The organism is Patulibacter americanus DSM 16676 (assembly GCF_000420025.1).
GTDB lineage: Bacteria > Actinomycetota > Thermoleophilia > Solirubrobacterales > Solirubrobacteraceae > Patulibacter > Patulibacter americanus.
In genome coordinates this window covers 1-56,511 of record NZ_ATUD01000003.1, presented here as the reverse complement: position 1 = coordinate 56,511, position 56,511 = coordinate 1, and the positions used below count along the sequence as shown (strand labels likewise).

Genomic DNA, 56,511 nt, shown 5'->3' with positions numbered 1-56,511 from the left:
GCTCTCGCCGGGCGCCCGCGCCGTGCGGGTGCGCGGGATCGAGGTCCACGGCCGCGCCCAGGACCGCGCCGGCGCCGGGCAACGGGTCGCGGTCGCGCTCGGTGGGGTGCGGCGGCGCGACGTGGCCCGCGGCGACGTCCTCGCGACGCCCGGCGCCCGCGTCGAGCGCACCGTGTTGGACTGCGCGTTGGACCTGCGCGAGCCGCGGCACGGCGAGCGGGTGCACGTCCACCACGGCACGCGCGAGAGCCCGGGGCGGCTGTCGCACCTGGAGGACGACCTCTTTCAGCTGCGCCTCGACCGGCCCCTGATGGCCGTCGACGGCGACCGGGTCGTCGTCCGCCGCCCCTCGCCCGCGGGCACGCTCGGCGGCGGGGTGGTGCTCGACGCCGCTGCCCGCCGTCACGGCCGGCGCCCCGACGTGCTGGCCCGCCTGCGCCGACTGCGCGACGGCGAGCCCGAGCCCGTCGCGGCCCCCGCCCCGACCCCGGAGCCCGCGCCTGTCCCCTCCGCAGTCGTCGCACCGAGCGCCGCGGCGCTGGCGCTCGAGGCCCGGCTGCTCGAGGCGGGGCTGGCGTTCCCGAGCGAGGCCGCGCTCGACGCGCCCGCCGCGCTCGGCGAGCTGCTCGAGCGGGGGCGCGCCGTGCGCGTGTCGGGCCGCCTGGTGGGGCATGCGGACACGGTGGCCGCCGCCCGTGATCGCATCCTCGCCCTGCTGACCGCCGAGGGCTCGACGAGCCTCGCCGAGGTGCGCGACCTGCTCGGCACCTCCCGCAAGCCCGCGCAGGCGCTCCTGGAGCACCTCGACGCCCAGCGCCTGACGCTGCGGCGCCCGGACGACCGCCGGGTCCCCACCCGCCGCGCCCTCGCGCTGACCGGGAGCGACGCGTGACCCGGCCGGACGACGACGCGGGCGCGACCGTTCCGGGGACGCAGACGGACCGCGCGGCGCAGGCCGACGCGGGGCGCACCGCCGCTCTGCGCGCGCTGCCCGGCGTCGACGCACTGGCCTCCCGGCTGCGCGCGACCGCACCGGACGCCGCCGCGCCGACGGCGGCCGAGGCCGTCGCCGCGGCCCGTGCGGCGCTGCACGCTCGGCGCGCCGAGCTGCTCGACGGCGCAGGGCCCCCCGCGGCCGACGCGTCGGCCGCCGACCCCGAGGCCGCGCTCCTCGCCGCCGCCCACGCGCACCTGCGCCCCTCGCTGCGCCGGGTGCTCAACGGGACGGGCGTGGTCGTCCACACCAACCTGGGTCGCGCACCCCTGGCCGCCGCGGCGGTCGAGGCGGTGACCGCCTCCGCCGCCGGCTACCTGAACCTGGAGCTCGACCTGCCGACGGGCCGACGCGGCGGACGCGACGAGCACGTCGCCGCCCTCCTGCGCGAGCTCACCGGCGCGGAGGACGCCCTCGTGGTCAACAACGGAGCCGCGGCGGTGCTGCTCGCGGTCGCGGCCCTGGCGGGGAACGCCGCGCCTGCCGCCGGCTCCGCCGCTCGCTCCGGCCCGGCGCCCGTGGTCGTCTCGCGCGGACAGCTCGTCGAGATCGGCGGTGGGTTCCGGGTGCCCGACGTCGTCGCGCAGGCCGGCGCCCCGCTCGTCGAGGTCGGCACGACGAACCGCACCCGGCGCGAGGACTACGCGCGCGCGGTCGCGGACGGGGCCGGGGTCGTGCTGCGGGTGCACCCGTCGAACTTCCGCACCGTGGGGTTCGTCGAGGACACGCCGATCGAGGAGCTCTGCACGCTCGGGGTGCCGGTCGTCGACGACATCGGCTCCGGCGTGCTCGCCACGGGGATCCCCGAGCTGGCCGACGAGCCGCCGATCCGTCGCTCGATCGCGGCCGGCGCGGCGCTCGTGACCTTCAGCGGCGACAAGCTGCTCGGGGGACCGCAGGCGGGGATCCTGGCGGGCACGGCCGAGGCCGTCGGCGCCGCGCGGCGCCACCCGCTCGCCCGCGCGCTGCGCCCCGGGCGGCTGACCACGGCCGCCCTCGCCGCCACCCTCGCCCTCTACCGCGACCCGGAGCGCGCGCTGCGCGAGATCCCGGTGCTCGCCATGCTCACCGTCCCCGACGCCGAGCTGCAGGCCCGGGCCGCGCGGCTCGCGGACGCCTGCGGGGGCGTCGTCGTCGAGGCGCTGGCCCGCGTCGGCGGTGGTGCGCTTCCCCTCGTCGACCTGCCCGGGCCGGCCGTCGCGATCGACCCGCCGGGCGGCGACGCGGACGGGCTCGCCCGCGCGCTGCGCGGCCACGACCCGCCGCTGGTGGCCCGCATCGCCGACGGCCGGGTGCTCGTCGACCCGCGCACGCTGCCCGGCGACGAGCTCGACGCCGCCGCCGCGGTGCTGCGGTCCGTGCTCGGGCGGGGTTGAGCCCCGGGCCGGGGTCCGTTCGGCGCCGTGCCGGCGGCCCGACGAGCGGCCGCCGCTACCGTAGGCCGATGGCCTCCCCGACCGCACGGCGCCGCGTCGCCCGGGTGACCGCGACCGTCGTCGACGCCGACGGCGCCCGCAGCCGCAGCGAGCGCGTCGTCGGCGAGGAGCCGCTCGAGATCCGCGTGGCCGGGCCCGACGGCGTGGTCGTCGCGACGACGGCGACGATGCGCACCCCGGGCGACGACTTCGCGCTCGCGGCCGGCCTGCTGCACGCGGAGGGCGTGATCGCGACGCCGGAGGACCTGGCCGAGATCCGCTACTGCACCGACGTCGACGAGCAGCACTACAACGTGGTCACGGTGCACCTGCGCCGGCCGCCGCGGCGGGACCTCGCGGCGCGCAGCCTGATGGCGACCGCCAGCTGTGGCGTGTGCGGCACGGCGTCGATCGACGAGCTGTGCGCGCGGGTGCCCGTCGTGTCGGACGGCTTCGTCGTCGACCACGCCGTGCTCGCCGGCCTGCCGGACGCCCTGCGCGCGGCCCAGCCGCTCTTCGACCAGACGGGCGGCATCCACGCGGCCGGGCTCTTCGCGCCCGACGGCACGCCCCTCGTGGTGCGCGAGGACGTCGGCCGTCACAACGCCCTGGACAAGGTCCTCGGCACGCGCTTCCTCGACGGCAGGTTGCCCGCGGGCGACGCGATCGCGGTGCTGTCGGGCCGGGTGTCCTACGAGCTCGTGCAGAAGGCCGCGGCGGCCGGCGTGCCCGTCCTCGTCGCGGTCTCCGCACCCTCGAGCCTGGCGGTCGCCACGGCCGAGCGCCTGGGGGTGACGCTGGCGGCGTTCGTCCGGAACGGCCGGGCGACGCTCTACGCGCACCCGGGGCGGGTCGCGGTGCCGCCCCCGGCCGGGTCGCACGCGGGCGCGCGCTAGCGTGGGTCGCCGTCCCCGGCCCCGCCGCGCCCGCTCGCGACCGGCCGTCTCTCACCCCGAAAGGCCGCGCGTGTCCGACGCCCGCCCATCCGCCGCTCCCGACGCCGGCCAGCTCCGCACCGGCGCGATCCTCTTCCTCGTCTGCGCCGCGCAGTTCATGGTCATCCTCGACGTGTCCGTGGTGAACGTCGCGCTGCCCGCGGTGCGCTCGGCGCTCGGGTTCTCCGAGACCGGGCTGCAGTGGGTCGTCTCCGCCTACACGCTGACCTTCGGCGGGCTGCTGCTGCTCGGCGGCCGCGCGGGGGACCTGCTCGGCCGCAAGCGCATGTTCATCGTGGGCATCGTCGTCTTCTCGCTCGCCTCGCTCGCCGGCGGGCTCGCGCAGAGCCAGGCCATGCTCGTCGCCGCGCGGGCGCTCCAGGGCGTGGGCGGCGCGATCGTCGCCCCCGCGACGCTGGCGATCCTCACCACGACGTTCCGCGAGGGGCCGGAGCGCGCGAGGGCGTTCGCCGCGTGGGGCGCGGTCGCCGCGGCCGGCGGGTCGGCCGGAGGCCTCGTCGGCGGCGTGCTGACCGAGCTGCTCTCGTGGCGTTGGATCCTCTTCGTCAACCTGCCGATCGGCGTGGCGATCGTGTGGCTGGCGCTGCGGGACCTGCAGCCCGACCGCGTCGAGGACAAGGCCGCCGCGCGCGACTTCGACCTCACGGGCGCGCTGACGATCACCCTCGGCGTCTCCGCGCTCGTCTACGGCATCGTCCGGTCCGAGTCGATCGGATGGGGTGCGACGGGCACCACCGCCCCGATCGCCGTGGGCATCGTCCTGATCGTCCTCTTCGTGCTCGTGGAGGCGCGGCTGGCGAAGGCCCCGCTGATGCCGCTGTCGATCTTCGCCTCCCGCCAGCTGACGGCCGCGAACCTCGCCGTGTTCCTCCTCGGTGCGTCGATGTTCGCGATGTGGTTCTTCCTCTCGCTCTACCTGCAGCAGGTCCTCGGACTGACGGCGATCCAGACGGGCGTCGCGTTCCTGCCGCAGACGGCGGTGATGGCGCTCGGCTCCACGCAGGCCGCGAAGGTCGTGGCCAAGCTCGGCATCCGCACGACCCTCACCGTCGGGTTCCTGCTCTCCGCGATCGGCCTGGCGTGGCTGACGCAGATCGACGCGGACGGCTCGTTCTGGGTCGACGTCCTCGGTCCCTCCGTCGTCCTCGCCGCCGGCATGGGCCTGTGCATGGTGCCGATCACCACCGCCGCCGTGACGGGGGTCGACGGCCGCCAGGCCGGTCTCGCGTCGGGTCTGGTCAACGTCTCCCGCCAGGTGGGCGGCGCGCTGGGTCTGGCGATCCTCGCGTCGATCGCGTCGTCGCGGACGGCCGACTCGCTCGCGGGCGCAGGCGCGCAGCCCAGCGCCGCCGCGCTCGCGGACGGCTACGCCCACGCCTTCGTCTTCGCGTCCGCCTTCGCGCTCGCCGGCGCGCTGGTCGTCTTCGCGCTCGTCCGCACCGAGCCGGGTGGGCCACGCCCGGCGGACGCCCCGCGGCCGGTGGCCGCGGGCGCGGCCGACTGACGACCGGCCCCGCACCCCGCGAAGTCGAGCGGTGGTGCGGGCCCAGCCCGTGCCGCTCGGGCCCCGACGCCGGCGCTGCGACCGCCGCCACCCCGTCGCTACCCCCGGTCGTCGCACCCTCGCGCGGGAGCCGGGGCTACCATCGAGGGGTGGCCCTCGCCGGAACAGACGCCCGTGCCGGCACCGCGGGGCGACCGAGCCCCGACCGGCCGTCCCTCGTCCTGATCGGCCACGGCTCGCGCGACGCGGACCACGTCGAGGAGTTCTGGGACCTCGTCCGGTTCGTCGGCGAGATCGACCCCGATCTGCACCACGCGGGCGGCTTCATCGAGCTCGCCGAGCCGTCCGGCGACGCCGCGATCGACCGGCTTGTCGCCGACGGCGCCACGGAGATCGTCTCCGTCCCGATCGTCCTGCTCGCCGCGGGCCACCTGAAGAACGACGGGCCCGCCACGCTGGCCCGCGCGCGCATCCGCCACCCCGGCGTGCGGTTCCACATGGGGCGCGACCTCTCCATCGACCCGCGGGTGCTCGAGGTCGCGGAGGACCGCATCGCCGCGACCCTCGCCGACGCCCCCGCCGAGACCTCCGGCGTGGTGCTCGTCGGCCGCGGGTCGAGTGACCCGGACGCCTCGGGCGACCTGGCGAAGGTCGCGCGCCTGCTCTCGGACCGCCGCGGCCTGCCGATCGTCGAGCCGGCGTGGATCTCCGTCGCCGAGCCGCGCGTCCCCGACGCCCTGGAGCGCTGCCGCAAGCTCGGCGCCACGACGATCGCCGTCGTCCCGTTCTTCCTCTTCACCGGCGTGCTGCTGCACCGGATCTACGACCAGGCCGCCGCCTGGGCGCAGGAGCACCCCGAGCTGACCGTCCGCGGCGGCCCGCACCTCGGCGCCGACCGCCGCCTGGCCCGCCTCGCGCTGGACCGCTACCGCGAGGGCTTCCAGGGCGACGTGCGGATGAACTGCGACCTCTGCGTCTACCGCGTCACGCTGCCGGGCTACGACGAGAAGGTCGGCCTGCCGATCTCGCTCACCCCGCACGGCGACGGCCCGGCCGGCGGCCGGCGCCGCAACCGCCGCACCACCCGTGCCCCCCAGAAGGCCCCCGCGCTCGTGCTGGCGGAGGCCGAGGAGGGCCGCGGCGGCACCCGCTCCCGCGTGCGCTCCGGCGCCATCGGCGGCCCCGGCGGCGTCTCTCCCGACGCGGCCGTGGCGGTCGGGATCGACGACCTGCACTTCGCCTACCCCGACGGCTCCGAGGCCCTCGGCGGCGTGCACCTGACGATCCGGGACGGCGAGCGCGTGGCGCTGCTCGGCCCGAACGGCGCGGGCAAGACCACGCTGCTGCTCCACCTCAACGGCGTTCTGCAGCCCCAGCAGGGGTCCGTGCGGATCGGAGGCACGGAGCTGACGAAGAAGACCGCCCGCGAGCTGCGGCGGAAGGTCGGGGTGGTGTTCCAGGACCCCGACGACCAGCTCTTCATGCCCTCCGTCGGCACGGACGTGGCGTTCGGCCCGGCGAACCTCGGCCTGACGGGGGCGGATCTCGAGACCCGCGTCGTCGAGGCGTTGAAGACGTTCGGGCTGGAGGAGCTGCGCGACATCGCCCCCCACCAGCTCTCCCTCGGCCAGCGACGCCGTGCCGCGGTGGCGGGCGTCCTCGCGATGGAGCCCGAGCTGATGGTCCTCGACGAGCCGTCGTCGAACCTCGACCCGGCGGCCCGCCGTGAGCTCGCCGACGTCATCCGTCGCCTGCCGACCACGACGATCCTCGTCACCCACGACCTGCCCTACGCGCTCGAGCTCTGCCCGCGCGCGATCGTCATGGACCAGGGCCAGATCGTCGCGGACGGCCCGACCCGCGAGATCCTGGCGGACGAGGGCTTCATGCGCGCCCACCGGCTCGAGCTGCCCGCCGGGTTCAACCCGCTCGCGGCGTAGGGGCCGGGGGGACCGCGCCACACCCCCCCGGGCGCGTCCGGGCGCTACCGGGCGGGCCGCACGACGACCCGTGCCGTCTTCGGCGCCCGCGTCGAACTCGAGCCGCGGAAGGTCATCCGGACCACCACGGAGCGGCCCTGCCGGAGCGCCCGCAGCATCTCGGGCGTCGCCCGCGTCCGCAGCAGGACCGTGCGTCCGGGGCGGAGCGTCACGGTCCGCGACGCGATCGTGCGCGGACCCCGCAGCATCCGGACCCGCACGCGGCAACCCGTCGTGCCCCGGGCACAGGAGATGCGGGTGGCGAACCGCCCCTGACGGTCCAGCCGGACGGAACGCGTGAGCATCCGGACGACCGGAACATCGGGTTTGGTCGAGGGATCCGTCGGCGTCGTCGCGCCGGCGCCCGGCGGCACGGGTACCGGTACCGGGGCCGGTGTCGCCGGCGGCACGACGGGGCCCGGCACCGCCGGGGGGCCGCCGGGATCGGGGGGCGTGACGGGCGGCACGACGGGGTTCGGCACCGTGACGGGTGGGTCGACGGGGTCCGGCACGGTCACGGGCGGGTCGACAGGGTCCGCCGGGACCTCCGTGAGCCTCCAGGCGTAGGCCAGGCGCACGGACGCGGACTGCATCCGGTTGTCCCTCGCGTTGTCGCCGGCGGGTAGGCGGGCCACGAAGCGGTACGTGCGCCCGGTGCCCGGCGAGACCACGCCCAGATCGGGCGCGTCCACCCCGTCGAGCCCACCGTCGTGCACGACGACCGGGCCGGTGTCGGTCACTTCGGTGACCCGCAGCTTCAGGGCATCCAGGAGGTTCCGATCGCGCGTCCCGAGGGCCTCGGCCACGGTGCTCGAGAGCGCGAGCACGCCGGGCATGGTCCCCGTGTTGCGAATGGTCAACGTGCCCTCGAGCGCGTGGCCGGGGGCCAGGCTGCCGGTGGTCAGGATCGCTGCGCCGTCGCGGGAGTCGGCGATGGAGAGCGACCCCTCGGCAAGGGCCACGGCGCGGGGGGCGCCGGCGGGGTCCGAGTGCCCGGCGACGACGACGGCGCCGGCGGCCACGGCCACGGCGAAGAGCGAGCCGGCCGCCGCGCCGGCGAGAGCGGTCGAACCACGGGAGAGCGGGCGGCGCGGCACGGTCAGAAGTCCCGATCCGCGATGCCGGGCTCGGCGAAGGTCGAGGTGCCCAGGGCGTTGCCAGCCCGGTCGGTGACACCCGGTCCGGGTGTCCAGCGGAGCGTGCCCGTCCCGCCGGCGGTCGTGGTGCTCCCCGAAGCGGCCCCGAGCTGCAGCACCACGTCGTTGCCGGTGAGCGTCAGCGTCGACGGGGTGCCTCCTGCCCCGAACGTGCGGGAGGAGGTCGTGTAGTCCGTGCGGCCGAGGTCGACGGTGCCCAGCGGCAGCGCTGCCGTGTTGGCCGCGTTGTAGACGGCCAGGGAGTCGTTTCCGCCGGAGCTCCCATTGGTGAGCCGGACGACCACGTTCGTCGTGTCCAGCCCCTCCCAACCCGCCACGAGGGAGATCGCGTCGAGCGGTTCGCTCGTGGTCCACCGCACCGTGTCGCCCGGGTCCGGGTGCCCCACGATCCCCCCGGTGTGGTTCGTGGCGACGATGCCCGTCGGCACCGGGGCCGTGTTGTCGACCATGACGGAGAAGCCTGTCTGCGTGCGCGCGTTTCCGGCGGCGTCGGCCAGGGCCAACGCGTAGGTGTAGGTCCCCGCGTAGGCCGTGCCGACCGCCTGGACGGCCGAGCGGTGGGTGTAGGTCTGGCCTGCGACCGGCGCGTAGGTGCCCGCCGTCAGGACGACGCCCGACGGGCCGTCCGTCATGCTCCCCGTCACCGACGCGATGCCGCTCGAAGGCCGTCCGCTGTCGGCGACGGCGGCCAGGAGCCGGTAGCTCGCTCCGGAGCGCACGAAGCCCGGGGCACCGCCCGTCGACTTCTGGACGACCGAGCCGCTCGCCTGCGGCGCGACGAAGTCGGGCACGGAGCGCACCTCGTTGCCGTTGCTCGCGGTCTGCGCGGCGAAGGCGCCCCATACGACGCCGACGCCCGCGGAGACCCCGACGGACCCGGCGAGCACCGCCCCGAGGGCGAGCGCCTTAGACCGCGAGCGCATCGGGCGCCTCCGGGGTCGGCTCGCGGCGCCAGATGCGGCGGAGGACGAGCAGCCCGAGCAGCAGGGCCGGGAGCACGATCAGGCCGAGCTGGCCCGCGGTGGAGCGGACCTGGACGACGGCGAAGCCGAGCATCGGCACGCGGTCGACGACCCGACCGACGGTGCCGTTCGCGGCGACCTGCCAGTGCTCCTGACCCGTGTTCGCGTCGCCCTGGGTGACGAAGGCGAGCCGGTTCCCGCGCGGCTCGATGCTGCGGACGCGGTGGGAGGTGAACTTGCCGCGGTTGTCGAACGTGACGATGTCGCCGACCCGGACGGCCCGCGCCGGGACGCCCCGGACGGCGACGATGTCGCCCGTCCGGATGGCCGGCGTCATGCTGCCGGACCGCACCACGAAGGTGCGGTCGCCGAACGCGCTCGGGACCGTGGCCGCGAGGAGCACGACGAGCCCGAACCCGCAGACGACGGCACCGAGCAGGTGGGCGGCGAGCCGCAGGAGCCCCATGTCAACCCGCGATCCGGACGACGGGGGTGAGGGTGACCGCGGCGGTGCGGCCCTGGTAGCCCGCGGTGATCGAGCCGGGGATCCAGAGCTCGACGCGCACCGTCCGCTCGACGCCGGCGTTCAGCGCCAGCGGGATCCGGGTGCCGGCGCGCAGGCCCTGCAGGGTCGTGTCCGCGAGCGTCTGCCCGTCCACGCTGAGGCGGATCCGCAGCAGCCCGTCGAGGTCGCGGGCCGGGGCCTCGGCCCGGAAGCCGACCGTGAGCTCCTGGCCGGTCTGGTTGCGCACGGCCGCGTCCGCCTGCGCGGGCGTCGCCCCGGGCAGGATGCCGCGGGAGGCGAGGGCCGGCTTCGGCGGCGCCGGCGTCACGCCGAGCTCGCCCGTCAGGCCGACCGTCACGCTCACGCGTGCGGGCAGCGACGTGTAGTCCGCCGACGGGCGGGCGCCCGCGAGCAGGAAGACGGCGAGGCCGGCGCCCAGGAGGACGCCGGCTGCGTGGACGAGCCGGGTGCGGATCGGGTTCATGCGTGCCACCGGCCCCATCGCGGTCTAGTGGTTCGTGGCTTCCCACACGACCGTGGCGTCGCCCGTGGTCGCGCCCTGGGCCATGTCGGGCATGTTCGCGTCGAGCGCGATCGTCATCCGCAGCGCGACGGAGTCGCCCTGGGCCCACGTCTCCTTGCCGACGGGTGCCTCGACGATCGCCGTCGCGGGGTCACGCGGCATCGCGGCGTTCGTGAAGGGCGCGTCGTAGAGCACCCCGCCCGTCGCCGCCGGCGTGAAGTCGCCGCAGCCCGGGAACGTGCCCGTGGTCTGCGTGCCGCGCTCGAGCTTGAGGCTGAGGTACGGCGTGAGCGGGCCCGGCGTGCTGCGCAGGTAGCTCTTGACGTCGGCCTCGAGGCTGCCGGAGTAGGTGACCTTGATGCACTTCGTCCACGTCTGGCCGGGCTCGGCGTTCGTGGTCTGGAACATCGCGCTGCCGGCGTCGTTGTCGCCGAGGGCGACGGTGCCGGTGCTGATCTCGTTGCCGGAGTTCTGGGTCGTGGCGCTGAAGGCGCCGAAGACGCCGGCCGCGGAGACGGAGCCGAGGACCCCGACGACGAGGACGGAGCCCAGGATCTTGCTGGACCGGGTGGTGCGCATGCGGGACATCTAGTTGTTCCTCGCTTCCCAGACGAAGTCGTGGACGCCCGAGGACGACCCCTGACCGCTCTCCGGGGTGGTGGTCTGGAGGGTGGCGTCGATCTTGTAGACGACGCTCGTGCCGGTGGACCAGGTGGTCTGGCCGGCGGGTGCCGTGGCGATGCCGGTGGCGTACGAGGCGTGGGTGGCCCCGAACGCCGCGAGCGTGCCGGTGAAGAGGGTGCCCCCGGTGGCGGCGGCGGTGAAGCCCGCGCAGTCCGGGAACGTGGTGGAGGTCGACGTGCCCTGCGTGATCTTCACGTCGATGTACTGCGCCAGCGAGCCGGGGCTGGCGGCGGACGTCCGCAGGCGGACGGCCGAGGGCAGCGTGCCCGTGTAGGTCGTCTTGATGCAGCGGCTCACGGACGAGCCGGGCTTGGCCGCGGTCAGGTTGTAGAGCGCAGCGCCGGCGTCGTTGTCCGTGAACTGGACGGTGCCGGTGCTGATCTCGTTGCCCGCGTTCTGGGTGGTCGCGCTGAACGCGCCGTACACCCCGAACGACGTGGCACCGACGAGGACGCCGACCACCAGGACCGACGAGAGGATCTTCTCGCTCTTCCGCACGCGTGCTCCTCCCCGGGCCGTGGGGCCCATGAGGGGCCCGCGCGGCGGTCGTATCGACCACCCGTCGCCGGTCCCTTCTACGGGTGGTGTCGACCGTCCGGCCGGGTCGGGCGAGGTCCCGGAGTCGATCTCATGCATCCATCCACGTCCGCCGGCGGGCGGAGGGCCGCCCGCCGCGGCGCAGGCGTCCGCTCAGTGCTCGAGCCAGCCGCGTTCCGTCGCCAGCAGGACGGCCTGCGCCCGATCGGCCGTGCCGGTCTTGACGTAGACCTTGTGCAGGTGCGAGCCGATCGTGGTCGGCTGCACGCCGAGCTCCTCGGCGATCTCCTTGTAGCGCAGCCCACGCGAGAGCCCGCGCAGCGCTTCGAGCTCCGCCGGCGTGAGCGGGCACGGCGTGCCGCCGGGCGGGACCACGACGATGCCCGCCTGGTCGTAGAGGAGCGTCCGCAGCACGTCCTCCCCGACCCCCGCGGAGCCGGCGGCGCGCAGCAGGGTGGCACGCGCGACCCCGTCGCCGCGGTCGTGCCGGGCGACGAGGTCGGCGAGGCGGAGGATCGCGACGCGGGGCTCGGTGTCGTCCGAGCCGTGCCGCTCCACCGGCTCCCAGATCGCGCGCGGCAGTCCCCATCGGCGCAGCAGCACGGCGCCGATGGCCGCGTCGTCGACCCCGGACGGGTGTCGCGCCTGGGCCGCACGACGCCCGGCGAACGGCTCGCCGGGGCGACCGTCCGCGTCGGCCAGGACGAGCTTGCCCACGTCGTGCAGCAGCGCCGCAGTGACGAGGACCTCGCGGTCGGGCTGCGCCGTGGTCGCCGTCAGGTGGCGCACCGCGCGCTGCACCCCGACGGCGTGGCGGAGGTACCGGTACGGGGCGTCGTGCCAGTGCCCCGGGGGCCCGAGCACGTCGTAGATGGGAACCGTCGCGCAGATCGTGCGCAGCGCCCCGGCGTCGAGCCGGTCGACGGCGGCAGCGACGGATGCGACGGGCTCGGCACCCGCGACGCGGACCGCCTCGCGCAGGACGCGGATCGCGAGGCCGACGTCGGAGACCACGCCCGCGACGATGGCCCCCGCGTCGTCGGCGCCCGCGTCGAGGCCCGCGACGACCGCGTCGCGCGACTCCCGGAGGGCGGGGAACGCCTCGACCGCCCGGAAGCTCCGCAGCAGCCGGTTCTCGCGCGGCACTCCCGGCGCCACGGCCCGCCGCGCGACGGCTCCCGCGACCCCGCGGGCGGGGATGCGCAAGAGCGGGGGCAGGGCGGGGGTGCGGGGGATGGGGACCAGGACCTTCGGGGCGTACGGAGCACGCCGGCGTGGCACGAAGGACACTACGCCCTTCGGAGAGCGATGGCGCGGGGCTCAGCCGCGCGGGTCGGGCTCGAGCCCCCGCTCCAGGACGCGCTCGCCGTCGTCGTCGACCTCTCCCGTCTCGGTGAAGCCCAGCCCGCGGTAGAACGGGAGCGGGGACCCCTCCCCGGGGATGCAGCTCGTCCGCAGGCGGTCCTCGCCGGACAGCCCGCGCAGGTGCGCGAGCGTCAGCGCCACCGCCTGCGCGCCGATCCCGCGCCGCTGGTACGCGGCGTCGACCATCAGGCGCACCAGGAAGTAGGGCTCGTCCGGCGCGTCGCGCACGAGCAGCACCACCCCGACGGGCACGCCGTCGAGCGCGATCGCCCGCAGCCACGCGTCCGGTTCGTACGCGGCCTCGGCGACCGTCGTCGCCGCCGGCGCCACGAACGTCTCCTGCCCCGGGGCGAGCACGAGGTCGCACACCGGTCGCACGTTCTCGCGGTCGACGGGGACCAGGCTGATCTCGGCGGGCACGGACCGACCCTAGACGACGGTGCGGACCCGCCCCGCGGCCGCCCGGGGCCGACGCGATCCGGACGACGGCATCCCCGCCGTCTCCGCCGTATGCGAACATGCGTTCGCATGCGGTGGGACCACCTCAAGCGCGACCCCGACACCGAGACGGCGGCGCTGCCCGGCATGGCCGACCCCGCGGTCGTGCGGCGGTTCGACGCCCCGGAGGCGCTTGACACGCGCTTCTACGAGGTCGAGGCGAAGACCGTCCTCAACCGCGTGCCGAGCCGCTCGAACATGCCGTTCGGCTGGACGGTGAACCCGTACCGCGGCTGCTCGCACGCCTGCACGTACTGTTTTGCGAGGCCCACGCACGAGTACCTCAACTTCAACCCGGGCCGCGACTTCGAGCGCGAGATCGTCGTGAAGGTCAACGCCCCGGAGCGCCTGCGGGCCGACCTGGCCAAGCGGGCGCGCACCGCGGCGTGGGGCGACACCGTGGCGCTCGGGACGAACACCGACCCGTACCAGTGGGTCGAGTCGAAGTACCGGCTGCTGCCGGGCATCTGGGAGGCGCTGCGCGACGAGCGCGTCCCCGCGTCCGTGCTGACGAAGTCGCCGCTGCTGCTGCGCGACCAGAAGCTCATGCTCGAGATCCAGGCGGCGGCCGGGTTCGAGGCGGCGCTGTCGATCCCGAGCCTGGACGAGCAGGCGTGGCGCTCGACCGAGCCGCACACGCCGCACCCCCGCACCCGGATCGCGGCGGTCGCCGAGCTCAACCGCATCGGCATCCCGACCGCCGTCCTCGTCGCGCCGCTGATGCCGGGGATCAACGACGCGCCGGAGCAGGTCGAGAAGCTCTTGGCCGCCTGCACCGAGGCAGGGGCGATCAGCGTCCGCGGCCTGGGGCTGCACCTGCGGGGAAGCACCCGCGACGTCTTCCTCGAGTGGCTGGGTGACGCGCGACCCGACCTCGTCCCGCTCTACGAAGAGCTCTACCGGAACGGCCCGCACCTGCCGCGCAAGGAGGCCCACCGGCTCTCCCAGCTCGTGCAGCAGGGCGAGCGGTGGGGCGAGCGCATCGTGCGCTCCGACCGGGCCCGCCGGGCGACGGACCCGGGCGCGGAGGCCCCGGCCCGCGGGCGGTTCGACCCGCTCCCGCTCGTGCCGGCCGCGGTCCGCCCGGGCGCGCGGGCCCAGGTCTCGAGCCAGCCGGCGTCGGCCCGCCCGCGCCCGTCCACGCCCGCCGGGGGCGCGGCGCAGGACGTCATCGCCGTCGGCCCGCCCCAGGGTCCCGGGCGCGGCGGCACCCGGCGGCCGGCCGGCGGCGACCGCCGGTCCAGGGCCGAGCGCCCCCGGGCGACCGCGGCACCGCCCGCGGACCAGCTCTCGCTGTTCTGAGGCGGCGGAGCCCAGCGGCCCCAAGGCGACCCGACGGGCACAGGGGGCGCACCGGCCCCAGGGCCCGACGGGCGCAGCGGCCACCGTGCCGCCCGCCCCCCGGGGACAGCGGGGCGCCGCCCGGCCCACGGCGGCAATCCCCCGTGAGGCCGGGACGCGTTCGGGCCTCCGCTAGCGTCGCTCGTCCGTCCGTACGCGATCGAGAAGCCTGCATGCACCACGCCGCCGACACCCCCGAGCCCCCGCACCTCTTCACCCCGCTGACCCTGCGGGGCCTGACGCTGCGCAACCGGATCGCGGTCTCCCCCATGTGCGAGTACTCGTCCGAGGACGGGTTCTCGAACGACTGGCACCTCGTGCACCTGGGCTCGCGCGCCGTCGGCGGCGCGGGGCTCGTCATCACGGAGGCCGCCGCCGTCAGCCCCGAGGGCCGCATCACCCCGCAGGACCTCGGGATCTGGAAGGACGAGCACGTCGACGGCCTGCGCCGGATCGTGGCGTTCCTGCAGGAGCACGGGTCCGCCGCGGGGATCCAGCTCGCCCACGCCGGCCGCAAGGCGTCGACGCGCCGCCCGTGGGAGGACCGAGGCCGCGCGGAGGTCCCGGTGGAGGACGGCGGCTGGACGACGGTGGCCCCGACCGCCGAGTCGTTCGCCGACGGGTACCCGATGCCGGTCGAGCTCGACGCCGACGGCATCGCGCAGGTCGTCTCGGACTTCCGTGAGGCCACGCGCCGGTCCGCCGAGGCCGGCTTCGACCTCGTCGAGATCCACGCCGCCCACGGCTACCTCCTCCACGAGTTCCTCTCGCCCCTGTCGAACCACCGCACGGACGCGTACGGCGGGAGCCCCGAGAACCGCCGGCGCCTGCTGCTCGAGGTCGTCGACGCGGTCCGCGAGGCCTGGGGCGAGGAGCGCCCGATCACCGTCCGCGTCTCTGCGACGGACTGGGCCGAGGGCGGGTTGACGATCGAGGACACGGTCGCCACCGCCGCCGTGCTGCGGGAACGGGGCGTCGACCTGATCGATGTGAGCTCGGGCGGCAACGTCGCCGCCGCGATCCCCGTCGGCGCCGGTTACCAGACGGCGCTCGCCGCGACCGTCCGCCGCGACGCCGGCGTCCGCACCGGCGCGGTGGGCCTCATCACGGGCGCCGAGCAGGCCGACACGATCGTCCGCACCGGCCAGGCCGACCTCGTCCTGCTCGCTCGGGAGCTGCTGCGCCAGCCGTACTGGCCGCTCCACGCCGCGAAGGCCCTGCGCGCCGAGGCCCCCGTGCCCGACCAGTACCTGCGGGCCTTCTAGGGCCGCGGGCGGCCACGGGCCCGGGGCATCGGGCCCCTGAGGCCGCCAGCGGCCGCGGCCCCGGGGCGTCGCGGCCCCCGGGCGGGATCAGCGGCCGCGGGCCGTGACGAGCCAGGGGCCGAGCCGCTCGACCGTCGGCCCGGCCACGAGGACGAGCGTGCGCATGGCGACCCGCTCGGCGTCGAAGTCGCCGAGCGTCGCGACCTCGACGTGCTGCTCCGGCCGGCCGACGTCCGTGGCCAGCGCCACGGGGGTGGCCGGGTCGCGGTGCTCCAGGAGCAGCTCGCGGACGCGGTCGAGCTGCCAGGTGCGGGTGCGCGAGCGCGGGTTGTAGAGCGTGAGGGCCAGGTCCGTGGCGGCCAGGGCGGAGAGGCGCGACTCGACCTGCTCCCACGGCACGAGGACGTCGGAGAGCGAGACCGTCGCGAAGTCGCCCAGCGGCGCCCCGAGCAGGGCGGCGGCCGCGGTGCCGGCCGTCACCCCGGGGACGACCTCGACGCCCGGCCGTCGGTCCTCGGGCACCGCGGCGACGGCGCGCAGGGCGAGTGCGGCCATGCCGAAGATCCCGGTGTCGCCGGAGGACACGAGCGCCACCCCGCGGCCCTCGACGGCCAGGGCGACGGCGCGCTCGGCGCGCTCCTCCTCCTGCCCCATCGTGCCGCGCTCGACGAGCTGCTCCTCCCGCAGGAGGTCGGCGCACTGGTCGACGTAGGGGCCGTAGCCGACGACGGCGTCGGCCGCCGAGACGACGGCCGTCGCACGGCCGGTACGGAGCTCCGGCCCGCCGGGACCGAGGCCGACGATCCACAGGGTCCCGGGCATGGCGACATCGTAGGGCGGCCGGTCGTCGGGACGGCGGCCGGCCCGGGGCGGCGACGGCGGAGGGTTGAGGTGTCCGCGCGCGGCGGGCGCCGCGGACGCGGTGGCGGCGGTCCGCGACGGGTGCCGCGGACGCGGTTCCGGGACGCCCCGGAGGTGCTGGCAGCGAACCGCGGCGGGTGCCGCGGGCTCGGGCTCAGCCCGCGTCGGCGGCCGGGACCGGGGCCGCGGTCGCGGCCTCCGGGGCCGGGGTGGCGGCGGCGGGCGCCGGGGCGTCGGCCGCGGCCTTCTCCTCGTCGGGCTTCGGGCTCGCCGGGGCCTCGTCCTCGTCCTCGTCCTTCGCCGGGCTGCCGCCGCCGGGGACGGTGCCGAGCTGCGGGGACACCTGATCCGGCGTGGCCGGTGCCGGCTCCGGCTCCGGGGCCGGAGCCGGCTCGGGGGCCGGGGCGGGATCCGGGACCGGGGCCGGGTCGGGCGTCGGCTCGGGGATCGGCGTCAGCTCCTCGGGCGTGCCGCCCAGGGGCTCGTCGACCTCGGGCACGTGCACCACCACGTCGACGCCGGCGGAGGCGTCGGGGGTCCCGACCGGGGCGGGGGTCGCGGGGAGCGGCAGGCTGATGGAGGCGCCGTCGCCACCGCTCGGCACGCCCGGGGCGGGCCGCAGCGGCAGGATGACCTCGACCGGATCGGGAGCGGGCTCCGCCGGCGTCACCGGGGCCGCCGGGGTCGTGGGCTCCGCCGGGGTCACCGGGGTCGTGGGCTGCGTCGGCGTCGTGGGCGTGGTCGGGGTGCCCGGCGTCGTCGGGGTGCCCGGCGTCGTCGGGGTGCCCGGCGTGGTCGGGGTGCCCGGCGTCGTCGGGGTGCCGGGCTTCGGGTCCGTCGGCTTCGGCGTCGTCGGGTCGCCGGGCGTCGCGGCCTTCTCGGCGATCGGGGCGAGGACCTCGACGACGTTGCTGGCGCCGGCGCCGGCGTCCGTCTCGTTGTAGGCGATCTTCGTGAGCTGGGTCTCGACCGGCTTCAGCTGCATGCGGACGCGCACGGAGAAGTTGCCCGTGGACGCGTCGACGAGGTCCACGAGGGCGCGGAGCGCGACCGGGTTGGTGCCGTCGCCGGCGTTCGCCTTGAGCGCCGCGATGGCCTTCTCGTCCAGGCCGAGCCGCACGTCGACGCGCTCGGGGACGGTGCTGGCCGTGCCGTCGGCGGCGGGCGGCTGCGAGGCGGCCAGGCGCAGACGGACCTGGGACCCGGGCTGGAGCGTGCCCGCCTCGGTCCCGGTGACGGACATGTCCGTGACGCGCAGGCGCACGCGGGTGGAGGCCGGCGTCGTGGGCGCGGCGGGCGTCGCGGCACCGCCGCCACCCACGCCGTCGGGCGCCGGGGTGGAAGGCGTCGGGGCGGCCCCGCCGCCGCCCACGCCGGCGCCCGCACCGCTGCCGGGGCCCGCGGCCGCGCCGGAACCCGAGCCGCCGGGGCGGATCGCCGAGCCCGTGGAGCCGGAGGTACCGCCGGCGCCGCGACCACCGGAGGGGCGCGAGGACCCGGCGCTGGAGCCGGCGGCCGAGGAAGAGGGGTTGGTGGTGCCGCCGGACGTCCCGCCGGCAGCGGCGGTCGTCGGGTCGACGGGGAGCGCCGCGACGAGGTCGTCGCCGGCGCGCCCGGTCGTCGCCGGGACCGTCAGGGAGACCGTGCCACCCGGGCCGCGACCGATGGAGCGGGCCGCGGGGGCGTCGGGGAGCTGCAGGGCACCGGCGCCGCGCTGGGCGGAGGCGTCGACGTCCGCATCACCCGTGTGGATGAAGGCGTCGCCGAGGGTGAGCGTCGCGACGACCAGCGTGACCCCGAGGGCGGAGGTCACCGTCACGTCACGTCGGGTGCGCCGGTCCATGCTCATCCATCGGAGCCGCGCGGCGGCGGCTTGAGTGTCAAACGTCCACACGGGAGTGGTCTTACGTGGGAACGGGGGTTTCACCGAACGGTCTAGCCGAACGTCCGAGCCCGAACGTCCAGCCCGCTCGCCGGGGCGCCCCGGTCGGGGGGTCCTTGGTCCGCAGGGGTCACGCGACGGCGGCGTCCGGTCGAGGCCCGCAGGCCCCCGGTCCTCTCCGGTACCGTGCCGCCGGTGACGGTCCACCTCATCGGGGCCGGCCCGGGCGATCCGGACCTCCTCACGGTCCGCGCCGCGGAGCTCCTGCGCTCCGCGGAGGTCGTCGTCAGCGACCGCCCCTCCTCCGATCCCGTAGTCGCGCTCGCGCCACCGACCGCCGAGCGCGTGCTCGTCGGCAAGGTGCCGGCGGCCGACGGACGCCCGGCCCGCCGCGCCCTCCCCCAGGACGAGGTCTGCGCGCTGCTCGTGGAGCTCGGCCGGGGCGGGCGCGAGGTCGTGCGGCTCAAGAGCGGCGATCCGTTCGTCGCGGCCCGCGGCGGCGAGGAGGCCCTCGCCCTGCGCGCGGCCGGCGTCCCCTTCACGGTCGTACCCGGGTTGAGCGCGGGGCTGGCCGCGCCGGCCTTCGCCGGGATCCCCGTCCACGTGCGGCAGCTCTCGCGCACCGTCACGGTGCTCGCGGGCAACAGCGACCCCGAGTATCCGGGCGAGGTCGACTGGGACGCCCTCGCGCGCCTCGGCGGGACGATCGTCGTCCTCACGGGCCGCTCGCGGATCCGCCGCATCGCGGGCTGGCTCATCGCCGCCGGGATGGACCCGCTGACGCCCGTGGCGGGCATCAGCGCCGCCGGGCGCGCCGGGGCGCAGGAGACGATCCGCGGCACGCTCGCCGCCCTCCCCCCGCGGCAGGACCCGCCCGTCACGTTCGTGATCGGCGCGGTCGCCGCGCTCGAGCTCGACTGGTTCGACGGCGGCGTCGCGCGCACCGTGGAGGAGGCCGGGGCGCTCACGCCGGTCGTCCCGCGCCGCCGCGACGGCGTCGGCCCGACACCGGCACCGGATCCGGCATCCGCACCGGCGGGACCTGCGTCCGCACCCACCTCCTCCGACCCGGAGGCCTTCCGTGCACATCCCTGAGGGGTTCCTCTCCGGCGAGGCCACGGCGATCGGTGCCGGGGTCGCCGTCGCGGGCATGGCGTTCGCGATCTCGCGCGCCGACGTGAAGGGCGACGACGGCCGCCTGCCCCTCGCGGGCCTCGCCGGGGCGTTCTTCCTCGTCGGCGACACCCCCTTCATCCCGATCGGCGTGGGCACCCAGGGCCACCTGCTGGGCGGCACGCTCGCCGTCGCGCTGCTCGGGCCGTGGCTCGGGATGCTCACGATCGCCGTCGTCACGATCGTCCAGGCGCTCGTGCAGGGCGACGGCGGCATCACCGTCCTCGGCCTGAACATCGTCAACGCGGCGCTCGTCCCCGCGTTCATCGGCTACCCCATCCTGCGCCTGATCCAGTCGGTGGTCCGGCGGATCCGCGGCCGCAGCACGGCGGGCGGACTCGCGTTGGCCTGCGCCGTGGCGGCGTACGTCAACGTGCTCCTCGCGGCCTGCCTGTTCGTGCTCGAGTTCCACCTGGGCCACCAGGGCGCGGTCAACATCGAGCCCGTGATCGGCGGGACGATCGGCGTCTACGCCTTCGTCGGCGTGATCGAGGCGATCGTCACGGCGGGGATCGTCCGCGCGCTGCTGGCCCGGCGGCCCGACCTCGTCCTGATCGCGCCGCCCGAGCTGCGGCCGAAGCGCCGCCGGCCCCGGGCGCGCCCGGCCGCCGCGGGGCCGCACGTCCCGCCGCCGGCCGGCAGCGAGCCGCAGGGCCCGCGCGCGGCCGGCGACCCTGAGGCGTCGGTCGTGCCGCCGCCGGCGGGATGCGAGCCGCAGGGGCCCGCGACCGCCGAGGCCGGGCCGGACGGCGCCCCGGACGCGTCCGCCGGTCCGGGCGCCATGATCGACGACCCGCGCACCACCTCCGGAGGCCCCGCATGACCGACGAGCACGCCACCCCGCAGACCCCCACGCCGGGCAACGCGAACCCGGACGAGGGCGCGACCGCCGCCGAGCCGACGGTCGCCCCGGGCCCCGAGGCCGCGGAGCGCCACGCCGCCGCCGACCTGCCCCACACGCCGGACGACCAGGGCTCGGAGGAGGCCGTCCGCCGCAAGAAGCGCGACATCCCGCTGGTCGCGGTCGTGACCGGCACGGGCAAGGGCAAGTCGACCTCGAGCTTCGGCATGCTGCAGCGCGCCTGGGCCCGCGGCTATCGCTCCGGCGTCTTCCAGTTCGTGAAGGGCGGCAAGTGGAAGGTCGGCGAGCGCAAGGCCGCCGAGGCTCTGCACGCCTCGGGCGCGGGCGGCACGATCGAGTGGGAGATCCAGGGCAAGGGCTGGACCTGGATCCAGCGCGACATGACGGAGTCCGAGGACATCGCGAAGGCGGGCTGGGACGAGGTCAAGCGCCGGATCGCGGAGGAGCGCTACGAGTTCCTCCTGCTCGACGAGATCACCTACCCCATCTCCTGGGGCTGGATCGACGTGGAGGACGTCGTCGCGACCCTGCAGGGACGCCCGGGGTTCCAGCACGTCGTCCTCACGGGGCGCAACGCCCACGAGCGGTTGATCGAGGTCGCCGACCTCGTGTCCGAGGTCCAGAACGTGAAGCACCCGATGCAGGCCGGGATCCGCGCCCAGCAGGGCATCGACTGGTGACCCGGTGAGTGCCGCCGGCCTCACCGACGTCTGGGACGCCCCGGACGACGCCGACGACCTCGACGCCGCGGAGGACCGCGACGCGGCCGCGCGCGCCGAGGCGGCGGGCCACACGCGCGGGCGTCGCGTGCTCGTGATCCCGGACGGGCTGGCGGAGCGCCCGGGTCCGCTCGGCACGACGCTCTCCTCCGTCAAGCCGATGGCCCTGAACGCCGTCGCGCGCCGGGGAGCGGTGCGCCGCGTGGCGACCACGCCGGAGGGTCTGCAGCCCGGCAGCGAGGTCGGCCTGCCGACCCTCCTGGGGTGGGCACCGACGGGCGTCGTCTCCCGCGGGCGGATCGACGCCGCCGCGCACGGGTTGGACGAGCCCCGCGGCGCCGTCGTCCACCGCGTCGACGTGCGCCACGACGACGGCCGCCCCTGGCCCGAGCTCGCGCCGAGCGCCCTCACGCTGCTGCGCGGGCTGGACGAGGCGCTGCACGTCGAGCACCTCTCCGCCCACCGCTTCCTCGTCTGGGGCCACCGCACCCCGACGCTCCCGCGCCGCCTCGATCTCGACGACCTGGGCTCCGCCCACGGCGTCGCCGGAACGCACGACCCCGACGACCTCCCCCGCTTCCAGCTGTGGCCGGACGGGATCGAGCCGCCGCCGATCCTCGACGAGGACACCGTCGTGGTCTGCGCGCCCCGCTCCACGATGGCCGGGGTGGCCCGGCTCATGGGCGCCGCGACCGTGCACCCCGCCGGCGCCACCGGCCGCCCCGGCACGTCGGTCGCCGCGAAGGCCCGCGCCGCCGTGAGCCTGCTGCGCGACGGCATCCACACCGTCGTCGTCCACGTCGGCAGCCCGGACGAGGCCGCCCACGCCCGCGACCCGCAGGCCAAGCGGCTCGAGATGCAGAAGATCGACCGCGACCTGATCGCCCCGCTGGCGGCCGTCGTGCTCGACCTCGGCGCCACGCTCGCGATCGTCCCGGACCACGGGACCGACCCGCGCACGGGCGAGCACCTCGCCGACCCCGTCCCCGGCGTCCTGTGGGGCCCCGGCGTGCGCTCGAGCGGCCCGGACCGGGTGACGGAGGAGGCGGTGGCGCAGGCACCGGTCGTGTCCTCGCCCTGGCGGATGGACTGACCCCGGGGAGGTCCCGGCGCCGCGGGTCAGTCGCGCGGCAGCACGCCCACCAGCGTCGCGGTGAACGAGTTCCGCAGGGCGGCCTGCAGGTCCAGCTCCAGCACGCCGAGGGCGGGCTCCTCCGCGTAGGCGGCGACGAGGCTGGGCGGCGGCGGGACGTACGCCGACAGGGCTCCCGCCGAGACCAGGCTCATCAGGCAGAACCGCTGCACGCCGTCGCCGAGCTCCGGCAGGTGCCGGCGCACGAGGTCGACCATCGTCGTCAGCCGCGCGAGGGACGCACGCTTGTGCCGCTTGACCACCTCGACGGAGACGTTGTGCTCGAGGACGCCGCCCTGCGCGCCGAAGAGGTCGCAGAGCACCACCCGCTCCGCCAGCGACCGGCTGAGGACGTCGGCCAGCTGCCCCGCCCGCACCTCCGGCGTCGCCCGGGCCTCGACGCCCGCGTCCAGGTCGTCCGCCAGCTCGGCGAGCCAGGTCCCCAGGAACACGTCCAGCAGCTCGAGCAGCACCGCCTCGCGCGACTCGAAGTACCGCAGGACGTTCGACTTGGCCAGGCCCACCCGCCGGCTGAGCTCGTTGAGGGTCACCGCGGCCACGGGCATCTCGGCGAGCATGGCCGCCGTCGTGTCCAGGATCGCCCGGCGGCGGATCTCCCGCTGTTCCTCGCTGCGCGCCCGCTGAAACGTCACCCCCCGCATCCTAGCTACAGACCACCGGTCCCTTGACAGCGGACCGCCGGTCTCTTACTGTCCGGAGCAGAACAGACCGATGGTTCGTTAGGAGAAGCGGCATGAGCAACGACTGGACAGCACACGAGATCCCCGATCAGCACGGGCGGGTGGCGATCGTCACCGGCGCCAACACCGGGCTGGGGTTCGAGACGGCGCGGATGCTCGCCGAACGCGGGGCGACGGTGGTCATGGCGGTCCGCAACGTCGAGAAGGGCCGGGAGGCCGCCGCCCGCATCGCGGGCGACGTCACCGTCCAGGCCCTGGACCTGGCGTCCCTGGACTCGATCCGGTCCGCGGCCGTCGACCTGCGCGCCGCCCACCCGCGCATCGACCTCCTCATCAACAACGCGGGCGTGATGTACCCCCCGAAGCAGACCACCGCCGACGGCTTCGAGCTGCACTTCGGCACGAACCACGTGGGCCACTTCGCCCTGACCGGCCTGCTGCTGAACCAGCTCCTGCCCGTCCCCGGCTCCCGCGTCGTGACGGTCAGCAGCACGGGCCACCGCATCCGGGCCGCCATCCACTTCGACGACCTGCAGTGGGAGCGCTCGTACAGCCGCATGGGCGCCTACGGCCAGTCCAAGCTCGCCAACCTGCTGTTCACGTACGAGCTGCAGCGCCGGCTCGCCGCGCACGGCACCACCGTCGCGGTCGCCGCCCACCCCGGCATGTCGAACACGGAGCTGACCCGCAACACGCCCGCCGTGTTCCGCCTGCCCATCACCTGGCTCGCCCCCTTCTTCACTCAGAAGCCCGAGATGGGCGCCCTGCCGACCCTGCGCGCCGCCACCGATCCGGCCGTCGCCGGCGGGCAGTACTACGGCCCCGACGACCGCCGGGAGATCCGGGGCTACCCGAAGCTCGTGACCTCGAGCCCCGACTCCCACGACGCGGAGGTCCAGCGGCGCCTGTGGACCGTCTCGGAGGAGCTCACCGGCGTGACGTTCCCCCTCGGTCAGGCCGTCCCGGAGCTCTCCGGTGCCGGTGCCATGTCGTAGGTGACGAACGGCGTCGCCGTCGCGACGCTGTCGTAGAGCGCGCGGGCCGTGGCGTTGTCGTCGCGGGTGATCCAGCGGACGACGCCGAGGCCGCGCTCGTGGGCGAGGACCCGCAGGTGCGCGAGCAGGGCCCGGCCCGCCCCCGTCCCCCGGGCCTCCGGGTCGACGAAGAGGTCGTCGAGGTAGAGGCCCGTCGTGCCCGCGAGTGGCCACGCGAACTCCCGGACGTGCGCGAGGCCGATCGGGCGGTCGCCGGCGTCCGTGGCGACGAAGACCTCGATCTCGGCGCCCGGACCCTGCGTGCGGGCCCAGAGCGCGTCGAGGTCGGTGTCGGACTTCGGCCGCGCGTAGAAGTCGCCGTACCCGCGGTACAGCGCGCGCCACGCCTCGCGGTCGTCGGGGCGCAGCGGACGGACGGCGATCGGGCTCACGGGTGGCCGAGCACGTTGACGACGGCGCCGGTCGGATCGCGCAGCAGGAACCGCCGGACGCCCCACGGCTCGTCCGTCAGCGGGTGGACGATCTCCAGGCCGCGGCGCACCGCCTCGGCGTGGACCGCGTCGACGTCGTCCACCTCGATCGAGACGGCGGGCGCGACGGGGGCCGAGGCGTCGTCGGCCATCACGCTCAGCTGCACGCCCTGGTCGCCCGGCACGGCGAAGGTCGTGATCCACCCGTGGTCCATGACGACCTCCATGCCGAGGACGTCCGCGTAGAACCCGCGACCGACGCTCGGGTCCTCCGCGTGGAGGTTGGGGACGATCCGCACGACGGGCACGGCGCGAGTATCGCGCGCCGACGGGCGGCCGACGGGCGGCCACCGGCGAGGGATACGGTCCGCCCGGTGACCGCTCGCCTCGTGATCGCCGGCACCACCTCGGGGGCCGGCAAGACCACCGTCGCGTCCGGGCTGATGGCCGCCTTCACGGCCCGAGGCCTGACGGTGCAGGGCGCCAAGGTCGGGCCGGACTTCATCGACCCGAGCTACCACGCGCTCGCGACGGGGCGCCCGGCGCGCAACCTCGACGCGTTCCTGTCGGGACCGGAGCTCGTCCCCGGGCTGCTCGCCCACGCGTGCGCGGACGGGACCCCGGCCGACCTCGCGATCGTCGAGGGCGTGATGGGGCTCTACGACGGCGCCTCCGGCCGCGGCGAGCTCGCGTCGACCGCGCACGTCGCCAAGCTCACCCGCTCCCCCGTCGTGCTCGTCGTCGACGCCGCGTCCATGGCGCGCTCGGTCGCGGCGCTCGTCCTGGGCTACAAGCACTACGACCTCGGGGTCGACATCGCCGGGGTGATCCTGAACAAGGTCGGCTCGAGCTTCCACGCCGACCTGCTGCGCGAGGCGCTCGAGCCCATCGGCGTGCCCGTGCTCGGCGCGTTGACCCGCGACGAGCGCGTCGAGACCCCGTCGCGCCACCTGGGGCTCGTGCCCGTCGACGAGCGCGACGCCCGCGCCCGCGGGGCGCAGGCGGTGCTCGCCGAGCGGATCGCGGAGGGCTGCGACCTCGAGGCGCTGCACCGCATCGCCCGGGGCGCTCCCGACCTGCACGCGACGGCCTGGGACCCGGTGGCCGCACTGGCCGCCGACGCCGGGACGGCCGCGCGGGCCGCGGGCGCAGGTTCGGCGCCGCGGGGCGAGCGGGCGTTGGCGGCCGTGCCCGACCCCGTCCGCCACGCCGCCACGGGCGCCGCCCCCGTCGTCGCCTACGCCGCCGGCGCGGCCTTCACGTTCCGCTACGCGGAGAACCTCGAGCTGCTGCGGGCCGCGGGCGCCGAGCTCGTCCCCTTCGACCCGCTCGGCGACGCCGCGCTGCCCGAGGGCACGGACGGGCTGTACCTCGGCGGCGGGTTCCCGGAGGAGCACGGCGAGGCACTGGCCGCGAACGCGCCGATGCGTGCCGCGGTCGCCGCGCACGCCGCGGCGGGCCGGCCGATCGCCGCGGAGTGCGGCGGCCTGCTCTACCTCGGCCGCAGCCTGGACGGCCACGAGATGTGCGGCGTGCTGCCCGGCGAGGGCCGGCTGGGCAAGCGCCTGACCCTGGGCTACCGCGAGGCCACGGCCGGCGCGGACTCCCCGCTGTGGGAGGCCGGCGCTGCCGTCCGCGGCCACGAGTTCCACTACTCCACCGTCACGCCCGAGACGACGGACCCGCCGGCCTGGGCCCTGCGCTCGCGCGGGCGGGAGCGGAGCGAGGGCATGGCCACCCCGACGGTGCACGCGAGCTACCTGCACACGCACTGGGCGGCGTTCCCGGGGGCCGCGGCGCGGTTCGTGCGGGCGTCCGCCGGGGGCTGAGCGGGCGACTCCGCTCGTCAGTCCGCCGCGCCCGCGGCCACCCCGGCCTGCGCGGCCGCCGCGCGGGCCCGGGGCCGCAGGGCGATCACCGTGGCCAGCACGCCGAGGAGCGCGACGCCGGCGACGAGCAGCGTGGCGGGGGTCAGCGCGTCGAGCACGCCGGCGGCCTGGTTGCCGCCCTCCGTCCGGCCGCTGACGACCGCGGTGACGAGGGCGAGGACGAGTGCGCCGCCGAGCTGGAAGCTCGTGTTGACGAGGCCGGAGGCCAGGCCCTGCTCGTCGTCCGCGATGCCCGCGGTGGCCTGCATGTTCAGCGCCGGGAAGCAGAGCGCGAAGCCGATGCCGAGCAGCAGCATCGTCGGCAGGAGGGTCACGACGTAGGAGGGCGAGGAATCCGCGCGGAGGAACAGCGCGTAGGCGCCGACGAACGCGACGAGTCCGGCGAGGATCACGGGTGCCGTGCCGACGCGGTCGACCAGTGCGCCGGTGCGGGGCGCGCCGAAGGCCACCAGCAGGCCCGCCGGCAGGAAGGCGAGCGCGGTCTCCAGCGGCGACCAGCCCAGGGCGTCCTGCAGGTAGAGGGTGCCGAGGAACTGGAAGCCGACGTACGAGCCGAAGACCACCATCGCGCCGAGGTTGGCGTGCACGATGTGGCCGGCGCGCAGCACACCCAGGCGGACGAGCGGGTGGGCCGAGCGCGTCTCGATGCGGACGAACGCGGCGAGCAGCAGGGCGCTGAGGGCGAACGTGCCGAGCGTGACCGGGTCGAGCCAGCCCTGCGCCGGGGCCTCGACGACCGCGTAGACGAGCAGCAGCATCGCGCCGGTGATCGTTCCCGCACCCGCGAGGTCGTAGTGGTTGTGCTGCGTGTCGTCGGGCCGGTCGCGCGGGATCGTGCGGGCGGCGACGACCACGAGGATGACCGCGATCGGGGCGGGCAGCAGGAACGTGTAGCGCCAGCCGAGCTCGGTCAGCAGCCCGCCGAAGACGAGGCCGAGGGAGAACCCGCTCGCGCCGCACGCGGCGTAGATGGAGAGCGCGCGGTTGCGGGCCGGGCCCTCCGCGAACGTCGTGGTGATGATGGACAGGCCGGCGGGCGCGGTGAACGCGGCGGCGACGCCCTTCACGAAGCGCGTCGCGATCAGCAGCGTGCCGTCGTCGACGAGCGCGCCGAGCAGCGAGGCGACCGCGAAGACGGCCAGCGCGACGAGGAAGACGCGGCGGCGGCCGAGCAGGTCGGCGGCGCGACCGCCGAGGAGCAGCAGGCCGCCGTAGCCGAGCACGTAGCCCGAGACGACCCACTGGAGCGTGCCGGGCGCGAGGTCGAGGTCCTGGGCGATGGACGGCAGCGCGACGCCGACCATGGAGACGTCGAGGCCGTCGAGGAAGAGGGCGCCGCAGAGGACGATGAGCGCGGCCCAGACGCGGGCGTCCCAGTGCTCGCCGGTGACGTGGGCGGGGTGGCCGGGGCCGTTGCCCGCGTCGCCGCCGGGCGGCGACGACGCGGAGGACGGGTTCCGGGCGGCGTCGTTCGTGCTGCCGACGCGGCCCGATGGTGCGGGAGGAGGAGATGCCATGCGGCGGAAGTATATGCAGACGCATTCAATGCGTGTGCAGAAGCTGTGAACGCATCGATACCCGCAGCGGCGCTACACTCTGGCGGTCATGGCACCCGATCCGACCGTCGAACGGTGGCGCCGACTGCTCGCCGAGCACGCCGAGACGACGTGCGCGCTGGAGCGCGAGCTGCAGGACGGCCACGGCCTCTCCGTCAGCGAGTTCGAGGTCCTCGAGCGGCTCGCCGAGGCCGGTGACGACGAGCGCCGCATCCAGGAGCTCGCCGACGCGGTGCACCTGAGCCAGAGCGCCACGACGCGCGTCGTGGGCCGGCTGGAGAAGGACGGCCTCGTCCTGCGCTGCATGTGCAGCAACGACCGCCGCGGCGTCGTCGCCCAGATCACCGACGACGGTCGCGACCGCTATGCCGCGGCCCGGCCGACGCAGCGCCGGGTGCTCGACGAGCACCTCTCCCCCACCGCCTGACGCCGACGGCGGACCGCGGTCGCCTGCGACCCGGGCGCACACCGGCCGCCACGGACGGCTGGTACAACGTTTGACGATGCAAGCTTCGGTCGATCCCTCCGTCGCGGCGCGCCCATCGCTCCGCCGCGCGTGGTGGATCTGGGGCGTCGGCGCGGTCGCGTACCTCGTCGCGATGTTGCACCGCATGGCGCTCGGCGTGGCCGGGTCCGACGCGGCGGAGCGGTTCGACGTGCCCGTCGGCTCCCTGGCGATCTTCACGTCGCTGCAGCTCGTCCTCTACCTGGCGATGCAGATCCCGGCCGGGCTGCTCGCCGACCGCTTCGGCCCGCGCCGCACGCTCGCGATCGGCCTGGCGCTCATGGCCACGGGCGAGCTGCTCTTCGGCGTGGCGCACTCCATGGGCCTCGGGCTGACGGGGCGCGCGCTCGTCGGGATCGGCGACGCCCTGACGTTCCTCAACGTGCTGCGGCTCGCCCACGCGTGGTTCCCCTCGCGGCTGCAGTCGCTGCTCGCCGCGCTGACGGGCCTCGCCGGGGCCTTCGGGCAGCTCGTCTCGACGGTCCCGCTCGAGGCCAGTCTCGCCACGTTGGGCTGGGGCGGCACGTTCCTCGGGCTCGCCGGGGTCACGGCCGTGCTCGTCGTCGTGCCGCTGACGCTCGTGCAGGACCGGCCAGGGCCCCGACGCCGGCGAAGGGCCGCGGCCGCGGGCGACACCCCCGTCCCCGAGGCGATCCGGCACGAGCCGATCGGCCGCACGCTCGCCGACGCGTGGCGGCGCCCGGCCACGCGCCAGGGCTTCTTCGTGCACATGGCGACCCTCACGCCGTTCATGGTCTGCGGCGCGGTGTGGGGCGTCCCGTACCTGACCGGCACGCAGGACATGACGCGCGCCTCGGCCGCGAGCTTCCTCCTGGTCGGCTCGCTGGCGTTCGTGGTCACGAGCCCCCTCGTCGGGCTCCTGATCGGCGACGACGCCCGGCGCGGCCGGATCGCCGCCCTCGTCTTCCCCGCCGTCTCCGCCGCGGCGTGGCTCGTGCTGCTGCTCTGGCCCGGCGGCACCGTCCCCCGCGGCGTGCTCCTCGGCGCGCTGGCGCTGACGGGCGTCGGCGCGGGCGCATCCGTGATCGGCTTCGAGCTCGCCCGCCGCGCCGCGCCGCCGGCCGCCAGCGGGGCCGCGGCGGCGCTCGTGAACTGCGGCGGCTTCTCGGCCTCCGTGCTCGCCGCCCTGGTCATCGGCCGCCTGATCGGCGACGGGACGGGCGGCGCGTCGACCACCCAGCACGCGATGGCGCCGATCCTCGCCGCGGCCCTGCTCGGCCTGGCGGGCTCCGTGTACTACGGCCGCCGGGTCGCGGCGGAGCGTCGGGCCGCGGAGCACGACGCGGTGCCACCGGCCGGCGCCGCCGTCGCCGCGGACTGACGGCGCGGCCGGCCCAGGCCCCACGGCTGGCCGACGGCGCTGCGGCTGGCCGACGGCCGGGCCGGCCGACCGGGGCGCCGGGACCGCCCGCCAGCCCGAGAGGCCCTACCCCCGGCGGTGCCCCAGCAGGCGCTCCAACCGCGCCGGCATCCACCAGTTCGCGCGGCCGAAGAGCGTCACGAGCGCGGGGACGACGAGGGCCCGCACCACCGTGGCGTCGAGCAGGATGCCCGCGGCGAGGCCCGTGGCGAGGATCCGGATCTCGGTGTTCGGCGCCGCGCCGAGGGCGACGAACGCGAGGAACAGGATGAGCGCGGCGCTGGTCACGAGCCGTCCCGTGTGGCCGAGCCCGGCGATCACCGCCTCGTCCGTGTCCCCCGTGCGGTCGTACTCCTCGCGGATCCGGCTGAGGATGAAGACCTCGTAGTCCATGGACAGGCCGTAGAGGAAGGCGAAGATCGCCAGCGGGACCCACGTCGTGATGGAGCCGGTGGCGGGCACGCCGCCGATCAGCTCGGAGCCCCACCCCTGCTGCCAGACGAGCACGACGATGCCGAAGGAGGAGCCGACGGAGAGCACGTTGAGCAGCACGGCCTTCAGCGGCAGCAGCACGGAGCGCAGGGCGCGGGCGAGCAGCACGAACGTGATGAGCGCGATCAGCGCGACCATGAGCGGGAACGACGCGTAGATCGCGTCGGTGAGGTCGCGGTCCTGGGCGGCCGGGCCGCCGATCCGGGCGCCGGCCTCGGGTCCCACCTCGCGGATCCGGTCCAGCGTCGCGCGGCCTTCGTCCGCCGCGGAGTCCTCCCGGGGCAGCGCGAGCTGCACCGTGGTCTCGCCCCGCTGCCACTCCGGGCCGGTCGGCGCCACGACGCCACCGACGCCGTCGACCTCGCGCAGGCGCCGGCCGACGTCGGGTCCGGTCTCGGCGCTCGAGAGCGCCTCGACGGGCGTCAGGATCCCGGCGCCGAGGCCGGAGTCCTCGAGCCGCGTCAGTGCGGTGCGGGCCTCGCCGCCGGAGGACAGCGCGTCGACGGACGGCTGCCCCGGCCGCAGGGTCGTCGCGACGCCCGCGAGGACGCCGAGCAAGAGCAGCCCCGCGACGGCCGCGGCCCAGCGCCGCCGCACCACGAACCGCGACCACCGCGTCCAGCCCGCGCCGCCCTGCGCCGCCTCGGGTCCCGCGTGCCGGCGGGAGTAGCGGCGGTCGAGCCGCTCCCCGACCGTGGCCAGCAGCACGGGCAGGAGCGTCAGCGCCGCGACCACCGAGACGATCGGGATCAGCAGCCCGCCGAAGCCGATGGAGCGGATGAACGGGACGGGCACGACGACGAGCGCCAGCAGGCCGATCGCGACGGTCAGGCCCGAGACCGCGACGGCGCGGCCGGCGGTGCCCATCGCGGCGACGATCGCGTCGTCGCCCGACAGCCCCCGCGCGCGCTCCTCGCGCCAGCGGAAGACGACGAGCAGGGAGTAGTCGATCGCCACCCCGAGCCCGATCAGCCCGACGAGGAACTGCACCACGAACGAGACCTCCGTCGCCGCGGCCAGGAGCCGCAGGAGCGCGAAGGTGGTGAGGATCGACACGGCGGCGACGAGCAGGGGGACGAACGCGAGGGGCGAGGCGAAGACCCACGCGAGCACGATCAGCGCGCCCAGCCCGCCGAGCAGCGTCTCGGCGAGCAGGCCGATGCCGCCCCCGCCACCGGAGTCGTCGGACAGCGCCTCGATGCCGGTGACGCGCAGCGGGGCGCCGCCGACCTGCTGCTCCTTCGCGGCGCGACGCGCGGCCGCGAGCGCCTCGGGGTTCTCGTCGGGCGCGGCCCGGCCGACCGGCGGCAGGACGAGGGCCGCGGCGGTCCGGCCGTCGCGCGAGACGAGGCCCTCGCCCGTCGCACCCGTCGGCAGCGCGACCCGTGAGCGCGGCACGGCCTCGGCCACCCGCTCGACGGCCTGGCGCAGCTCGTCGCGCACGTCGGGGTCGCTCGCCCGGCCGTCGCGGGGCGCGGCGACGAGCACGATCGGCGCCACGAGCCCGCCGTTGCCGTACTGCCGGACGATCTCGCGGTTGGCCTGGAACGCGGGGCGCCCCGGGGCGTCGAAGGAGCGGGAGAGCGCGTCGCCGATCCCGCTGGCCGCCCACGCCCCCACGAGCGCGAGCAGCACCCACAGCGCGCCGACGAGCCGGCGGTGGTGCAGGACGCGGTCCGTCAGGCGCCGCACGGGGCACCCCCCGACGGGCGCGCGCCGCGGACGGACGGCGACGCCGGCCTCGGGGAGTGCGACGACGCCGGGGGCGCCGAACCATAAGGAGCCTGATGGTCCATGGGCGCCACGCTACCAGCCGGGGCCCCGGGCTCCAACCGGTCGGCCGGAGCGCCGTCTAGCCTGCGGGGCACCGCATGGCCGCCGAGGACCCCTTCCCGCTCGACGACGTCCTGGGCTACCTCATCGGGCGGGTGGCGCACGACCTGCAGCTCGGGTTCACCGAGCTCATGGCCGGCGAGGGCCTGACCGTGCGCCAGTTCGGCGTGCTCAACCACGTCGCCCGCGCGCCGGGCCTGCCGTCGGCCGAGATCGCGCGCCGCCTGGACGTCACACCGCAGAGCATGGTCTCCCACGTCGAGACGCTCTGCCGTCGCGGGCTGCTGCGTCGCGACCCCGATCCCGGACCGGGTCGCGCGATCGGCGTGCACCTGACGCCGGAGGGCGAGGCGCTGCTGGCGCGCGCCCGGATCCTGGCGCGCGAGTACGAGGAGCGCACCACGGGCCACCTCGACGCGGAGGGTCGCCGCCGCCTGGCGGCCGAGCTGCGGGAGATCCGCCGCCGCGCGCTCGCGTCGCCGGACGCCGAAGGCTGAGGCCGCGCCGCCGTCCGCGCCGCCGTCCGCACGCGGACGGGCGGGCAGTCGCCCCGGCGGGCGCGTCGCGGCGCCGGGTGCCACGATCGGGGCATGCCGTTCCGCTCCATCTGCGTCTACGCCGGCTCGAACCCGGGGGACGACCCCACCCACGCCGAGACCGCCCGGGCGCTGGGCACGCTGCTGGCCGAGCGGGGTATCGGGGTGGTCTACGGCGGCGGCCGCACCGGCCTGATGGGCGCCGTCGCCGACGCGACCCTGGCGGCCGGTGGCACCGTGGTCGGGATCATCCCCGCCCACCTGGAGGAGCGCGAGGTCGCCCACCGGGGGCTGACCGAGCTCGTGGTCGTCGGGTCGATGCACGAGCGCAAGACCCTGATGGCCGAGCGCGCCGACGCGTTCGTCGCGCTCCCCGGCGGCCTGGGGACGCTCGAGGAGCTCGTCGAGGTCGCGACGTGGACGCAGCTCGGGATCCACGACAAGCCCGTCGGGCTGCTCGACAGCGCCGGCTACTGGCGTCCCCTCGACGCGTTCCTCGAGCACGCGGTCGCCGCCGGGTTCCTGCACCCGGAGCACCGCAAGGCGATCGTGCGCGAGGACGACCCGGCCGCGATGCTGGACGCGCTGGAGGCGTGGCGGCCGGTGCAGGTCCAGAAGTGGCTCGAGCTCGACGAGCGCTGAGCCGACCTCGCCCCAACCCCGCCACGCGGGCCCGCGTCGCCCGCCGCGGCGCCGCCGCCGACCGGCCCGACGCGCCGTCCCGTGCGCCGTCAGGATGGGCGGATGAGCGGCGTCCTGATCGGCATCGGCGTGGGTCCCGGCGACCCGGAGCACCTGACCCTGAAGGCGTTGCGGGCCCTCGAGCGCGCCGACCGGGTGTTCGTCCCCGTCACCGAGGCGGCGGGCGAGACGGGGCGCGCCGAGCACGTCGTGGCGCCGCACGTGGACCCGGCGAAGATCGAGCGCATCACGTTCAACATGCGCGACGCCTCGCTGCGGCACGAGAACTGGGACCGCGCCGGCACCGCGATCGCCGCGGTCGTCGGCGAGGGCGGGACCGCGGCCTTCTGCACCCTGGGCGACCCCAACGTCTACTCCACGTTCACGTACATGGCCCACACCGTGCGCAGCATGCTCCCGGACGTCGTCGTCGAGACGATCCCGGGGATCACCGCGATGCAGGATCTCGCGGCGCGTTCGGGGGCGATCCTCACGGAGGGCAACGAGTCGCTCACGCTCCTCCCGCTCACCGCCGGCGAGGACGTCCTGCGCGCCGCGCTGCGCAGCTCGGACACCGTCGTGGCCTACAAGGGCGGGCGCCACATGCCGCGCGTGCGCGAGGTGCTGGCCGAGGAGGGCCGGCTCGAGCAGGCGATCTACGGCGAGCACCTGGGCGTGCAGGGAGAAGAGGTCGCGCGGGCCGCCGACGACGCGGAGAAGCGCGGGCCGTACCTGTCGACGGTCATCGTCCCGCCCGCCCGCCGGGGCACGCGCGGCGAGCGCCTGCAGGACGAGACCGGCCGCGCGATCTGAGCAGCGCGCCGGGGACGGCGCGGAGGGACGGCCCGGGCGACGGGGAGTGGACGGCGCGGCGCGGCCCCGCCCGGCGGTACCGTCTCGGCGTGTCGTCCCGCGCGCGCCCGTCCCGCATGCTCACGGTCGGAACCGTCGCGCTCGCGCTCGCGGGCGGGGCCGCGAGCACCGCGACCGCCGCGGGGGCCGAGCGCTTCGACCTCGCCGAGCGCCTCGAAGGCGCCCCACTGCCCCCGGGCGTCCGCGTTCCGCGCGTCGCGCCGACCGTCGAGCGCGGCGGCTACACCGCGAAGATCCTCGAGGAGACGGCCGTCGTCGCGAGCCCCGGCAGCCGGCGGCGCGTATGGACGGCGGGGACCACCTCGATGCACACGGGCAACGCGACGCGACTGTCCGTGCAGCAGGCCCGGTTCGACGCCGACGGTCGCGCCTGGCTCGAGGTGCTGCTGCCGATCCGTCCGAACGAGGCGCGCGGCTGGGTGCCGGCCGACGCCGTCGCCATCGAGCACACGGGCTGGTACCTCCGCATGCGCCTCGGCGACCGGTCGCTGTCGGCCTACGAGGGCGGCCGGCTGCGGGCGCGGGTCCGCGGCGTCATCGGCGCGCCGGCCACGCCCACGCCGACCGGGCTCTTCGCCGTCTACGAGATCGCGAAGCAGAACAGCCCGCGCGACTTCCTCGGCCCCTGGGCGATCCACCTCACGGCCTTCTCGAACGTCCTGAAGAACTACGGCGGGGGGCCGGGACGGGTCGCGATCCACGGCCGCGGACCGCAGTCGATTCTCGACGCCCCGCTCGGCGCCGCCGCCTCGCACGGCTGCGTCCGCATCTCGAACGACGCGGTCTCCTGGCTGCGCACCCGGACGGCGCCCGGCACGCCCGTGCGGATCACCGTCCGCTAGCCCGACAACGACGAACGCCCTCCGGATGGAGGGCGCTCGAGGATGCCCCGGAGCCGTCCGGGGCGGGGGCCGGGCCGGACGCGACGCGCCCGGTCCGGCCTGCGGGGCTCAGCCCGTGACGCCACCCGGGGCCGCGGCGGTCGCGCGGCGCGCGATCGTCACGACCCGGCGGGCGGAGGCGGAGCGGACCGACGGAGCGGTGACGCTGACCGTCGTCGCCACGCGGCCGACCTTGGCGTCGCGGTCGGCACGGAGGCTGAAGCGCTTCGTGGTCGACGACTTCAGCGACGAGGTCGTCCAGCAGAGGCGCCCACCGGTGAGCTTGGCCCCACCGCGCGAGACGACGGAGAACCGGGAGTTCACGCGGACGCACGTGCGGACCGACTTGGCCGCGACGTCACCCGTGTTGCGGACCGTGATCCGGAAGGCGACGCGGCTGCCCTGCTTGACCGTGGACGAGCCGGAGACGACCGTGGCGCGCAGGCGGGCCGGATCGGGCTTCGGCTTCGGCTTGGGCTTCGGGGTCGGCTTCGGCGCCGCCACCGGGAGCGCGCGGATCGCGGGCGCCGGCTGCGTGGGCAGCGAGACGCCGACGCCGCCGGCGGTCACGGCCGTCACGCGGCAGGAGACGCGGCGACCGACGTCGCCGGCGGTCGCCGTGTAGGTGCCGCTCGGGCCGTTCTGCAGCAGCGCGCCGGAGACCGTGTCCGTGAACGCGTAGGTGAACGACGGGTCGTTGGCCCAGCCGCCGGGGGAGCACACGAACTGGTCGCCGACCTGCGGGGACGCCGGGGCGCGCACCGTGATCTCCGAGCCGCCGATGGGCGCGCGCGGGATCGGGTTGGCCTCGCCGAACACGACGTTGCGGACGAACGTCAGGTTCTCGCCGGCCGTCAGCGCGGTGAAGTTGCCGGTCTCGCCGACACCGCAGCGGGCGCCGGAGGAGACGACACCGACGAGGGTCTCGCCCTGGACGAGCCCGCCGCCCGAGTCGCCGGAGCAGGTCGAGCCGTTGCCGCTCTGCGTCACGAGGTAGAGGGCGTTGTACGGGCCGGCCGCGTCGGCCGCGTCGACCAGCGCGGTGTCGAGGCCGTAGAGGTGACCGTTCGGCGCGGCGTTCGGGTCGTTCGTGCCGTCGGCCTGCAGGCCGAAGCCCGAGACGAAGACGTTCGTGCCGGTGCCGGGGTTCGGGCCGGCGGCGGGCAGGGCGATCGGACGGGTCGTGCTCGGGGTGCTCGGGTCGAGCACGAGCGGCGTGGCGAGCGTGATGACGGCGACGTCGTTGACGAACTGGGCGACGGTGCCACGGTCGCCGGGCGAGACGTAGCCGGGGTGGCGGGTGACCGACGCGATCTGGGCACCCGTGCGCTGCTGGACGTTGTCGCCCGGCTCGCCCAAGGGCAGGTCGGATCGGTCCGAGACGCCGGAGTAGACCGTGTACTCGGTGAGGTCGTTCTTCGGCTGGTTGTCGCCGTCGTAGGTGCAGTGGGCGGCCGTCACGATGTGGCGGTCGCCGACGAGGGAGCCGCCGCAGAGGCCGATGGAGACGCCGCCGCCGGGGCGGGGCGTCCGCACCTCGATCAGGACCTGCCACGGCGCGCGGGTGACCTGGATCTGGCTGCCGCCGACGATCTGCGGCTTGACGATCTGTGCCTGCGAGCGGAGGACGGTGGTGCCGTCCGCTGCGGAAGCGAGGGAGGGGACACCGGCGGCGAGCGCGGACGTCGCGGCGAGGAGCCCGAGCGTCCGGACGCCACGGCGCCGGGTGGTGGATGAATTCGACATACGGGACACGCGGGCCAACCTATAGGGCCGGAGCAGGCCGCAAGGGCCCTGGAGCGCCGTTGCAGCGAAACTCTCATGAAACGGTTCTGAAACGGCGCCGGGCAGGCGGTTCGGCCGTCGAGGGCGTTTGCTGGAGGCGGGTTCGGGGTACGACTTTCGGTCACCGCGGCGGCGAGTGCGCAGGTCGCGAGCCGCGGGTGGGGACCGATGGCACTTGGCGCGTACAAGGGTCGCGCTACAGTCGGTGTGCAGTTCCATTCACCCGAAGGAGCCACCGATGCCCGCCCGCCCCGTTCTGATCGCCTACGACGGATCGGAGAACGCCGACCGCGCGATCGCCGTGGCCGGCGAGCTGCTCGGTGGCGGCCCCGCCGAGATCGTGCACGCCTACGAGCCCGTCACCAGCGCGGCCGCCCGCTCCGCCGTCTACGCGCTGGCCCTCGACGCGACGGGGGCGATCACGGAGCGCGAGCGCGAGCAGGCCGGCGAGGTCGCGGCCCGCGGCGTCGAGCGTGCGAAGGCCGCCGGCTTCGACGCCACCGGTGGGGCCGTCAGCGGCGCCGGCCCGCTCTGGGCCACGATCGTCGACCGCGCGAACGAGCTCGACCCGCGCGTGATCGTCATGGGCACCCGCGGCCTGACCGGCCTGCGCTCCGCGCTGTCGGGGTCCGTCTCCCACGCCGTGGCCTCGCACGCCGCCCAGCCCGTCCTGACCATTCCGCTGCACGACTGACCGTCGGCCCGGGGCGGGCGGCCGTCATCATCCCTCGCGATGACGGACCCCCGCCCCGCAGTGCACGTCGTCGGCCTCACCGGCGACCGGCCCGCGACGCCCGAGGGCGCCGCGGCGCTGCAGGCGGCGACGCTCGTGGCCGGTGGCGTGGCGCCGCTGGCCGCCCTGCGGGAGCGGCTCGGCGCCGACGCCCTGCCCGAGACGCTGGCGCTCGTGGCGCCGCTCGCGCCCGTGCTCGCGCGGATCGCCGCCCACGACGGCCCCGTGGCCGTCCTCGCCTCGGGCGACCCGGGATGGTTCGGGATCGTCCGCACCCTCGCCCGCAGCGTCGACGCGGACCGGATCGTGGTGCACCCGGCCCCGTCCTCCGTCGCGCGCGCCTGGTCGCGGGTGGCGCTGCCGTGGGACGACGCCCGCGTCGTCTCCGCCCACGCCCGCGGCACGGGCGGCATCGCGGCGGTGCTCGGCGCGCTGGTCGCCGGCCCGAAGGTCGCCGTCCTCACCGCCCCGGACTGCGACCCCGCCTTCCTGGCCTGCGCCTACGCCCGGATCCCGGGGGCCCCGGCGCGCACGTTCGCGGTCTGCGAACGCCTCGACGCGCCCGACCAGCGGGTCACGATCGGCAGCCCGGAGGAGATCGCCGCCGGCACGTTCGCCGACCCCAACGTCCTCCTGGCGTGGAGCCCGGGCCGCCCGGTCGCGGCGCAGCGCACGGCGATCCAGCCCGCACGCTCGGCGACCTCGTGGGCGCTGCCGGAGGAGGCCTTCGCCCACCGCGACGGGATGATCACCAAGCGCGAGGTCCGGGCCGCCGCGCTCGCCCACCTCGGCCCGGGCCCGGGCGACCTCGTGTGGGACGTCGGCTGCGGCTCGGGCTCCGTCGCGGTCGAGTGCGCCCGGCTCGGCGCCGGCGTCATCGCGCTGGACGACGACCCCGGCGCCATCCCGCTGACCCGTGAGAACGCCGCCCGCCACGGGGTGGAGCTCGCGGCCGTGGAGGGCCGCGCGCCGGCCGCGCTCGAGGGGCTGCCCGACCCCGACGTCGTCTTCGTCGGCGGGGGCGGCGCCGACCTCGACGCGATCGTCGACGTCGCCGCGGCCCGCGCCCGCCGTGCGGTCGTCGTCACCCTGGCGACGCTCGAGCGCATCGGCCCGGTACTGGACCGTCTGGCCGCGGCGGGGCTCGAGGCGGAGGGCGCGCTCGTGCAGTCCGCGCGCCTGCGGCCGTTCGTCGGCCAGCACCGCCTCCAGCCGGTCAACCCGACGGCGGTGCTCGTCGGGCGGCGGGCCGCCGCGACGGACTAGCCGCGACGGGAGGGGTCCCGCGGTGCGGCGGTCCGGTTCGCGCACGGCGCGCCCCCGGCCGGGTGACCGCTCAGCAGCGGGGACGTTCGCGGGTGCTCAGCGGGAGGGCCGCGACGTCGTGCCCGACCCGCACCCGGTAGCCCGCCGATGTCGAGAACGGGCCCGTCGGCTCCTCGATCCACAACATGGTGCTCGGTGTGAGGAACTGCGGGTTGAACGCGATGGCGTGGCCGCGGCTGTGCGGCAGGCGCCCGAGGGCGTTGCCGACGCGCCCGCCGATCGTGGTCACCCATCCGGCCTCGGGGCCGCAGCCCTTGCCGTTCGTCGAGACGTCGAACAGCACCCGTGTCCCCGCGACGGCGGACCAGAACTGGTTCGGCCCGCGCATCGGGCGCCGCGTCACGTCGCGCACGCGGCCTGCGGCGTCGACGACCACGGGCCGAAACCGCCGGGCCTCGTCGACGTCGACCCCGAGCGACACCGATCCGTCCGCCTGCAGGTCGGCGTCCTGCACGGCGGTCGCGCTCGGCTGGACCCGCTTGCGAATCGTCCCCTGCCGGAGGTCGTAGACCGCCCGGCCGGTGGCGCGCTCGCGCACGTGCATGGCCGTCCAGTTCGGCCCGACGTCGCCAGGGCCCGGCTCCTCGAACTCGCGCTCGTACGCGTCCGGGTCCTTCCACGAGATGTACGGCCCCGCCCCCTGCACCTCGCGAGCACCGCGGGGGAACGTGAACACCCGCCGCCGCGTGAGCGCGTCGCGCAGCACCATCCGCCCCCAGTCCGGGCCGGAGACGTAGCTCACGCGGTCTCCCCCGACCAGCAACGGCGACTCCCGCGGTTGCGAGGAGCGGAAGACCCTCCCCGTACGGACGTCGAACTGCACGGAGAAGCCGCGCGACCGCTCGCACTCGTCTCCGTCCATGCTCCACTCCACGCACCAGTCGCCCGCGGTGTATCCCCGGGTGCCGACGACGAACAGCTGGGCGTCGTTCCAGCCCGACCCCTCGGACATCAGCTGGCCGCCGCGCGGCCGCGGGATGCGCACCGGGACCGCCGACGCCCGGCCGTCGACGAGACGTCGCGAACGGAGGACCGGCTTCGTCTGGCGGTCGAACGAGAGCTGCCACGCGCGACCGTCCGCGACCGCCGTCACGGACGCGTGCTCCGTCTCCTGGAAGAACCGGGACGGCGCCACGGACCAACTGCGGAAGGGGTCGGCGTCGGCCGCGGCCGGCACGACCGCCGTCCAGGCGACGGCGACGACCAGCACCGCCCGGCCTGCTGGGCATCGCGCTCCACGGCGGACGGCATGCATACCAGCGCGAACCCCGTACACCGGCAGGAGTTGCGATGCGCGCCGCGGCGGCGCCCCTAGACGATCTCCTCGTCCGCATCGCCCGCCGACCGCTGCGCCGCGCGCAGCCCGTCGAGGTGCGCGGTGTCGTTGTACGAGCGCAGGCGCACGCGGCCGTCGGGGAAGACGACGAAGCGGTTGATCGACGTGTTGTCGGCGCCGAGGAACGCGAAGGGCTCGGAGCCCGTGGCCTGGCGGCACATCTCGGCGATCACACCACCGTGCACGACCGCCGCGACGGTCGTGTCGGGGCCGGCCTGGGCGACGACGTGGTCGAAGCCCCGGCGGACGCGCGCCGAGAAGTCCTCGTCGCGCTCGGCGCCGGGGATGATGTCCCACCGCTGCTCGGTGAAGGAGCGCACGATGATCGGGTCGCGGTTGGCGATCCGGACGCGGTACTCGCCGAGCTCCCAGTCGCCCAGGTGGATCTCGCGCAGGTCGGCGACGACCTCGGGCTGCAGGCCGGTGAGCTCCATGAGCCGCGCCGCCGTCTGGTGCGTGCGGGTCAGGTTCGTGACGAAGAGCTTCGCGATCGGCTCGTGCGCCAGGCGCTCGCCGAGGAGCACGGCCTGCTCCTCGCCGTCGGGAGAGAGGTGCGGGTCGCCGTGGCCGTCCTCCGACGTGGCGAAGACCTCGCCCTCCGCCGTGCCCACGGTCGACCCGTGGCGCAGCAGCAGGACCTCCGTGGCCCCGGGCGGCAGCGTGAAGAGGCGCTGGGCCTGGGCGGCGGGTCGCGGCGTCTCTGCGTCGGTCGTGCTCACCCGGGACACGTTGGCAGACCGGCCGTCGGGAGGATGGGTCACGATGGGGGCGTGCGCGGCCCGGCCGACATCGACCCGGCCCGACCCGGGTCCGTTCCCGCCCGCCGCGTCGTGCTCGGCGTGGGCGCCAGCCGTGGCTGCCCGCCGGCCGAGCTCGCGGAGCTCGTCGACGCGGCGCTGGCCGAGGCGGGCGTGACGCGCGCGGACGTCGCCGCGGTCGCCTCGGCCGACATCAAGGCCGACGAGCCCGCGATCCTGCAGCTCGCCGCGGCCCTCGGCGTGTCCGCGCGGTTCCTCTCCGCCGACGTCCTGAAGGCGGTGACGGTGCCGACGCCCTCCGCCGTCGTCGCCGCCCACGTCGGCACACCGTCGGTCTCCGAGGCCGCAGCACTGCTCGTGGCCGCGGAGGACGGCGCCATCGAGGACCGTCCCGCCGGAGCGCTGCCCGCGACGCCACGGGCCGACGGCGCCGCCGCGGCCGTGCCCGACCCGACCCGCGCCCGCCTGCTCGTCACGAAGCGCCGCAGCGCCCGCGCGACCTGCGCGATCGCCGCGCCCGCCGGCGACGCACCGCCCCGCCGGATCGTCACCGCCACGGACGACTGCCGCGGCTGCGGCGGCTGCGTCCGCACCTGCCCCGAGCACGCCCTGATCCCCGTCGGCGCCTCCCGCGCCGACGGCACGTTCGCCACGGCCGGGGCCGCGATTCCCCTCCTCACCCTCGCGGACCGCTGCACGGGGTGCGGCGAGTGCCTCGAGATCTGTCCCGTCGACGCCTTCATCGAGGTCCTCCTGCCGTGAGCTCCACGCCCCCCGACGACGCCCCGCTGCCGGGCGCGCCCTCCCCCGCGCCCTCCGGCGTGGGCGCGCCGCGCCGCACGCCGCACCCGATCGAGGTCGAGAGCTACCGCATCCTCCGCTCGCGCCTGGACCTCGATGGCCTGCCGCCGCTCTCCCGGGCCGTGACGGAGCGGACGGTCCACAGCGTCGCCGACGTCTCCTTCGCCAAGACGCTCGTGCTCGACGAGGACGCGCTCGTGGCCGGGCGCGCCGCATTGCTGGCCGGGGCGCCGCTGATCGTCGACACCCGGATGGCCGCCGCCGGCATCACGGCCCGCGAGACGATCGTGCCCCTCGCCGACCCCCGGGCCGCCGAGCGCGCGCGGGAGACCGGGAGCACGCGCTCCGACGCCGCGTTCCGCCTGGCCGCCGCCGACCACCCCGACGGCGCCGTGTGGGCGATCGGCAACGCCCCGACGGCCCTCTTCGCCCTGCTGGAGGAGATCGCGGCCGGTCGGGTGCGTCCCGCGCTCGTCATCGGCCTCCCCGTCGGGTTCGTCGGCGCGGCCGACAGCAAGGCGGCCCTGGCGGCCTCCGGGGTAGCGTGCCTGACCAACCGCGGCGAGCGGGGCGGCACGCCCGTGACCGTCGCCGCCGTCCACGCCCTGCTCTTCCACCGCGACCCCGAGGCCCCCACCGCATGACCCCCCATCGCCTCGTCCTCGTCCTCGGCGGCACCCGCTCCGGCAAGAGCGCGGTCGCCGAGCGCCTCGCGGCCGACGCCGGCGGCGAGGTCCGCTACCTCGCCACGGCCCCGACGGGCCCGAACGGCGACCACCACCGGATCGCCGCCCACCGCGCGCGGCGTCCCGCGTCGTGGGAGACCGTCGAGGTGGCCGCGCAGCAGGACCTGACGGGCCCGCTGCACAACGCGGGGCGCACGACCGTGCTCCTCGACGGGCTCGGCGCCTGGCTGGCGGGCGTGCTCCACGACGCGGGCCTGCTCGACGACGACGGCACCGGCGAGGACCCGGCCGACGCGATCGACGGCGCCTCGGCGATCGCCAGCGTCGGCCACGCGATCGAGGCGCTGGCCGCCGCCGCCACGGGCCGCGACGGCCTGACGATCGTCGTCGGCGAGGAGTCCGGGATGTCGCCGGTCGCCGCCGGCCGCGGCACGCGCCGCTGGGTCGACCTGCTCGGGACCGCCCACCAGACGCTCGCCGCCCACGCCGACCGCGTGCTGCTCGTCGTCGCCGGCCGTGCGATCGAGCTGCCGCCCGCCACGCAGATCGCGCCGGAGCCGCCCGCCCAGGCCGCCCTCCCCCTCGGCGACGCGCTCGCGGCCCCGCCGCGCGCGGTGCCGGCCGAGACCTCCCCGGTCGCCACCGCCGCGGTCTCCGCGGCCCGCGACGCCGGGGCCGCCCCGGGCGCCTCGGCCGACCCCGCCGCGACGGCGGCCGACGGCCCCGTGGCGGAGGACCGGGCGGAGGACCGGCCCGCGGCCGACGAGGCCCCCGCCGACACCGGGCCCGACGACGCCCCCGCCGCGCCGGCACCCGGCACCCCGGCCGCACCCGCCCCGCCCGACGACGAGGACGACACCGTCTCCCACACCGCCGACACCGCCGAGAGCGCTCCGGCGCCGGCCGCCCCGCCCCTGCGGCCCGCCCTGCCCGTCCCGCCGGGTGCCCGCCTGCACGGCGACCGGATGGTGCCCGAGGGCATGCTCGACTTCGCGGTCAACGTCGTCGACGGCGACCCGCCCGGTTGGGCGCGCGTGGCACTGCAGGCCGGGCTCGACGCGCTCAGGCGCTACCCCGACGACCGCCCCGCGGCCGAGGCGCTCGCCGCCCGGCACGGCCGGCCGGCCGACGGTGTGCTGCCCCTGGGCGGCGCCGTCGAGGGGTTCTGGCGCCTGGCGCTCGCCGTGCGTCCCCGCCGTGCCGCGGTGATCGTCCCCGGGTTCACGGAGGCCGAGGCCGCGCTGCGGACCGTCGGCACCGAGATCGTGCGCGTCGCCCGCGAGGCGGGGAACGACTGGGCGCTCGATCCCGAGGCGGTGCCGGAGGACTGCGACTTCGTCGTCCTCGGCCGCCCCGAGAACCCGACGGGCGTCCTCGACCGGCGCGAGGCCGTCCTGCGCCTGCGCCGCCCGGGCCGCACCGTGCTCGTCGACGAGGCCTTCGGCGACTTCGTGACCTCGACCGCGCCCTCCCAGGCCGCGCTGGCCGACGAGCGTCCCGCCGACGCCGGGCCGGGCGACCTCGTCGTCCTGCGCAGCCTCACGAAGGCGCTGTCCGTCCCCGGCATCCGCTGCGGCTACCTGCTCGGCGACCCGGAGCTCGTCGAGCGCGTGCGCGAGGCGGGCGCCCCGTGGACGTGCCCCACGCCGGCGCTCGAGCTGCTGCGCGCCTACGCGGCCCGCCCCGAGGCGTGCGCCCGCATCGCCGCCCGGACGGCGGCGCACCGCGGCGATCTCGTCGCCCGCCTGCGCCAGCTCGCCGGCGTGCAGGTGTGGGACAGCGCCGCGAACTTCGTCCTCGTGCGCGTGCCCCACGGCGTCGACGCCGTGGGCGGACTGCACGGCCACGGCATCGCGGTGCGCCCGTGCACGACGTTCGCGGGCCTCGACGATCGCTACGTGCGGATCGCGGTCCGCACCCCGGCGCTGCACGCGCGGCTGACCGGCGCGCTGGCGGCGGTCATCGCCGCCGCCGAGCGCGAGGGCTGAGCGGGACCGTCCCGGCCCCGGGGGGCTACGCCCCGGCCGGTCCGTCCGTCGGCAGCTCGACCACGAAGGTCGTGCCGCCGTCGATGCCGTCCTCGACGCGGATGGATCCGCCGTGCGCGTCGACGATGGCCTTCGTGATCGTGAGGCCGAGGCCGGTGCCCGGGATCGCACCCTCGGTGGCGGCGGGGGCGCGGTAGAAGCGCTCGAAGAGGTGATCGCGGTCCTCCGGCGGGATGCCGATCCCGGAGTCGGCGACCTCGAGGACGACGATCCCGGTGCCGCGCCGCGGCTCGACCCGCACCCGCACGACGCCGCCGGCGGGCGTGAACTTGACGGCGTTGGCGAGCAGGTTGTCGACGGCCTGCGCGATGCGCGTGACGTCGGCGCGGATCGGGGCCGGCGCGACCTCGGACTCGACGCGCACGCCCTTCGTCTCCGCCCCGGCGCGGGCGCTCGCGACGGCGTCGGCCGCGATCGTCGCGAGGTCGCAGGCCTCGGGGTGCAGCGTGAACTGGCCGGACTCGGCGCGGGCGACGGTGAGGAGGTCGTCGACGAGCCGCAGGAGCCGGTCGACGTTGCGGCGGATCATCCCCGTCCAGTGCTGCTGGCCGGGGGTGGGGTCCTCCGTCTCGTCCTCGAGCAGGTCGACGGCCGCCACCACGGACGAGAGCGGGGTGCGCAGCTCGTGGGTGACCGTCGCGACGAACTCGTCGCGCATCCGCTGGATCTCGTGCTCGGCGGTGGTCTCGCGGATCGTCACGATCCGGCCGAGCAGCTCGCCGCCCTCGCCGAAGACCGGGTCGGTGCGCGCCCAGAACCAGCGCTGGACGTCGGGCTCGTAGAGCTCGACGCTCACGCGGACGCTCGGGTCGGGCTCCGCGCGGCGCAGGTCGGCGGTCGCCTTCTCGCGGTCGACCGCCAGCTTGATCATCCGCGTCACGCGGTCGCCGACGGTGTCGTCGAACGACATGCCGAGGACGCCCCAGTACTCGCGCAGCCGGCGGTTGGCGAGGATCACGTCGCCCTTGCGGTCGAACATCGCGACCCCGAAGGACGTGGCGTCGAGGACCGCGGCGTTGACGACGCCGAGCCGGACGACGCGGGCCTCCTCGATGGCCTTCGCGATCGCGACGGTGGCCTGCTCCGCCATGCCGCGGGCGCGGTCGAGCTCGTCCGGACCGAAGGGCCGGTCGCTGACGCGGCCCAGGCTGACGACGCCGATCAGCCCGTCGCGCTGCAGCAGCGGCAGGTGCAGCTCGTGGGTGACCCGGGCCGAGCCGCCGAGGGCCTCGACCTCGAGACCCGTGTCGGCGTGGGTCAGCCGCACGGGGCGCCGCTCGCGCAGCGCCCGGCCCGCGACGCCCGAGGCCGGGTCGACGACGGGCGGCAGGCGGTCCGGGGCGACCCCGACCGTGGCCTGGCGCTCCAGGTCGCCTTCCTCGCCGAGCACCCAGATGGCCCCGGCGTCCGCGCGGAGGAACTCCGTGAGCTGGCCGAGGACGGACTCGGACACGGACGAGACGCCGGACTCGGCGACGAGCCGCTCGACGAAGCGGAAGAGCGTGTCGACCCACGTCTTCTCATCCTCGAGCTCGGCGAACGTGCGCTCGAGGTCGTCGCGCTGGGCCTCGACCTCGGCGTTCTGCCCCTCGAGCTCGTCGTGGTGCTCCTGCAGAGAGCGGGCCATGCGGTTGAAGCCGCGCGCGAGCGAGCCGACCTCGCCGCGGCCCGTCTCGACGACCTCGGCCTCGAGGTCGCCCTCGGCCACCCGGCGCACCGCGCGGGCGAGGCGGCGAACGGGCCAGACGACGCCCCGGATCAGGTACGCCCCGAAGCCCAGGACGAGCAGGACGGACGCGATCCCGCCGGCGACGCCGAGCCAGACGGCGCGGCGACCGGCGGCGTCGGCCTCGTCGCGGATCTCGTCGGCCTCGCCCTGCTCCTGCTTGACCAGCTCGTCGAACAGGCGGCGGAGGACGTCGACCTGGGCCTTGCCCTCGCCCGTGGCCAGCATGCGCCGCGCGGCCGGCAGGTCCCGGCCGCCGAGGTCGACGATCGGCACGGCCCACTCGCGCTCGTAGCGCGCGATGCCGCGGACGAGGCTGCGGGCGAGGCGCTGCTCCCGGGGGTCGTCCCCGACGCGCCCGAGCCAGGTCAGCAGGTCGGGCAGGGCGGCGCGCGCGGCGGTGTAGGGCTCGAGGAACCGTCCGTCGCCGTCGATGAGGAACCCGCGCTGCCCGGTCTCGAGGTCGATGACCGTGCGCTCGAGGCGGTTGACGACGCCGATCTTCTGCTCCGCCTCGGCGGCCTCGCGGCCGGCGTCGCGCAGCTGGACGACCGCCACGGTCAGCGACGCGAGGATCACCCCGATCAGCAGGGCGACAGCGGCGGAGACGCCGACGATGCGCGGGGTCAGTCCGGACGTCGCCGCCGGCCGGGAGAGCAGCTCCGGGCTCATGCCGTCCGCCAGTACGCGTTCGCCGCGGCGTCACGCAGCCCCATGGACTCCGGGCGCGTCACCCGCTCGCTGCGGCCGAGGAGCAGCAGACCCCCGGGGCGCAGACCGTCGACCGCGCGGCGGAGCAGCCGCGCGCGGGCGTCGGAGGAGAGGTGGATGAGCACGTTGCGGCAGAGGATGACGTCCCAGGAGCCCGGGGGCGCGGACGTCGACACGTCGCGGCGCTCGAAGCGCACCGAATCGCGCTCCTGCGGGGTCAGGCGCTCGCGGCTGCGCTCGTGCGCCAGGGCGACGTTCTCCTCGAGCAGGTCGCTGCCCAGGAGCGTGGCCCCCTCGAGCAGCCCGCGGCTGCCCAGCATGAGCGCGATGCTGCACAGCTCGCTCCCGTCCGACGCGCCGACCGACCAGACGCGGAGCGGCCGGGAACCCTGGTACAGCCCGTCCAGCAGCCCGGCGAGCAGGTCGAACTGTTGCGCGTCGCGGAACATCCTCGTCGTGGAGACGGCCACGGCGCGGCGGAACCGCCGGCGCTGCTCGGGCTCGCGCGCCACGAGCGCGGCGAGCGTGTCCGCGTCGAACGCCCCGGTCCGGCGGATCGCGCGATCGACGCAGCGGGCGACGTGCGCGGCGCGGAAGCTGGCGAGGTCGAGGCCGCAGGCCGCGCTGAGGGCCCGGAGCGCGCCCGGGGCGGGCAGGGGTGGGTCGTCCGTGGCCACCGGGGTCGATCGCCCCGGGGCGTCAGCCACCACCGGCGCCCCGACGGTGCTCCTCGAGCAGCGCGCTGAGGTCGGCCACGAGCTTGCGGGGCGTGAACGGCTTGGCCAGGTAGCCGACGGCGCCCGCCTCGGTGCCGGCGGTGCGGTCCGCCGCGGCCTCCCGCGCCGAGAGCATGACGACCGTCGCCTCGCGCTCGCTCGTGATCCGCCGGCACGCCTCGAGCCCGTCGATTCCCGGCAGGCCGACGTCCATGACGATCACGTCGAAGTCCTCGGCCAGGGCGCGCTCGACGGCGGTCAGGCCGTCCGCGGCGCGCGTGACGGTGCTGCCCGCCCGCTCGAGCACGAAGGTCAGGATCTCCGCGAGCTCGTCCGTGTCGTCCACGACGAGGATGCGCAGACCGGCGAGAGGGGACGGGGCGTCGGTGGTCACCACACCTGATCGTAGTGGCCCGGGCGCCCGCACCGCGAGGGATGACAGGCGTCTGCCACGCGAGGGGGCGAGATGGAGGTGCCGCCCCGCCCGGCGGAGGGGATGCGGGAGTCGCCCGGGGCCGGGGCTATGGAGCCACGGGCGAAGACGCCGGAGGGGCGGCCCCCATCTCCCGGGGGATCCTCGCGGCAGGCGCCGGCGCGGACGTGACGATCCCGTGATCCGCTCCGTGGCGTGCGTCACGCGCAGGGGCTGGCGTGCCCCCGCCCGCCGTCGACGCAGCGGCGGGCGCGCGGACGGCGGGCGAGGCCACGGGCAGGACGGGACGGTCCCAACCCGGGGTGCGAGGGACGGACACGACGACGAAGGCGGGTCGACGCAGAGGGGACGGACGCCCCGGGTACGCCGTGAACCTACCATCGGCCATCCGGGGCGTTCTCGGCTATTTCACCCCGGATCCGAGGCGGTCCGGCCGCCCTCTTCACGGGGTACGTGACGCCCCGCGTCCCCGGTCGAGGCGCCCCGGACCTCCGGGGCGCCGGCCGGCGCGGCGCCTTTCGCGGCGCTCGTGGACGGGCGCGCCGCCCCTGTCTCGCGCGCCGCCACCTATGTGGCATGCATCCACCGGGGCCCCGGCGCCGTTGACCCTGCATCCGACCGGCGGCCTTCCGGCCGTCCGTACGCGGACCGACCCCCGGAGCAGCCCCATGTCTGACACCACCCCCACCCCTTCCGGCCCCGAAACCCCGGAGCGTCGTCGCGGCGTCGTCGGCCGCCTGCGCGGCCGCGGCACCGGCCGGACGCGAGCCGTGCTCGTCGGCACCGGCATCCTCGCCTTCGGCGTCGCCCCCCTGACCTACGCCGCCAACGGCGGCAACCTGATGCTCGGCGAGCGCAACGGTGCCACCAGCGAGACGCAGGTCATCGCCCGCGAGGACGCAGGGAAGGGCGGCAAGGGCGGCTACGCGACCCGCCAGTCCAACCTCACCACCTCGGGCGGCGGTGCCATCTACGGCTGCCGCGCCGCGGTGAAGACGTCCCCCACGGACGAGAAGAACCCCTGCCTGCGGGCGAACAACCTCTCCACGGGCCTCGCGTTCGAGTTCCAGGCGTCGAAGGGCACCACGGGCGGCACCATCGTCGTCGGCGCCGGCGGCGAGGGCACGAAGCCGTTCACGACGAACGCCACGGGCATGGCCACCGGCCTGAACGCCGACCGCGTCGACGGCAAGGACGCCGCCGCGATCGTGCAGGAGGCCGTCGACAAGGCCGTCGCCGAGGCGACCGCCAAGGTCGCCGCCGCCCGTCCCCGCTGGGCGCTCGTGAACGCCGCGGGCGAGATCGAGGCGCAGTCCGGCGGCTTCACGGTGAAGTCGGCCTACGGTCCCCCGGCCGGCGCCGTGGGCAACGTCTACATCGACGCGGGCGAGGACCTCTCCAACGCGGGGATCACGACCACGATCGCCCTGCAGAACCAGGTCGACCAGAACGGCGACGGGATCCTGAACGGCCGCGCACCGGGCGAGGACGCCAACCCGGAGTTCGCCGGCGAGATCACGGCCACCCGTTGCGCCATCCCGGGCGTCGTCGCCTGCGCGCCGACCGGCACGAACACGAACACGCACTTCGTCGTGAGCCCGCGCCTCAGCGACGGCACCGTGACGACCGCGACGGACCGCAAGCGCTTCTACGTGACCGTCACGCGCTGAGTCCGGCCGGTCCGGGGCGAGTCACCCGCCGCGGACCTCCTCCCCCCCCCCGCCCGGCCCTGCGCCGGGTGGGACCGCGCCGGGGGCCCGCTCAGGGGCGCCCCGACGTGGTCGTTCCGTGCCCCGGACGCCCTCAGCGGTGGCCGAGCGCGGCCCGCAGCCGGACGCAGAGGGCGTCGAGCTGGAGCTCCTCGCTCGCGTTGCGGCGCAGCGTGCGGCGCGTCTCGTCGACGAGGTCGACGCAGGAGAGCAGCCGGTGGGCGTCGGCCACCCCGGCGTCCTGGCGCAGCTCCGCGAGCCGGTCGACGTGGTGCACCGCCGACTCCGCGCCGAGCTTGACCGACGCCACGTCGCGGAACCACAGGCCGCAGAGGCGCAGCGACACGTCGAGCGCCGCGGTGCGCTCGCGGCGGACGGCGCGCTTGGCGTCGTCCTTCGCGTCGCGCTCGATCCGCTTGCGCTCGCGGTCCGGCAGCCGCTCCGCGATCTCCTTCGCCTCGCGCTCCACCGCCGCCCCGGCCGCCTTGCCGCGCTCCGCCGCGGCCTCGGTCAGAGCCTTGAACGGCGGCACCCCCCGCGGGCCGTGGATCGCGTCCCGCGCGAGCGCCTCGGCCGCCGTGCGCATCGGGGCCCCGTCGGGGCCGGCGAGGCTGCGGGAGAGCAGCGCGTCACCGAGCCCGAGGCGCGCGCACGCCAGCGCCGTCGTCTCGTCCGCACCCTGGTCGGCCCGCAGGCGCGCGACGAGGTCCGCCTCGGACGGGGCGTCGAAGCGCACGCTCTGGCAGCGCGACCGGATCGTCGTGAGCAGCTCGCCGGGTCGGTCCGAGAGCAGCACGAGGACGACGTAGTCCGGCGGCTCCTCCAGCGTCTTCAGCAGCCGGTTGGCGGCGCCGTCGTTCATCGCGTGCGCGCTCTCGAGCACGAACACGCGGCGGCGCGCCTCGAAGGGGCGGCGGGAGACGGCCTCGACCACGGCCTCTTTCACGTCGGACACGCGCATCTCGCCCGCGCCCGTCGGGCGGACCCACGTCAGGTCGGGGTGCGAGCGGCGCGCCACGCGCTGCGCCACGGCCGCCTGGTCGACGCTCCCCCCGTCCCGCGTCTCGCTGAGCAGCGCGGTCGCCAGCGCGCGGGCGACGGTCCGCTTGCCGCTGCCGGGCGGGCCCTGGAAGAGGTACGCGTGGGACGGCTCGCCGCCGTGCTCGGCGTGCGGGAGGGCCCGTGCGAGGACGGCACGGGCGTGCGGCTGGTGCTCCGTGCCGGGGAGGACGTTCACACCGACCGATGGTAGTGCGGCCGTGGCGGGATACAGTGCGCGCATGGCGGCAGAGACCTCACAGATCCTGGTCGTGGACGACGACGAGTCCATCCGTGAGGTCGTCCAGCTCGTCCTGGAGCGTGGAGGCATGCGTGTACGGACCGCCGAGGACGGCCGCGCGGCTCTGAAGGTGCTCTTCGCGGGGACCGTCGACGCGGTGCTGCTCGACGTCGACATGCCGGGCCTGGACGGCTGGCAGACGCTCGAGCGGATCCGCGAGGTGACCGACGTCCCGGTCTGCATGCTCACGAGCGAGGACGCCGAGCTGGCGAAGGTGCGGGCCCTGCGCGGCGGCGCCGACGACTACGTCGTCAAGCCGTTCGGCCCGCAGGAGCTGCTCGCGCGCGTCGAGGCCCTCGTGCGCCGCGGGCGCAGCGCCGGCGCGGCGGCGGAGACCGTCGACGTCTACGAGGACGACCTGCTCGTCGTCGACCGCGAGCAGCGGCTCGTCACGCTCCGCGGAACGGAGCTCTCGCTCACCCGCCGCGAGTACGCGCTGCTGGCGGCGCTGACGAGCGAGGCCGGCCGCGTCCTGCCCTCCGACGTCCTCATCGAGCGCGTCTGGGACGGCATGGCGACGGCGGACCAGGTCAAGCTCTACGTCAGCCGCCTCCGCCGCAAGCTCGCGGTGCACGACGCCGACACCGCGGTCGAGACGGTGCGCGGCATCGGCTACCGCTACCGCCCCGCGTCGTCCTGACGCACCCGGCGTCGCCCTGCGGCGCGGCGTCGCCCCCGCTGGCGGCGCACCGCGACCCGGGCGTCCGCCCCGGCCTCAGTCCTCGTCGTCCTCGGGCTCGCTGACGGGCCGCACGCGCGAGGAGCCCTCCTCGAGCCGCAGCCAGCGGCGCAGCGCCTCCTCCGCGCCACCGGCGCTGCCGCGCAGGTCGGAGACGAGGCCGTCGCTGACGTCCTGCAGGCGCGTGACCGCGCCCGTGATCGCCTCGAGCGAGGCGCGCTCGTCCGGGCCGAGGCTGTCCTTCACGGACTCGAGCAGCTCCGCGTGCACCCGCAGCACGGTGAGCGGCGTGCGCAGCTCGTGCGCGGTCGTGGAGACCACGAGCGACTGCAGCCGCTCGAGCTCCTGCAGCCGGTCGGTGGTCGCCACGGCGTCGGCCTCGCCGTCCGCGGTGCGCGACGAGGAGAGCAGCTCCTGGCGCGCCCACACGGCCAGGTCGCGCAGCGACGTGAGGAGCGCGTCGTCGGCGACGCGCGGAACGGTGTCGATGACGCAGAGCACCCCGATGAGGTGCCCCTCGCCGTCGTCGATGGGCTGACCGGCGTAGAAGCGCACGCCGGGCGGGCCGGCGACGCCGGGAGCGTCCGCCCACTCCGGGTCCTTCGACGCGTCGGGGACGATGAACGCCTCGGGCGTCTCGATCGCCTTGGAGCACATGGAGAACGCGCGCGGCGCCTCGCGGGGCGCCTCGGGACCGTGGACCCCGGGGTTCCACTGCCGGTCGTCGTCGATCAGCGAGATCAGCGCCATCGGGGTGCCCGCCGCCTGCGCCGCCTGCCGGGCGATGCGATCGAGCCGCTCGCCGGCCTCGACGCCGATCAGGCCGGTGGCGCGGACGGCGTCGAGCCGCTCCCGCTCCGCGTCCGGGTCGCCCGGTGGCGGGGAGCCGGGGCCGGTCGGGGCCTCGGTGTCGGCGGGCTGCTCGGCGGCCGGGTCGTTCGCGGGACGCTCGGCCATCAGAAGTTCACGGCCCCCGGGCTCTGGGTGACCGCGGTCGTCAGCCCGGACTGACCCGTGAGGTCCCGGACGCTCGTGGACGGCGTCCAGACCATGGTGTTCGTCGTGCTCACCGTCGTCGGCGCCGTGCCGGACAGGGCGCCGAAGGTGATCGTGACGGTGAAGGTGCCGTCGGCGTTCGTCGTGCCGACCGCCGTCGCCGTGGCGCGCAGCGTCCCGGCGGAGAGCCAGCCCAGTGCGACGCGGGCGTAGCCGTTGTCGCCGAGGTTGATCGACCCGAGGGCGGCGGTGACCGACCCGTCCGTGCCGACGAAGTCGAGGGTGTCGTCCGCGCCGCCCGAGATCGCGGCCGGGGTGCGGACGCGGACCGCGAACTGCGGGCTGCGGCCGGTGGACCAGCCCGGGACGATCGAGTCGAGGGCGAGCGGCTCGGAGTAGGTGAGCACGAGCCGGTCGCCCTGGTCGATGCGGCCGGGCGTGCCCGCGTTGATCGTGTGGAGCGGACGGACGCCGAAGGGGTGCGGGTCGACGACCTGGCGGCGCAGCGTCCCGGTCGTCGCGGTGTTCCCGGCGCGGTCCACGACGACGGCACGCAGGTCGTAGGTGCCGGCCGTCGCGGACCACGTGCAGCCGTAGGGGGCGCTCGTGGCGGCGCAGACGTCGGTCCACGTCGTGGTGCCCGCGGCGGCGCGCTGGAAGGTGACCTTCGCGACGCCGGAGGTCGCGTCGGCGGCCGTCGCGGAGAGGGCGACGTCGCCCGCGTGCAGCGTCGTGCCGGGGTCCTGCAGCGTGGCCGTCGGCGCGGTGTTGTCGACGACGCGGTTGGAGACGACGGCGCTCGTGGCGGCGTTGTCGGCCTTGTCCGTGGCGGTCGCGCGGACCTTGTAGGCGCCGTCGGCGAGGCCCGTCGTGGCCCAGGAGCAGGAGTACGGGGCGGTGGTCGTCGTGCAGACCGTCGCGTAGGAGGACCCGTCGCCCGCGTTCGGGGCGACCTGCACCTGCACCGTGCGGACGCCGGCGCCGGAGTCCGTCGCCGTGGCGGCGAGCGGGACGGTGCCGCGCAGCGGACTGCCCGGGTCCGTGACGGCGACCGTCGGGGCGACCCAGTCGGCGGCGGCGGTGACGCCGGAGCCGGGGCTGACCGTGCGGGCCGAGAAGTTCGCGCCCGAGCTCGGGACGGTCGCGGCGGTCGTGGCCAGCAGGCCGAGGACGACGAGCGCGGCGACCGGTCCGCGGCTGCGGCGGGTGCCGGTGCGCGGGGCGCGGGCGGAGTCGGTGGGGCGAACGGGGCGGGGCATGCGGGGGAGGGGTGCCCGTAGGAGGATGCCGCCGGACGGTCGCAGCCCGCTCTCCGTCGGGTATCAGTCCCGTATCGCGGCCTGCGGGCCGCACAACGACGACGAGCCGCCCGGGCACGAGGGACGGGGGCGGTGGTCGATGCGGCCGGGATCGCGACGCGGTGGGGCAGTCAGGCGGGCGCGATCAGGCGGACGGGGTGGTGTGGCGGGCGGGACGGTCAGGCGGGCGGGTGCGGGCGCGCGAGGGCTACCTCGCGGCGGTGAGCTGCCGGCGGTGCTCGGCGGGGAAGACGGTGTAGGGCTCGACGGGGGCGGGGGTCTCCGGCGGCGTGTCGCCCCCGGGCGCGGTCGTCGCGTCCTGCTCGCGGGCGGCCTCGAGCGCCTCGCGCCGGGCGTCGCGCAGCAGGCCGCCGACGACGAAGAGCGCGATCAGGATGGCGGGCACGCCGACGACGATCTTGCGGACCTCGGGGCGGGCGAGCGCCGAGATGCCGTAGCCCAGGTAGGGGATGCCGAAGCGGACCGTGGCCTGCGTCGGCTCGTCCAGTGCGAACGTCCAGTTGTCCGCGGACTGGTTGGCGTCGCCCTTCGTGCGGAAGACGACCTCGCCCTTGGCGTCCACGGTGCGGGTGTGGATGCGGTGCGTGACGATCGGCTGCGGGCTCGCGCCGGCGGGCGGCGCGTACGTGATGACGTCGCCGACGCGCAGCTGAGCCGTCGGGAGCTCCTTCGTGTAGATCATCGAGCCCGTGTCGTAGCTGCCCGTCATCGAGCCCGAGACGATCGTGTAGCGGCCGTAGCCGAGCAGGGTCGGCAGGAGGGTCACCGCGGCCAGGGCGATGACCCCGAGGGTGACGGCCCACCCGGCCAGGCGGGCGAGGAGCGGGCGGGGAGGAGAGACAGGCGGAAGCATCGTTGGGGGCGGTCGTCGTCCGGGGGAGGACCTCGACCGTGGACACAGCTTCGCGCCGCCCCGTGGCAGTGCCGGGTCCGGGACGTATCGGAACTCGATCACCTGGGGCGGTCTGCGCGCTTTCGCCCCATCGGCCGGATGGGGGACGCTCGATGGCGGGCGCCGGATGGCGGGCGCTCGACGGCGGGCGCCGGGTGATGGCGGCGGATGACGGCGCCGGATGGCGGGCGGCGGGTGCCGCGTGCCGGTGGCGGGGGCGACGGGACGTCGGTTCAGTACATCCGGACGGACGCCTACGACGTACGATGCCCTGATGGCCCCTCCGAACGCTGCAGACGGTCTGGAGGACGCCCTGCGCGCGCTCTGGGACCGGACCCTCCCCCGCGTCCTCGGGCGGATCGCCGTCCTGGACGAGGCGGCCGCCGCCCTGGCAGCCGGTCGCCTGGACGACGAGCTCTGCGACCGCGCCCGGATCGAGGCCCACCGGCTGGCCGGCACGCTGGGCACGATGGGCCTGCCCGACGCCTCGCCGGTCGCCAAGCGCCTGGAGCGCCTGCTCGAGGCCGGGCCGGGCCCGGACGAGGCTGCCCCGCTGCAGGACGGGGCGCGGACCCTGCGGCAGATGGCCGAGCGCGGACCGGCGTAGCGGCGCCGATGGGCGGCGGCGAAGCCCGGACGGCGCCCACGGGGTCGGTGGAGTCCGGATACGAGGCCGGGCGAGGAGCACGGGCCGAGCGGGGCCCGGATGCGAGGCCGGCACGGGCCGAGCGGGGCCCGGATGCGAGGCCGGCAACGACGAAGCGCCCCCGGATGGGGGCGCTTCGTCGTGCTGGGGTCCCGCGCTGCCCGTGGGCGGCGCGGGAGGAAGCGGAGGGCTTAGGGGGCGGGCGTGGCGGTGGGGGTGGCGTCCCACTCGTAGTTGGCCGTGGCGGCCTTGCCCTGGTCGCCGTTGGGGGCCGTCTGGTTCAGCGTGACCGTGAAGCGGTACGTGTGGGCCTCGTTGACCGCGAAGGAGCCGAGGGTCTTCTTCGCCAGGCCGCCGAGGTCACCGGTGTAGACGTCGGTCGGGGCCGTCGGGACCGTGACGTCCTGCACCTTGACCGTCAGCGACCCGGCGGAGAAGCCGTTGGTGGCGCCACTCTCGGTGAGGACGAAGTCGCCGGCCAGCGTGCCGGTGTTCTTGATCGTGACCTCACCGGTCTTCGTGTCGCCGGGCTTCATGTTCGCGCCGGTCACGATCGAGGTGCCGTTCTTGGAGTTCGTCTGCAGCAGCGTGCCCGACGTGAACGTGTTGGCCGCGTTGGCGGTGCGGGAGGAGAACGTCGCGCCGGACCCGACGGCCACGCCGGTGGCGGCGAGCAGGACGACGAGGGCGGAGAGCAGACGACGGGGCGAGGAGAGCAGAGCGCGAAGCATGAAGAGGAGTCCTGGGGGTGGGAGTCGGAGAGCG

Annotated in this window: 53 protein-coding genes and 1 pseudogene (1 of these 54 only partly in view); 28 read left to right on the top strand and 26 right to left on the bottom strand. The window is 76.2% G+C overall.

Annotation, left to right across the window (positions count from 1 at the left end; genetic code table 11):
* The 6 genes and pseudogenes from selB to F593_RS31180 all read left to right on the top strand — a co-directional run.
* On the top strand, positions 1-892 hold the 3' portion of the coding sequence (selB, locus tag F593_RS23025) for a selenocysteine-specific translation elongation factor (protein ID WP_022927974.1). The gene continues 752 nt to the left of window position 1, outside the view; only the last 892 of its 1,644 coding nucleotides appear in the window; its start codon lies beyond the left edge, outside the window; its stop codon occupies positions 890-892.
* Positions 889-2,370, top strand: a complete 1,482-nt coding sequence (gene selA, locus F593_RS23020; protein WP_022927973.1) for an L-seryl-tRNA(Sec) selenium transferase — start codon at positions 889-891, stop codon at positions 2,368-2,370. The genes selB and selA overlap by 4 nt, the downstream gene beginning before the upstream one ends.
* Before the next feature lie 68 nt (positions 2,371-2,438).
* Positions 2,439-3,305, top strand: a complete 867-nt coding sequence (fdhD, locus tag F593_RS0106625) for a formate dehydrogenase accessory sulfurtransferase FdhD (RefSeq protein WP_022927972.1) — start codon at positions 2,439-2,441, stop codon at positions 3,303-3,305.
* A 70-nt stretch (positions 3,306-3,375) separates the two neighbouring features.
* Entirely contained in the window at positions 3,376-4,869 is a 1,494-nt protein-coding gene (locus F593_RS0106620) for an MFS transporter (RefSeq protein ID WP_022927971.1), read from the top strand.
* Positions 4,870-5,018: 149 nt separating this feature from the next.
* A pseudogene (locus F593_RS31185) lies at positions 5,019-5,771 on the top strand (sirohydrochlorin chelatase); the annotation flags it as partial.
* Positions 5,772-6,089: 318 nt separating this feature from the next.
* Positions 6,090-6,809 carry an energy-coupling factor ABC transporter ATP-binding protein gene (locus F593_RS31180; protein WP_342672889.1) on the top strand — a complete coding sequence of 240 codons (720 nt, stop codon included), beginning with the start codon at positions 6,090-6,092 and terminating at the stop codon, positions 6,807-6,809.
* Positions 6,810-6,853: 44 nt separating this feature from the next.
* Here the strand turns inward: F593_RS31180 and F593_RS0106610 are convergent, their stop codons facing one another.
* From F593_RS0106610 to F593_RS0106575, 8 genes are all read right to left on the bottom strand, one after another.
* Entirely contained in the window at positions 6,854-7,945 is a 1,092-nt protein-coding gene (locus tag F593_RS0106610; RefSeq protein ID WP_028721497.1) for a hypothetical protein, read from the bottom strand.
* 2 nt (positions 7,946-7,947) lie between these two features.
* Entirely contained in the window at positions 7,948-8,928 is a 981-nt protein-coding gene (locus tag F593_RS0106605; protein ID WP_022927969.1) for a hypothetical protein, read from the bottom strand.
* Positions 8,912-9,433, bottom strand: a complete 522-nt coding sequence (locus tag F593_RS23015; protein ID WP_022927968.1) for a signal peptidase I — start codon at positions 9,431-9,433, stop codon at positions 8,912-8,914. The genes F593_RS0106605 and F593_RS23015 overlap by 17 nt, the downstream gene beginning before the upstream one ends.
* A gap of 1 nt (position 9,434) precedes the next feature.
* The gene (locus tag F593_RS0106595) at positions 9,435-9,956 is read right to left on the bottom strand and encodes a hypothetical protein (RefSeq protein WP_022927967.1); all 522 of its coding nucleotides are present in this window, start codon (positions 9,954-9,956) and stop codon (positions 9,435-9,437) included.
* Between the two features lie 24 nt (positions 9,957-9,980).
* A complete protein-coding gene (locus F593_RS23010; RefSeq protein WP_157251623.1) occupies positions 9,981-10,574 on the bottom strand; it encodes a M73 family metallopeptidase in 594 nt (197 codons plus the stop codon).
* A gap of 9 nt (positions 10,575-10,583) precedes the next feature.
* Positions 10,584-11,177, bottom strand: a complete 594-nt coding sequence (locus tag F593_RS31065) for a hypothetical protein (RefSeq protein WP_022927965.1) — start codon at positions 11,175-11,177, stop codon at positions 10,584-10,586.
* A gap of 192 nt (positions 11,178-11,369) precedes the next feature.
* Entirely contained in the window at positions 11,370-12,362 is a 993-nt protein-coding gene (locus F593_RS0106580; RefSeq protein ID WP_169449163.1) for an HDOD domain-containing protein, read from the bottom strand.
* 174 nt (positions 12,363-12,536) lie between these two features.
* Positions 12,537-13,001, bottom strand: a complete 465-nt coding sequence (locus tag F593_RS0106575) for a GNAT family N-acetyltransferase (protein ID WP_022927963.1) — start codon at positions 12,999-13,001, stop codon at positions 12,537-12,539.
* Between the two features lie 108 nt (positions 13,002-13,109).
* On the opposite strand from F593_RS0106575, the gene F593_RS23005 reads away from it, so the two are divergent.
* Both F593_RS23005 and F593_RS0106560 read left to right on the top strand, forming a co-directional pair.
* The gene (locus F593_RS23005; protein ID WP_022927962.1) at positions 13,110-14,381 is read left to right on the top strand and encodes a radical SAM protein; all 1,272 of its coding nucleotides are present in this window, start codon (positions 13,110-13,112) and stop codon (positions 14,379-14,381) included.
* 212 nt (positions 14,382-14,593) lie between these two features.
* A complete protein-coding gene (locus F593_RS0106560) occupies positions 14,594-15,685 on the top strand; it encodes an NADH:flavin oxidoreductase/NADH oxidase (RefSeq protein WP_022927961.1) in 1,092 nt (363 codons plus the stop codon).
* Positions 15,686-15,772: 87 nt separating this feature from the next.
* Here the strand turns inward: F593_RS0106560 and cobJ are convergent, their stop codons facing one another.
* Together cobJ and F593_RS31060 are read right to left on the bottom strand one after the other, a co-directional pair.
* The gene (gene cobJ / locus F593_RS23000) at positions 15,773-16,507 is read right to left on the bottom strand and encodes a precorrin-3B C(17)-methyltransferase (protein ID WP_022927960.1); all 735 of its coding nucleotides are present in this window, start codon (positions 16,505-16,507) and stop codon (positions 15,773-15,775) included.
* Positions 16,508-16,700: 193 nt separating this feature from the next.
* Positions 16,701-18,389 (bottom strand): hypothetical protein, encoded by a 1,689-nt coding sequence (locus F593_RS31060; RefSeq protein ID WP_051160453.1) that lies wholly within the window; start codon positions 18,387-18,389, stop codon positions 16,701-16,703.
* 234 nt (positions 18,390-18,623) lie between these two features.
* On the opposite strand from F593_RS31060, the gene cobA reads away from it, so the two are divergent.
* The 4 genes from cobA to F593_RS22975 are packed head-to-tail and all read left to right on the top strand — an operon-like array spanning position 18,624 to position 22,275.
* Entirely contained in the window at positions 18,624-19,523 is a 900-nt protein-coding gene (gene cobA, locus F593_RS22990) for a uroporphyrinogen-III C-methyltransferase (RefSeq protein ID WP_022927959.1), read from the top strand.
* Entirely contained in the window at positions 19,510-20,424 is a 915-nt protein-coding gene (locus F593_RS22985; protein WP_022927958.1) for an energy-coupling factor ABC transporter permease, read from the top strand. Before cobA ends, F593_RS22985 begins: the two co-directional genes overlap by 14 nt.
* Positions 20,421-21,143: a cob(I)yrinic acid a,c-diamide adenosyltransferase gene (gene cobO, locus F593_RS22980; RefSeq protein WP_022927957.1), complete on the top strand. Its 723-nt coding sequence runs from the start codon at positions 20,421-20,423 to the stop codon at positions 21,141-21,143. Before F593_RS22985 ends, cobO begins: the two co-directional genes overlap by 4 nt.
* A gap of 4 nt (positions 21,144-21,147) precedes the next feature.
* Positions 21,148-22,275: an alkaline phosphatase family protein gene (locus tag F593_RS22975; protein WP_022927956.1), complete on the top strand. Its 1,128-nt coding sequence runs from the start codon at positions 21,148-21,150 to the stop codon at positions 22,273-22,275.
* A gap of 26 nt (positions 22,276-22,301) precedes the next feature.
* Here F593_RS22975 and F593_RS0106525 read toward each other — a convergent pair whose 3' ends face one another.
* Positions 22,302-22,967, bottom strand: a complete 666-nt coding sequence (locus F593_RS0106525) for a TetR/AcrR family transcriptional regulator (RefSeq protein WP_022927955.1) — start codon at positions 22,965-22,967, stop codon at positions 22,302-22,304.
* Between the two features lie 101 nt (positions 22,968-23,068).
* On the opposite strand from F593_RS0106525, the gene F593_RS0106520 reads away from it, so the two are divergent.
* Entirely contained in the window at positions 23,069-24,010 is a 942-nt protein-coding gene (locus tag F593_RS0106520) for an SDR family NAD(P)-dependent oxidoreductase (RefSeq protein ID WP_022927954.1), read from the top strand.
* Here the strand turns inward: F593_RS0106520 and F593_RS0106515 are convergent.
* On the bottom strand, positions 23,968-24,441 hold the full coding sequence (locus F593_RS0106515; protein ID WP_022927953.1) for a GNAT family N-acetyltransferase: 474 nt from the start codon (positions 24,439-24,441) through the stop codon (positions 23,968-23,970). The two genes, F593_RS0106520 and F593_RS0106515, sit on opposite strands and share 43 nt — an antisense overlap.
* On the bottom strand, positions 24,438-24,788 hold the full coding sequence (locus F593_RS0106510; protein WP_022927952.1) for a VOC family protein: 351 nt from the start codon (positions 24,786-24,788) through the stop codon (positions 24,438-24,440). Before F593_RS0106510 ends, F593_RS0106515 begins: the two co-directional genes overlap by 4 nt.
* A gap of 66 nt (positions 24,789-24,854) precedes the next feature.
* Between F593_RS0106510 and F593_RS0106505 the strand changes: the two genes are divergently transcribed.
* The gene (locus tag F593_RS0106505; protein ID WP_022927951.1) at positions 24,855-26,309 is read left to right on the top strand and encodes a cobyrinic acid a,c-diamide synthase CobB; all 1,455 of its coding nucleotides are present in this window, start codon (positions 24,855-24,857) and stop codon (positions 26,307-26,309) included.
* 17 nt (positions 26,310-26,326) lie between these two features.
* Here F593_RS0106505 and F593_RS22970 read toward each other — a convergent pair whose 3' ends face one another.
* A complete protein-coding gene (locus F593_RS22970) occupies positions 26,327-27,886 on the bottom strand; it encodes an MFS transporter (RefSeq protein WP_022927950.1) in 1,560 nt (519 codons plus the stop codon).
* A gap of 88 nt (positions 27,887-27,974) precedes the next feature.
* On the opposite strand from F593_RS22970, the gene F593_RS0106495 reads away from it, so the two are divergent.
* Positions 27,975-28,352 (top strand): MarR family winged helix-turn-helix transcriptional regulator, encoded by a 378-nt coding sequence (locus tag F593_RS0106495; RefSeq protein ID WP_022927949.1) that lies wholly within the window; start codon positions 27,975-27,977, stop codon positions 28,350-28,352.
* Positions 28,353-28,428: 76 nt separating this feature from the next.
* Positions 28,429-29,772 (top strand): MFS transporter, encoded by a 1,344-nt coding sequence (locus F593_RS22965; RefSeq protein ID WP_022927948.1) that lies wholly within the window; start codon positions 28,429-28,431, stop codon positions 29,770-29,772.
* 105 nt (positions 29,773-29,877) lie between these two features.
* Here the strand turns inward: F593_RS22965 and F593_RS22960 are convergent, their stop codons facing one another.
* A complete protein-coding gene (locus F593_RS22960) occupies positions 29,878-31,995 on the bottom strand; it encodes an MMPL family transporter (RefSeq protein ID WP_022927947.1) in 2,118 nt (705 codons plus the stop codon).
* Positions 31,996-32,174: 179 nt separating this feature from the next.
* On the opposite strand from F593_RS22960, the gene F593_RS22955 reads away from it, so the two are divergent.
* The 4 genes from F593_RS22955 (at position 32,175) to F593_RS0106465 (ending at position 35,068) form a co-directional block, all read left to right on the top strand.
* Positions 32,175-32,633: a MarR family winged helix-turn-helix transcriptional regulator gene (locus tag F593_RS22955; RefSeq protein WP_022927946.1), complete on the top strand. Its 459-nt coding sequence runs from the start codon at positions 32,175-32,177 to the stop codon at positions 32,631-32,633.
* A gap of 93 nt (positions 32,634-32,726) precedes the next feature.
* Positions 32,727-33,314 (top strand): LOG family protein, encoded by a 588-nt coding sequence (locus F593_RS22950; RefSeq protein WP_022927945.1) that lies wholly within the window; start codon positions 32,727-32,729, stop codon positions 33,312-33,314.
* Between the two features lie 102 nt (positions 33,315-33,416).
* Positions 33,417-34,166, top strand: coding sequence for a precorrin-2 C(20)-methyltransferase (gene cobI / locus F593_RS0106470; protein ID WP_022927944.1), 750 nt, complete (start codon positions 33,417-33,419; stop codon positions 34,164-34,166).
* An 89-nt stretch (positions 34,167-34,255) separates the two neighbouring features.
* Positions 34,256-35,068 carry a L,D-transpeptidase gene (locus tag F593_RS0106465; RefSeq protein WP_022927943.1) on the top strand — a complete coding sequence of 271 codons (813 nt, stop codon included), beginning with the start codon at positions 34,256-34,258 and terminating at the stop codon, positions 35,066-35,068.
* A 108-nt stretch (positions 35,069-35,176) separates the two neighbouring features.
* Here F593_RS0106465 and F593_RS0106460 read toward each other — a convergent pair whose 3' ends face one another.
* Positions 35,177-36,853, bottom strand: a complete 1,677-nt coding sequence (locus F593_RS0106460; RefSeq protein WP_022927942.1) for a serine protease — start codon at positions 36,851-36,853, stop codon at positions 35,177-35,179.
* Positions 36,854-37,130: 277 nt separating this feature from the next.
* Between F593_RS0106460 and F593_RS0106455 the strand changes: the two genes are divergently transcribed.
* Together F593_RS0106455 and F593_RS22945 are read left to right on the top strand one after the other, a co-directional pair.
* Positions 37,131-37,586: a universal stress protein gene (locus F593_RS0106455; protein WP_022927941.1), complete on the top strand. Its 456-nt coding sequence runs from the start codon at positions 37,131-37,133 to the stop codon at positions 37,584-37,586.
* A 39-nt stretch (positions 37,587-37,625) separates the two neighbouring features.
* Entirely contained in the window at positions 37,626-38,891 is a 1,266-nt protein-coding gene (locus tag F593_RS22945; protein ID WP_022927940.1) for a bifunctional cobalt-precorrin-7 (C(5))-methyltransferase/cobalt-precorrin-6B (C(15))-methyltransferase, read from the top strand.
* A 70-nt stretch (positions 38,892-38,961) separates the two neighbouring features.
* Here the strand turns inward: F593_RS22945 and F593_RS0106445 are convergent, their stop codons facing one another.
* Entirely contained in the window at positions 38,962-40,161 is a 1,200-nt protein-coding gene (locus F593_RS0106445) for a hypothetical protein (protein WP_022927939.1), read from the bottom strand.
* 101 nt (positions 40,162-40,262) lie between these two features.
* Positions 40,263-41,006 carry a histidine phosphatase family protein gene (locus tag F593_RS22940; protein ID WP_022927938.1) on the bottom strand — a complete coding sequence of 248 codons (744 nt, stop codon included), beginning with the start codon at positions 41,004-41,006 and terminating at the stop codon, positions 40,263-40,265.
* A 51-nt stretch (positions 41,007-41,057) separates the two neighbouring features.
* Between F593_RS22940 and F593_RS27895 the strand changes: the two genes are divergently transcribed.
* Genes F593_RS27895 through F593_RS30555 form a run of 3 tightly spaced genes read left to right on the top strand, consistent with a single transcriptional unit; the run spans position 41,058 to position 44,520 of the window.
* On the top strand, positions 41,058-41,807 hold the full coding sequence (locus tag F593_RS27895; protein WP_022927937.1) for a cobalamin biosynthesis protein: 750 nt from the start codon (positions 41,058-41,060) through the stop codon (positions 41,805-41,807).
* Positions 41,808-41,866: 59 nt separating this feature from the next.
* Positions 41,867-42,490, top strand: a complete 624-nt coding sequence (locus tag F593_RS0106430; RefSeq protein ID WP_028721492.1) for a precorrin-8X methylmutase — start codon at positions 41,867-41,869, stop codon at positions 42,488-42,490.
* Positions 42,487-44,520 (top strand): bifunctional adenosylcobinamide kinase/adenosylcobinamide-phosphate guanylyltransferase, encoded by a 2,034-nt coding sequence (locus F593_RS30555; RefSeq protein WP_022927935.1) that lies wholly within the window; start codon positions 42,487-42,489, stop codon positions 44,518-44,520. The genes F593_RS0106430 and F593_RS30555 overlap by 4 nt, the downstream gene beginning before the upstream one ends.
* 25 nt (positions 44,521-44,545) lie before the next feature.
* Here the strand turns inward: F593_RS30555 and F593_RS27890 are convergent, their stop codons facing one another.
* The 3 genes from F593_RS27890 to F593_RS30280 are packed head-to-tail and all read right to left on the bottom strand — an operon-like array spanning position 44,546 to position 48,127.
* A complete protein-coding gene (locus F593_RS27890) occupies positions 44,546-46,978 on the bottom strand; it encodes an ATP-binding protein (protein WP_022927934.1) in 2,433 nt (810 codons plus the stop codon).
* Positions 46,975-47,694, bottom strand: coding sequence for a CheR family methyltransferase (locus F593_RS0106415; protein WP_022927933.1), 720 nt, complete (start codon positions 47,692-47,694; stop codon positions 46,975-46,977). The genes F593_RS27890 and F593_RS0106415 overlap by 4 nt, the downstream gene beginning before the upstream one ends.
* 22 nt (positions 47,695-47,716) lie before the next feature.
* On the bottom strand, positions 47,717-48,127 hold the full coding sequence (locus F593_RS30280) for a response regulator transcription factor (RefSeq protein ID WP_169449161.1): 411 nt from the start codon (positions 48,125-48,127) through the stop codon (positions 47,717-47,719).
* A 707-nt stretch (positions 48,128-48,834) separates the two neighbouring features.
* Here F593_RS30280 and F593_RS0106405 point away from each other — a divergent pair.
* Positions 48,835-49,836: a hypothetical protein gene (locus F593_RS0106405; RefSeq protein ID WP_022927931.1), complete on the top strand. Its 1,002-nt coding sequence runs from the start codon at positions 48,835-48,837 to the stop codon at positions 49,834-49,836.
* Positions 49,837-49,969: 133 nt separating this feature from the next.
* Here F593_RS0106405 and F593_RS0106400 read toward each other — a convergent pair whose 3' ends face one another.
* Positions 49,970-51,112: a DNA polymerase III subunit gene (locus F593_RS0106400; protein ID WP_022927930.1), complete on the bottom strand. Its 1,143-nt coding sequence runs from the start codon at positions 51,110-51,112 to the stop codon at positions 49,970-49,972.
* A 43-nt stretch (positions 51,113-51,155) separates the two neighbouring features.
* Here F593_RS0106400 and F593_RS0106395 point away from each other — a divergent pair, with 43 nt between their 5' ends.
* The gene (locus F593_RS0106395; protein WP_022927929.1) at positions 51,156-51,854 is read left to right on the top strand and encodes a response regulator transcription factor; all 699 of its coding nucleotides are present in this window, start codon (positions 51,156-51,158) and stop codon (positions 51,852-51,854) included.
* A gap of 75 nt (positions 51,855-51,929) precedes the next feature.
* Here F593_RS0106395 and F593_RS27885 read toward each other — a convergent pair whose 3' ends face one another.
* The 3 genes from F593_RS27885 to F593_RS22915 form a co-directional block, all read right to left on the bottom strand.
* Positions 51,930-52,850, bottom strand: coding sequence for a sensor histidine kinase (locus F593_RS27885; protein WP_022927928.1), 921 nt, complete (start codon positions 52,848-52,850; stop codon positions 51,930-51,932).
* Positions 52,850-54,148: an Ig-like domain-containing protein gene (locus F593_RS0106385; RefSeq protein WP_022927927.1), complete on the bottom strand. Its 1,299-nt coding sequence runs from the start codon at positions 54,146-54,148 to the stop codon at positions 52,850-52,852. The genes F593_RS27885 and F593_RS0106385 overlap by 1 nt, the downstream gene beginning before the upstream one ends.
* 247 nt (positions 54,149-54,395) lie before the next feature.
* Positions 54,396-55,061: a signal peptidase I gene (locus tag F593_RS22915; protein ID WP_022927926.1), complete on the bottom strand. Its 666-nt coding sequence runs from the start codon at positions 55,059-55,061 to the stop codon at positions 54,396-54,398.
* Positions 55,062-55,374: 313 nt separating this feature from the next.
* Here F593_RS22915 and F593_RS0106375 point away from each other — a divergent pair, with 313 nt between their 5' ends.
* Positions 55,375-55,707: an Hpt domain-containing protein gene (locus F593_RS0106375; RefSeq protein ID WP_022927925.1), complete on the top strand. Its 333-nt coding sequence runs from the start codon at positions 55,375-55,377 to the stop codon at positions 55,705-55,707.
* A 230-nt stretch (positions 55,708-55,937) separates the two neighbouring features.
* Here the strand turns inward: F593_RS0106375 and F593_RS0106370 are convergent, their stop codons facing one another.
* Complete coding sequence (locus F593_RS0106370; RefSeq protein ID WP_022927924.1) at positions 55,938-56,477, bottom strand: TasA family protein; 540 nt, start codon at positions 56,475-56,477, stop codon at positions 55,938-55,940.
* Positions 56,478-56,511: the final 34 nt, after the last annotated feature.

Bases quoted from the DNA above. Each gene is read 5' to 3' on its own strand.
- fdhD (WP_022927972.1), top strand. From the start codon at position 2,439: ATGGCCTCCCCGACCGCACGGCGCCGCGTCGCCCGGGTGACCGCGACC.
- F593_RS0106605 (WP_022927969.1), bottom strand. From the start codon at position 8,928: ATGCGCTCGCGGTCTAAGGCGCTCGCCCTCGGGGCGGTGCTCGCCGGG.
- F593_RS23015 (WP_022927968.1), bottom strand. From the start codon at position 9,433: ATGGGGCTCCTGCGGCTCGCCGCCCACCTGCTCGGTGCCGTCGTCTGC.
- F593_RS0106595 (WP_022927967.1), bottom strand. From the start codon at position 9,956: ATGAACCCGATCCGCACCCGGCTCGTCCACGCAGCCGGCGTCCTCCTG.
- F593_RS23010 (WP_157251623.1), bottom strand. From the start codon at position 10,574: ATGCGCACCACCCGGTCCAGCAAGATCCTGGGCTCCGTCCTCGTCGTC.
- F593_RS23005 (WP_022927962.1), top strand. From the start codon at position 13,110: ATGCGGTGGGACCACCTCAAGCGCGACCCCGACACCGAGACGGCGGCG.
- F593_RS0106560 (WP_022927961.1), top strand. From the start codon at position 14,594: ATGCACCACGCCGCCGACACCCCCGAGCCCCCGCACCTCTTCACCCCG.
- cobJ (WP_022927960.1), bottom strand. From the start codon at position 16,507: ATGCCCGGGACCCTGTGGATCGTCGGCCTCGGTCCCGGCGGGCCGGAG.
- F593_RS31060 (WP_051160453.1), bottom strand. From the start codon at position 18,389: ATGGACCGGCGCACCCGACGTGACGTGACGGTGACCTCCGCCCTCGGG.
- cobO (WP_022927957.1), top strand. From the start codon at position 20,421: ATGACCGACGAGCACGCCACCCCGCAGACCCCCACGCCGGGCAACGCG.
- F593_RS0106520 (WP_022927954.1), top strand. From the start codon at position 23,069: ATGAGCAACGACTGGACAGCACACGAGATCCCCGATCAGCACGGGCGG.
- F593_RS22970 (WP_022927950.1), bottom strand. From the start codon at position 27,886: ATGGCATCTCCTCCTCCCGCACCATCGGGCCGCGTCGGCAGCACGAAC.
- F593_RS0106495 (WP_022927949.1), top strand. From the start codon at position 27,975: ATGGCACCCGATCCGACCGTCGAACGGTGGCGCCGACTGCTCGCCGAG.
- F593_RS22965 (WP_022927948.1), top strand. From the start codon at position 28,429: ATGCAAGCTTCGGTCGATCCCTCCGTCGCGGCGCGCCCATCGCTCCGC.
- F593_RS22955 (WP_022927946.1), top strand. From the start codon at position 32,175: ATGGCCGCCGAGGACCCCTTCCCGCTCGACGACGTCCTGGGCTACCTC.
- F593_RS22950 (WP_022927945.1), top strand. From the start codon at position 32,727: ATGCCGTTCCGCTCCATCTGCGTCTACGCCGGCTCGAACCCGGGGGAC.
- cobI (WP_022927944.1), top strand. From the start codon at position 33,417: ATGAGCGGCGTCCTGATCGGCATCGGCGTGGGTCCCGGCGACCCGGAG.
- F593_RS0106460 (WP_022927942.1), bottom strand. From the start codon at position 36,853: ATGTCGAATTCATCCACCACCCGGCGCCGTGGCGTCCGGACGCTCGGG.
- F593_RS0106455 (WP_022927941.1), top strand. From the start codon at position 37,131: ATGCCCGCCCGCCCCGTTCTGATCGCCTACGACGGATCGGAGAACGCC.
- F593_RS22945 (WP_022927940.1), top strand. From the start codon at position 37,626: ATGACGGACCCCCGCCCCGCAGTGCACGTCGTCGGCCTCACCGGCGAC.
- F593_RS30555 (WP_022927935.1), top strand. From the start codon at position 42,487: ATGACCCCCCATCGCCTCGTCCTCGTCCTCGGCGGCACCCGCTCCGGC.
- F593_RS27890 (WP_022927934.1), bottom strand. From the start codon at position 46,978: ATGAGCCCGGAGCTGCTCTCCCGGCCGGCGGCGACGTCCGGACTGACC.
- F593_RS0106405 (WP_022927931.1), top strand. From the start codon at position 48,835: ATGTCTGACACCACCCCCACCCCTTCCGGCCCCGAAACCCCGGAGCGT.
- F593_RS0106395 (WP_022927929.1), top strand. From the start codon at position 51,156: ATGGCGGCAGAGACCTCACAGATCCTGGTCGTGGACGACGACGAGTCC.
- F593_RS27885 (WP_022927928.1), bottom strand. From the start codon at position 52,850: ATGGCCGAGCGTCCCGCGAACGACCCGGCCGCCGAGCAGCCCGCCGAC.
- F593_RS0106385 (WP_022927927.1), bottom strand. From the start codon at position 54,148: ATGCCCCGCCCCGTTCGCCCCACCGACTCCGCCCGCGCCCCGCGCACC.
- F593_RS22915 (WP_022927926.1), bottom strand. From the start codon at position 55,061: ATGCTTCCGCCTGTCTCTCCTCCCCGCCCGCTCCTCGCCCGCCTGGCC.
- F593_RS0106375 (WP_022927925.1), top strand. From the start codon at position 55,375: ATGGCCCCTCCGAACGCTGCAGACGGTCTGGAGGACGCCCTGCGCGCG.
- F593_RS0106370 (WP_022927924.1), bottom strand. From the start codon at position 56,477: ATGCTTCGCGCTCTGCTCTCCTCGCCCCGTCGTCTGCTCTCCGCCCTC.